46 protein-coding genes and 2 pseudogenes (1 of these 48 running past the window's edge) are annotated in these 57,671 nt (G+C 69.1%); 20 read left to right on the top strand and 28 right to left on the bottom strand.

What is annotated here, in order from left to right:
* Together FNH08_RS00235 and FNH08_RS00230 are read left to right on the top strand one after the other, a co-directional pair.
* Nucleotides 1–154, top strand: partial view of an alpha/beta fold hydrolase gene (locus FNH08_RS00235; RefSeq protein WP_194238303.1) — the 3' portion only. Its footprint begins 665 nt before the window's first position; the window shows 154 of its 819 coding nt (coding positions 666–819); the start codon falls outside the window, past its left edge; its stop codon occupies nt 152–154.
* A 157-nt stretch (nt 155–311) separates the two neighbouring features.
* On the top strand, nt 312–1,055 hold the full coding sequence (locus FNH08_RS00230; RefSeq protein WP_152769155.1) for an IclR family transcriptional regulator: 744 nt from the start codon (nt 312–314) through the stop codon (nt 1,053–1,055).
* Nucleotides 1,056–1,081: 26 nt separating this feature from the next.
* Here the strand turns inward: FNH08_RS00230 and FNH08_RS00225 are convergent, their stop codons facing one another.
* From FNH08_RS00225 to FNH08_RS00200, 6 genes are all read right to left on the bottom strand, one after another.
* Nucleotides 1,082–2,152 (bottom strand): DUF3500 domain-containing protein, encoded by a 1,071-nt coding sequence (locus FNH08_RS00225; RefSeq protein WP_194238302.1) that lies wholly within the window; start codon nt 2,150–2,152, stop codon nt 1,082–1,084.
* A 56-nt stretch (nt 2,153–2,208) separates the two neighbouring features.
* A complete protein-coding gene (locus tag FNH08_RS00220; RefSeq protein ID WP_152769153.1) occupies nt 2,209–2,481 on the bottom strand; it encodes a hypothetical protein in 273 nt (90 codons plus the stop codon).
* 116 nt (nt 2,482–2,597) lie between these two features.
* Nucleotides 2,598–3,326, bottom strand: coding sequence for a GntR family transcriptional regulator (locus FNH08_RS00215; protein WP_194238301.1), 729 nt, complete (start codon nt 3,324–3,326; stop codon nt 2,598–2,600).
* 379 nt (nt 3,327–3,705) lie between these two features.
* Nucleotides 3,706–4,875: an acyl-CoA dehydrogenase family protein gene (locus tag FNH08_RS00210; protein WP_152769151.1), complete on the bottom strand. Its 1,170-nt coding sequence runs from the start codon at nt 4,873–4,875 to the stop codon at nt 3,706–3,708.
* A 213-nt stretch (nt 4,876–5,088) separates the two neighbouring features.
* Nucleotides 5,089–5,964, bottom strand: coding sequence for a PaaX family transcriptional regulator (locus FNH08_RS00205; RefSeq protein ID WP_194238300.1), 876 nt, complete (start codon nt 5,962–5,964; stop codon nt 5,089–5,091).
* 47 nt (nt 5,965–6,011) lie between these two features.
* The gene (locus FNH08_RS00200; protein ID WP_322723386.1) at nt 6,012–6,644 is read right to left on the bottom strand and encodes a TetR/AcrR family transcriptional regulator; all 633 of its coding nucleotides are present in this window, start codon (nt 6,642–6,644) and stop codon (nt 6,012–6,014) included.
* A 265-nt stretch (nt 6,645–6,909) separates the two neighbouring features.
* On the opposite strand from FNH08_RS00200, the gene mhpA reads away from it, so the two are divergent.
* From mhpA to FNH08_RS00180, 4 genes are read left to right on the top strand one after another with little or no spacing between them, the layout of a single operon-like run.
* Entirely contained in the window at nt 6,910–8,466 is a 1,557-nt protein-coding gene (gene mhpA / locus FNH08_RS00195) for a bifunctional 3-(3-hydroxy-phenyl)propionate/3-hydroxycinnamic acid hydroxylase MhpA (RefSeq protein WP_322723361.1), read from the top strand.
* A complete protein-coding gene (locus FNH08_RS00190; protein WP_152769149.1) occupies nt 8,463–9,584 on the top strand; it encodes an alpha/beta hydrolase family protein in 1,122 nt (373 codons plus the stop codon). The genes mhpA and FNH08_RS00190 overlap by 4 nt, the downstream gene beginning before the upstream one ends.
* Nucleotides 9,585–9,586: 2 nt before the next feature.
* Nucleotides 9,587–10,456, top strand: a complete 870-nt coding sequence (locus FNH08_RS00185; protein ID WP_152769148.1) for a dioxygenase family protein — start codon at nt 9,587–9,589, stop codon at nt 10,454–10,456.
* Nucleotides 10,453–11,535, top strand: coding sequence for a maleylacetate reductase (locus tag FNH08_RS00180; protein WP_152769147.1), 1,083 nt, complete (start codon nt 10,453–10,455; stop codon nt 11,533–11,535). The genes FNH08_RS00185 and FNH08_RS00180 overlap by 4 nt, the downstream gene beginning before the upstream one ends.
* Nucleotides 11,536–11,736: 201 nt before the next feature.
* Here FNH08_RS00180 and FNH08_RS00175 read toward each other — a convergent pair whose 3' ends face one another.
* Nucleotides 11,737–12,321 (bottom strand): TetR/AcrR family transcriptional regulator, encoded by a 585-nt coding sequence (locus FNH08_RS00175; protein ID WP_194238299.1) that lies wholly within the window; start codon nt 12,319–12,321, stop codon nt 11,737–11,739.
* A 107-nt stretch (nt 12,322–12,428) separates the two neighbouring features.
* On the opposite strand from FNH08_RS00175, the gene FNH08_RS00170 reads away from it, so the two are divergent.
* Nucleotides 12,429–13,031, top strand: coding sequence for a hypothetical protein (locus FNH08_RS00170; protein WP_152769145.1), 603 nt, complete (start codon nt 12,429–12,431; stop codon nt 13,029–13,031).
* Nucleotides 13,032–13,227: 196 nt separating this feature from the next.
* Here FNH08_RS00170 and FNH08_RS00165 read toward each other — a convergent pair whose 3' ends face one another.
* The 3 genes from FNH08_RS00165 to FNH08_RS00155 form a co-directional block, all read right to left on the bottom strand.
* Entirely contained in the window at nt 13,228–14,820 is a 1,593-nt protein-coding gene (locus FNH08_RS00165) for an MDR family MFS transporter (RefSeq protein ID WP_228033760.1), read from the bottom strand.
* Between the two features lie 80 nt (nt 14,821–14,900).
* Nucleotides 14,901–15,512 (bottom strand): TetR family transcriptional regulator, encoded by a 612-nt coding sequence (locus FNH08_RS00160; protein WP_152769143.1) that lies wholly within the window; start codon nt 15,510–15,512, stop codon nt 14,901–14,903.
* 187 nt (nt 15,513–15,699) lie between these two features.
* Nucleotides 15,700–16,479: a helix-turn-helix transcriptional regulator gene (locus tag FNH08_RS00155; protein WP_152769142.1), complete on the bottom strand. Its 780-nt coding sequence runs from the start codon at nt 16,477–16,479 to the stop codon at nt 15,700–15,702.
* Between the two features lie 213 nt (nt 16,480–16,692).
* Here FNH08_RS00155 and FNH08_RS00150 point away from each other — a divergent pair, with 213 nt between their 5' ends.
* Genes FNH08_RS00150 through FNH08_RS00115 form a run of 9 tightly spaced genes read left to right on the top strand, consistent with a single transcriptional unit; the run spans nt 16,693 to nt 28,491 of the window.
* Complete coding sequence (locus FNH08_RS00150; protein ID WP_152769141.1) at nt 16,693–17,655, top strand: ABC transporter permease; 963 nt, start codon at nt 16,693–16,695, stop codon at nt 17,653–17,655.
* Nucleotides 17,655–18,533 (top strand): ABC transporter permease, encoded by an 879-nt coding sequence (locus tag FNH08_RS51385; protein ID WP_228033759.1) that lies wholly within the window; start codon nt 17,655–17,657, stop codon nt 18,531–18,533. Before FNH08_RS00150 ends, FNH08_RS51385 begins: the two co-directional genes overlap by 1 nt.
* The gene (locus FNH08_RS00145; protein WP_322723358.1) at nt 18,530–20,431 is read left to right on the top strand and encodes an ABC transporter ATP-binding protein; all 1,902 of its coding nucleotides are present in this window, start codon (nt 18,530–18,532) and stop codon (nt 20,429–20,431) included. The genes FNH08_RS51385 and FNH08_RS00145 overlap by 4 nt, the downstream gene beginning before the upstream one ends.
* A gap of 56 nt (nt 20,432–20,487) precedes the next feature.
* Nucleotides 20,488–22,128 (top strand): ABC transporter substrate-binding protein, encoded by a 1,641-nt coding sequence (locus tag FNH08_RS00140; RefSeq protein ID WP_152769139.1) that lies wholly within the window; start codon nt 20,488–20,490, stop codon nt 22,126–22,128.
* Between the two features lie 10 nt (nt 22,129–22,138).
* Nucleotides 22,139–23,233, top strand: coding sequence for an aminotransferase class V-fold PLP-dependent enzyme (locus FNH08_RS00135; protein ID WP_152769138.1), 1,095 nt, complete (start codon nt 22,139–22,141; stop codon nt 23,231–23,233).
* Between the two features lie 11 nt (nt 23,234–23,244).
* The gene (locus tag FNH08_RS00130) at nt 23,245–23,631 is read left to right on the top strand and encodes a RidA family protein (protein WP_194238298.1); all 387 of its coding nucleotides are present in this window, start codon (nt 23,245–23,247) and stop codon (nt 23,629–23,631) included.
* A complete protein-coding gene (locus FNH08_RS00125) occupies nt 23,631–25,613 on the top strand; it encodes an amidohydrolase family protein (protein ID WP_152769137.1) in 1,983 nt (660 codons plus the stop codon). The genes FNH08_RS00130 and FNH08_RS00125 overlap by 1 nt, the downstream gene beginning before the upstream one ends.
* Nucleotides 25,610–26,863 (top strand): amidohydrolase, encoded by a 1,254-nt coding sequence (locus FNH08_RS00120; protein WP_152769136.1) that lies wholly within the window; start codon nt 25,610–25,612, stop codon nt 26,861–26,863. Before FNH08_RS00125 ends, FNH08_RS00120 begins: the two co-directional genes overlap by 4 nt.
* 5 nt (nt 26,864–26,868) lie before the next feature.
* Complete coding sequence (locus FNH08_RS00115) at nt 26,869–28,491, top strand: M61 family metallopeptidase (protein ID WP_152769135.1); 1,623 nt, start codon at nt 26,869–26,871, stop codon at nt 28,489–28,491.
* Between the two features lie 107 nt (nt 28,492–28,598).
* Here FNH08_RS00115 and FNH08_RS00110 read toward each other — a convergent pair whose 3' ends face one another.
* The 6 genes from FNH08_RS00110 to FNH08_RS00085 all read right to left on the bottom strand — a co-directional run bounded on the left by FNH08_RS00110 (nt 28,599) and on the right by FNH08_RS00085 (nt 35,086).
* Entirely contained in the window at nt 28,599–30,191 is a 1,593-nt protein-coding gene (locus FNH08_RS00110) for a carboxylesterase/lipase family protein (protein WP_152769134.1), read from the bottom strand.
* A 307-nt stretch (nt 30,192–30,498) separates the two neighbouring features.
* Nucleotides 30,499–30,903, bottom strand: coding sequence for a C-glycoside deglycosidase beta subunit domain-containing protein (locus FNH08_RS00105; protein ID WP_322723354.1), 405 nt, complete (start codon nt 30,901–30,903; stop codon nt 30,499–30,501).
* Between the two features lie 32 nt (nt 30,904–30,935).
* Nucleotides 30,936–31,949: a sugar phosphate isomerase/epimerase family protein gene (locus FNH08_RS00100; RefSeq protein ID WP_152769132.1), complete on the bottom strand. Its 1,014-nt coding sequence runs from the start codon at nt 31,947–31,949 to the stop codon at nt 30,936–30,938.
* A 160-nt stretch (nt 31,950–32,109) separates the two neighbouring features.
* Nucleotides 32,110–33,480 (bottom strand): MFS transporter, encoded by a 1,371-nt coding sequence (locus tag FNH08_RS00095; RefSeq protein ID WP_194238297.1) that lies wholly within the window; start codon nt 33,478–33,480, stop codon nt 32,110–32,112.
* A 229-nt stretch (nt 33,481–33,709) separates the two neighbouring features.
* Nucleotides 33,710–34,381, bottom strand: a complete 672-nt coding sequence (locus FNH08_RS00090) for a TetR/AcrR family transcriptional regulator (RefSeq protein ID WP_152769130.1) — start codon at nt 34,379–34,381, stop codon at nt 33,710–33,712.
* 87 nt (nt 34,382–34,468) lie between these two features.
* Nucleotides 34,469–35,086, bottom strand: a complete 618-nt coding sequence (locus tag FNH08_RS00085; protein WP_152769129.1) for an NADPH-dependent FMN reductase — start codon at nt 35,084–35,086, stop codon at nt 34,469–34,471.
* Between the two features lie 320 nt (nt 35,087–35,406).
* Between FNH08_RS00085 and FNH08_RS00080 the strand changes: the two genes are divergently transcribed.
* The 3 genes from FNH08_RS00080 to FNH08_RS00070 all read left to right on the top strand — a co-directional run bounded on the left by FNH08_RS00080 (nt 35,407) and on the right by FNH08_RS00070 (nt 38,159).
* On the top strand, nt 35,407–36,345 hold the full coding sequence (locus FNH08_RS00080; RefSeq protein WP_152769128.1) for a sugar phosphate isomerase/epimerase family protein: 939 nt from the start codon (nt 35,407–35,409) through the stop codon (nt 36,343–36,345).
* A complete protein-coding gene (locus tag FNH08_RS00075; RefSeq protein WP_152769127.1) occupies nt 36,342–37,316 on the top strand; it encodes a sugar phosphate isomerase/epimerase family protein in 975 nt (324 codons plus the stop codon). The genes FNH08_RS00080 and FNH08_RS00075 overlap by 4 nt, the downstream gene beginning before the upstream one ends.
* A gap of 72 nt (nt 37,317–37,388) precedes the next feature.
* A complete protein-coding gene (locus FNH08_RS00070; protein WP_152769126.1) occupies nt 37,389–38,159 on the top strand; it encodes a TIM barrel protein in 771 nt (256 codons plus the stop codon).
* Nucleotides 38,160–38,346: 187 nt separating this feature from the next.
* Here the strand turns inward: FNH08_RS00070 and FNH08_RS00065 are convergent, their stop codons facing one another.
* From FNH08_RS00065 to FNH08_RS00010, 12 genes and pseudogenes are all read right to left on the bottom strand, one after another.
* Nucleotides 38,347–39,354 carry a sugar phosphate isomerase/epimerase family protein gene (locus FNH08_RS00065; RefSeq protein WP_152769203.1) on the bottom strand — a complete coding sequence of 336 codons (1,008 nt, stop codon included), beginning with the start codon at nt 39,352–39,354 and terminating at the stop codon, nt 38,347–38,349.
* Between the two features lie 136 nt (nt 39,355–39,490).
* The gene (locus tag FNH08_RS00060; RefSeq protein WP_152769125.1) at nt 39,491–40,759 is read right to left on the bottom strand and encodes a Gfo/Idh/MocA family protein; all 1,269 of its coding nucleotides are present in this window, start codon (nt 40,757–40,759) and stop codon (nt 39,491–39,493) included.
* Complete coding sequence (locus tag FNH08_RS00055; protein WP_152769124.1) at nt 40,759–42,297, bottom strand: GMC oxidoreductase; 1,539 nt, start codon at nt 42,295–42,297, stop codon at nt 40,759–40,761. Before FNH08_RS00055 ends, FNH08_RS00060 begins: the two co-directional genes overlap by 1 nt.
* A gap of 177 nt (nt 42,298–42,474) precedes the next feature.
* The gene (locus FNH08_RS00050) at nt 42,475–43,299 is read right to left on the bottom strand and encodes a carbohydrate ABC transporter permease (RefSeq protein WP_228033758.1); all 825 of its coding nucleotides are present in this window, start codon (nt 43,297–43,299) and stop codon (nt 42,475–42,477) included.
* A gap of 8 nt (nt 43,300–43,307) precedes the next feature.
* Entirely contained in the window at nt 43,308–44,243 is a 936-nt protein-coding gene (locus FNH08_RS00045; protein ID WP_322723350.1) for a carbohydrate ABC transporter permease, read from the bottom strand.
* Between the two features lie 111 nt (nt 44,244–44,354).
* Nucleotides 44,355–45,662 carry an ABC transporter substrate-binding protein gene (locus FNH08_RS00040; protein ID WP_152769122.1) on the bottom strand — a complete coding sequence of 436 codons (1,308 nt, stop codon included), beginning with the start codon at nt 45,660–45,662 and terminating at the stop codon, nt 44,355–44,357.
* Nucleotides 45,663–46,098: 436 nt separating this feature from the next.
* Nucleotides 46,099–47,583 carry an MFS transporter gene (locus FNH08_RS00035; RefSeq protein WP_322723349.1) on the bottom strand — a complete coding sequence of 495 codons (1,485 nt, stop codon included), beginning with the start codon at nt 47,581–47,583 and terminating at the stop codon, nt 46,099–46,101.
* Nucleotides 47,580–50,129 carry a glycoside hydrolase family 3 protein gene (locus tag FNH08_RS00030; RefSeq protein ID WP_322723348.1) on the bottom strand — a complete coding sequence of 850 codons (2,550 nt, stop codon included), beginning with the start codon at nt 50,127–50,129 and terminating at the stop codon, nt 47,580–47,582. The genes FNH08_RS00035 and FNH08_RS00030 overlap by 4 nt, the downstream gene beginning before the upstream one ends.
* Nucleotides 50,126–51,226: an LLM class flavin-dependent oxidoreductase gene (locus tag FNH08_RS00025; protein WP_322723347.1), complete on the bottom strand. Its 1,101-nt coding sequence runs from the start codon at nt 51,224–51,226 to the stop codon at nt 50,126–50,128. The genes FNH08_RS00030 and FNH08_RS00025 overlap by 4 nt, the downstream gene beginning before the upstream one ends.
* 421 nt (nt 51,227–51,647) lie before the next feature.
* Nucleotides 51,648–52,035: pseudogene (locus FNH08_RS00020) on the bottom strand (fumarylacetoacetate hydrolase family protein); the annotation flags it as partial.
* A 136-nt stretch (nt 52,036–52,171) separates the two neighbouring features.
* A pseudogene (locus FNH08_RS00015) lies at nt 52,172–52,415 on the bottom strand (VOC family protein); the annotation flags it as partial.
* 527 nt (nt 52,416–52,942) lie between these two features.
* A complete protein-coding gene (locus tag FNH08_RS00010) occupies nt 52,943–53,761 on the bottom strand; it encodes an NPP1 family protein (protein ID WP_152769120.1) in 819 nt (272 codons plus the stop codon).
* 305 nt (nt 53,762–54,066) lie between these two features.
* Between FNH08_RS00010 and FNH08_RS00005 the strand changes: the two genes are divergently transcribed.
* Nucleotides 54,067–57,671 (top strand): nSTAND1 domain-containing NTPase (locus FNH08_RS00005; RefSeq protein WP_322723345.1); only part of this gene is annotated, 3,605 nt, incomplete at its 3' end.

Genomic DNA, 57,671 nt, shown 5'->3' with positions numbered 1-57,671 from the left:
CCACATGCCGAACAGCCACTACGTGCTTGTCCATGACGCGGCGCACGACATCCAGGCGGACCGGCCCGAAAGCTTCGCCGACGTCGTCGGCGACTTCCTCGCCCGCGGATGGCAGTTCGCCCTGCCCGAGGAGTCCACCCTCATCAACCCCTGAGAGCGCAGAGGACGCGTATCACCTGCCCCTTGCCCGCGGTCGGGCAAGGGGCAGGCTGCGTCGGCGCACTCCGCTGCCCCTCTCCTGGTCCGCATGGTGGACCGGCATTGTTACTCTGGGGTCTGGTGCAGGCCTGCCGAACCGTGCGAGGAGAGCAATGCGAAGCGTCCTGACCGCTCTGCGGGTGCTGGAAGCCGTTTCCCAGCTGCAACCGGTGGGACTCAGCGAACTGAGTCGGCAGCTCGGCCTGCCCAAGACGACGGTCCAGCGCGGTCTTGTCGCTCTCGCCGAAGCCGGCTGGCTCGAGAGCGACCAGGCGGACAGCACGCGCTGGATCGTCGGCACCAAGGCGTTCGTCGTCGGCAGCACGGTCGCCAATCGGGGCAGCCTGCGCGACCGAGCCCTGCCCCATATGAACGCGCTCGCGGCTGAGGTTCAGGAAACCATCCACCTGATGGTCCCTGACGGTCACCAGGCCGTGCTCATGGAACGCCTCGACAGCCCGCACCCCGTGCGCGCCTTCGCCCCCCTGGGCGCGCGCGCCCCTCTGCATGCCAGCTCCAACGGAAAGGCGATCCTCGCCCATCTGCCGGACGAGGAGACAGCCCGCTACGTGGAGCACGGCTTGGCGGCCGTCACGCAGCGAACCATCACCGAGCCCGCCAAGCTCTACGAGGAACTGGCCCTCATCAGGAAGCGCGGCTACGCGGTCGCCAACGAGGAACTGCAGGACGGCGTGGTTTCCGTAGCCGCGCCCATCCTCGCCGCCGATGCACGCCCGGTCGGCTCCCTGTCCATCTCAGCGCCGAAGGCACGAATGCCCAGGACGCTCTGGTCCGACTACGGCAAAAAGGTCCATCAGGCAGCCAACACCATCGCCGACGCTCCCTCGCCCCGATGACCGGGTAGCCCATGTGCTGGTCGGTCTTACTTGTCGGGGACGCTCGAGCGGAGCCGTGTGGTCAGGTGGTGACCGGTGGCGCGTTCCCGTTCGTAGTGGTCGGCGAGGAGGTCGTGGCCGAGGTCGTTGCGGTAGTCCCGCCACATCGAGTGGATGTGGTTGCCGTTGTCGATGGCGTTGTCGAACTCGATCAGCACGGTGCTGCCCTGGATGCGGAAGTAGTGGGGGGTTCCGGGTTCCTGGCCGCCTGCCCAGCAGAAATAGAGGTTGTCCAGTCCTTCACGTTCGACGCGGGCGAGTTGCTTGCTCGCGAGTTCACCGGGCATCCGACAGAGGTAGGTCCCGACGAGTTCGACGAGCGCGTCGCCCTGGTCAGTGGTCAGATCCTTGCCGCAGACGCCCTTCGGGTCGTCCTTGCTGAACCTCAGCGCTTCGCGGTCCTCGTCAGTGATCCGGTACCACGGGATACCCAGGTCTTCGTAATCCGGGTATTCCACCTTGCCGATGAAGGGGACCTGCCGGGTGGCGTAGTCGGCCGGTGCCACCGTGTGGATCACCGCCTGGTCCCGCTGCACGGGCGTTAGTGAGCGCAACAACGCGAAGGCCTGATCCTCCTCGTGCGCCAGGGGAGCGAGCAAGCCGGCACTGGCAGGCTGCGCCCCGAGGTTGCACGGGGTGACCGTCAGCCACCGCTGCCCGATGATGGTGTAGCTCAGGGAGATGTGGTGGCCGAGGAAGCGCCAGCCCCAGGTGTCCTCGAAACCGGGTCGGCCGAAGAACGCGAGGAAGTACTGGTCGCTGTTGCGGAAGTCGCCCGTAGGTGCGCCCAGCATCTGCTGTTCGCGCTCGCGCAGGATGTTCTCCATCGCCATGATCTGCAGCACCTGGCTGTAGCCCTGTTCGCTCAGCGACGCCGCTAGGAGACTGTGCACGAGCGTGCGCTGGTGGGAGTTCAAGCGAGCCAGCGGCACCCCCTGACGATCCGGCTTGGGAATGAAGTCCCAGTCCACCCGGCCCGGGTCGTCCATGGGGAACTCGCACTCACGCCGCTGAGCCCCGTCCATGCTGTACAGCAACGCCCATGTGGTCACCAACATGCGGCGGATGGTGTCCGGGGCCTCGTAGACCTCTGTTGTCCCAGTCGTGTCGATTGTCATGCCACACCGTCACCGGCAGTCGTCTCGACATGTGCGCGGACACGGCCTTGCTCGTCCGTCCATCCCTTGCGTTCCGCGTAGGCAATCATCTCCGCGAGCTTGTCCTGCCACGCGTCATCCTCCGCACGCCCCGCCAGGTTCGTGAGCGTGTCCGGCTTCACCCATGTGTGCGTGGACGTGACAAGGACGACCTTGAACGCGGTGAGGTCCTCTTGTTCGCACATCTCGACGGTGGGAGGGACTCGTCGGGTGTCTACGCGAAGATACACACGCCACTCCTTTGAGGCGGGGGCACAGGGCGCGCGAGCGAAGTCCTGCCGACAGCGCGCTAATGTTTCACAAGCTAGATTTGAAACATCACTGTGTCAACCTGCTGTACCTGCGGCTACTGCGGGGTGGTCTTCCGCAGCGGTACGACCTCTGTCGCGACCACGGACGGCCAGCGAGCCAGCGTACGCAGGACCCGGTTGTGGGACTGCTCGATATAGTGCCGCGCGAACTCCGCGAACTTGTCACCGTCACGCAGGAGGAAGTTGCCCTTCCACCTGCCCAGAGGGTCGAGCGGTTCGCCGTAGTCCAGCAGTTCGGAGTCGATGACCAGGATCCACACCCGTGTCATCTCCGCGGACAAACGGGCGCAGGTGCTGATCATGTAGTCGTTGCGGGTGGCCTGGGCCAGGATGGTGAACATCTGGTCGATGATCTCGACAGTGCGTCGCGTGGTCTCTCGCGTGCGCCCCTGCTCCTTCGTCAGGCTCGCAATCTCCGCGCCGCAGGCCATGATGCGGTCGAGCTGCTCGTCAGTGGCGCCGACGACACCGCGACGGGCCACCTCCGGCCCGAGAACTGCCCAGAAGTTGAAGAGATCGTCGACTGCCTTGATGGTGAGGGGCTTGACCTGGTAGCCCTTCCTCGGAAGTGTGCGCACCAGCCCCTCGTGATCGAGGCGAGTGAGTGCGTCACGGATGGGCGACACCCCGAAACCCGTATCGGCCGCGAGCCGGCGTTCGGTGAGCCGCTCCCCCGGGGCCAGTTGGCAACTGACGATGTCAGCCCGAATCCGGAGGTAGGCGGCTTCGCCGAGGGACACCGCATCCAGCTCACGGTCACTCAAGGTCATCGGTCCTCGTCTGCAGCTGGCCATCTTTGTCAATCTACAGACTACATTGCACGGGGCAGCCAGTGATGTATCACTGGGCGGGGCGGCAGCAGGGCCGCCCGAGCAGCAGGAGGCCCTGCTGCCGCAGTTATGAGAGTTACCGCAGGGGTGAACTGGCCGTCGGGTTCGCGAGGAAGTCCGGACTCTGCTTGAAGCGCTTCGAACAGTTCGGTGGGGTCGGTACCCTCGTCCATCGACGCCAGGACGAACAGCCGTGGCTCCCTGTCGTCGGGGCTGGTCCAGAGCCATGCGCGCGGATACCGGCCTTCGGGAAGAAGCCGTCCAGGCGCCGGGGACAGATCACGTCCTTGCGCGCGTGGCGGTCTGCAGTGGATCAGCTGAGCCGTTGGCTGGGCTCGCGCGTAACGGCCCGGCCGATGATCTCCTTCATGATCTCTGTGGTCCCCGCGTACAGCGTGCTGGCGCGGGCATCGAGGAACTCGCGCGCGACGGCGTACTCACGCATGAAGCCGTATCCGCCGTGCAGTTGCAGGCACTGCGAGAGCACGCGCTGCTGCAGTTCGGTCGTCCACCACTTGGCCATGGCCGCCTCGATGTCCGAGAGCCCGTCATGGACGTAGTCGTCGATGCACCGGTCGACGAAGACGCGGGCGATCTGCACCTCGGTGGCAAGCTCGGCAAGAGTAAAGCGAGTCGCCTGGAACGATGTCAGCGGCTGTCCAAAGACATGGCGCTCAGCGGTGTGGGACAACACATGGTCGAATGCGCGTTCCATGCTCGCCGCCGCGGTCACCGCCACGCTGAGCCGCTCGCGCACCAGGTTCTGCCGCAGATAGCTGAGCGCTTCACCCTCCTTCCCGAGGAGATTCCCGCGCGCCACACGGACGTTGTCGAAGAACAGTTCGGCCGTGTCCTGGGCAGCCAGGCCGATCTTGTCGAGTTTGCGGCCGCGGCTGAATCCGGGCATGTCGCGTTCCACCACGAACAGGCTGAGGTGCCCGCTGCGCGGTGCCGGATCGGTCTTGGCCACGACGACAACCAGGTCGGCGAGGATGCCGTTGCTGATGAAGGTCTTGGTGCCGTTCAGGAGGTAGTCGTCACCGTCGGCCACGGCGGTCGTGGCGATCCCTTTGAGGTCGCTGCCGGTGCCGGGCTCGGTCATGGCGAGGGCGGCCACGCGCTCGCCGGCGCACAACTGAGGGAGCCAGCGGGCCTTCTGTTGGTCGGTGCACAGCTCGTCCAGGTAGGGAGCAACCAGGTCGTTGAAGCCCGAGAGGCCCATGACCACTGAGGTCGCCCCCACACGGGTGAGTTCCTCGTTGATCACCACGCTGTAGCGGAAGTCCGGCTCCCCTCCCCCACCGTGGCGCTCGTCGACGCCCATGCCTAGAAGCCCCAGGGCGCCCGCCTTGGCGTACAGCGCGCGGTCGACGGCACCGGCGGCGCTCCACTCGTCGAGGTGAGGGGCCACCTCGCGTTCGGCGAAGTCCCGTGCCACGGACCTCAGTTGCTCGTGCATAACGTCGAAGACACGTCGTTTCATCCGTCCTCCAGAACGGTTCGGAGGGGAGTGCAGAGCGAAGGTGCCCTAACGGGCCGCTCTCCGGAGCGGCGGCAGGCACGGCACGCATGTCCGCAGATGGATACGACTCCCGGCTTGACGTTAGACATGCCTCCGACGACCGTCAACGAATCATCGAAATTTGAGAACGATCGAACTGTCCCGGAGGCGCCGTGACCCGCCGACCACATCCCGTCAGGCGTGTCGCACCAGGGCGAGGAACTCCTCGTACGCCGGTCGCTCCCACACCTCGTAGAGCCGGCGGAACGTCATGGACGACCTGGTGGCCGGCCAGTCCGGGCCCAGGTGCGCGGGGGGAAGTCCGGGATCCGCCCGCAGCAGGCGGAACCAGTCCGCCAACAGGGAGATGAGGCGGGCCAGCTCGCCATCGCGGCCGCTCTCGGTGGTTTCCCAGCGGTCGAGGAAGGTCTGGTGCTCCTGGCGCAGGACATTCAGGTCCCAGACTCTGGCGATCAGGGCGGGCAGTTCCGTGGGGCGCCGTGGTGTCGCGGTGAACAAGTCGACCGTGGCAGTCAGTTCGTCCGCTTCGGGAAAGCCCGCCAGCACGTCCTCGATCTCGGGCGCTCCCGGGGCGATCCACACTCCGTCCCGCAGTGCGCCGAAGCCTGCCCAGGTGAGCCGCGCCCGCAGTTGGTGTCGCAGGTCACGCCGACTTTCCGGAACCGAGAAGCTCAGCAGCGTCCACTCGCCGAAGGCATGATCGAACGGGCGGGGAGACAGGACCCGGTCCCGGCCCCGGGTCAGCTGGGCTCGCCCGGCGTCACTGAGGTGAAAGGCGACCGTCCGCCCCTGCCGGACGCGCAGCAGCACGCCTCGCCGCACCATCCGGGACAGAACGGCCCTGGCGGCGCTCTCGTTCACGCCGACGTCGCCGAGAATCCGTACGAACACTCGCGACGCAATCGCCTCGCCGTGACCGTGGTCAAGCGCGACGGTTGCCACCAGAGCCAGGACGAGTTCCTGAGGCAGTCCGCGCGCGAGGTCTTCCTTGTCGGGATCGGCGGGCTCCTGCCCCGCGGCGTCCACACTCGCCGTTTCGTCACGCTTCACTTCGGCGGATCCTAGACGGTCGACACGGATACATCCAGAGACGCCGATCAATGCCCTTCCGGCGCGCCCAGCAGATAGGCGATGACCGCCGCCTGGAGCTGCTTCCTCAGCTCGGTCCATGGCAGGGGCCGATCCGACTCGAGGAACTCACCCTGGGTGGCCCGGTGTGCCACGGCGGCGTAGACCAGGCGGTACGCGAAGTCGAGGGCGGCTGCTCGGTCGGAGTGGGCGATGGAGATGTGACCGAGAGCCTCGACGAAGCGGTGGTTGCCCTCGACGCTGACGCGCGAACCCAACGTCTTCACCGCCTCGTGGCGGGTGCCGAGGAGGAGGAAGACACCCAGCAGGTGTTCGTGCGTCCGGAAGGCGTCGACGATCGCCCCTACCGCTTCGGCGACCTCGTCGGCAGGGTCCGGGAAGGTCCGCAGCCGCTCTGCGGACACCCGCTCTGCGATCTCGGCCCGGAGCATGTCGGTGAAGGCGTGCTGAATGGCGTACAACAGCCCTTCCTTGTCACCGAAGTGCCGATAGATGCTGCCGACCGCCACGCCCGCGCGCTCGGCGACGGCAGCGACTGTGAGCGCGTCCACCCCTCCTCCTTCGAGCACCGCGAACCCGGCACGAAGGATGCCCTGTTGTGAACGGCGACTGCCTTCCTGAGGAGCGGCCGGTCTACGCACGGTGGAGTCAGTCACTCACGCATCCTATCGACCGCACACTTGACGTTCACGCTGGCGTTATGTGAATCTCGATTCATTCGAAGGACGTCAGTCCCTGGGGCTCACGTGCCAGGCTGACGTCAACACTGCAACTGATGTGAATCTCAGTTCACACGTGTCAGTTCTGATGCACATCGTCATCGGCTCAGGGGCCGACCGCCCATTTCCCACTCCTCACGCCCAACCCTCCCCCCACAACGGCGCGGGGCTTTTCTGGAGGTGCACTGTGGACCCGATCTACGACATCGCCGTCGTCGGGTACGGACCGACCGGACTCACCGCCGCGTCGCTGCTGGGCCGGCTCGGCCACCGGGTCGTTGTATGCGAACGCTGGCCCGGCCTGTACGGACTGCCCCGGCTCACCCACATCGACCACGAGGCGGCCCGCACCATCCAGGCGGCGGGCGACGTCGACCACGCGCTGCGCGACTCGTCCCTGTCCGAGTACGTGTGGGTCAACGGCAAGGGCCAGACTCTGATCAAGATCCCGGCGGACCCCAACGGTCCGCTGGGTTTTCCGGACCACATCTCCATGTACCAGCCCGACATCGAGTGCGCCATCGACGAGCGTCTGCGCACCTACGGAACCGTGGATGTCCGCCAGGGCTGGGCGGTGACCGATCTGGAGCAGGACGCGGACGCCGTCACCCTGCGGCTGCGTGGATGGAACGCCGACAAGGTGACCGCCGACGGTCCGCACGACCAGGTCCGCGCCCGCTACGTGCTCGCGGCGGACGGCAGCCGCAGCGGGGTTCGCGAACTGCTCGGCGTGGAGCGGCAGGACTTCGGCTTCAACGAGCAGTGGCTCAACATCGACACCGAATGGCTGCGCCCTCAGCCTCCCGAGTACGCGGTCGGCACGCAGTACTGCGACCCGGCGCGCGGTCACATGACCATCAACATCGGAACCCGCCGTCAGCGCTTCGAGTTCGCCCTGCTGCCGGGCGAGACGACCGAGGAGATGACCACCCCGGAATCCGCCTGGCGTCTCCTGCGCCAGTACCACGACCTGGGGCCCGACGACCTGCGGGTCGTTCGCCGGCTGGTGTACGGCTTCGAGGCTCGCATCGCCACCCGCTGGCGGGTGGGCCGCGTCTTCCTGGCGGGCGATGCCGCCCACGCCATGCCCCCGTACCTCGGCCAGGGCGCGTGCAGCGGTATGCGCGACGCGACCAACCTCGCCTGGAAGCTGCATCTGGTGCTCGGCGGGCAGACCCCCGACACGCTGCTGGACACGTACGAGAGCGAGCGCCGCCCGCACGTCACCGTGCTCACTCATGCGGCGATCGGGCTCGGCAAGGTCGCCAACACCCATGACGTGGAGGCCGCGGCTGCCCGGGACGCGGCCTTCGCCGCAGGCAGGATTCCTCCCCCGCCTCCCTTCCCGCCGATCAGCAACGGCGTCCTGCGGCAGAACGCCGTCACCCCCGTCGGCATCCTCACTCCGCAGGGCCGCATCCGGACCGCCGACGGGACGACCGGGCGGTTCGACGACCTCACCGGCTTCGGTTTCGCCCTGGTCACGGCCGAGGACCCGACGGAGGCCCTGGGACCGGAGCGCCTTGCCCTGCTGGAACGCCTGGGATGCGCCGTGGTCTCGCTCGACACCGTGGAAGACCTCGACGGCCGGCACGGGGCCTACCTTCGGCACCTTGGCGCGGTGGGCTATCTGGCCCGCCCCGACTTCGTGCTGTTCGGTACGGCCGTGGACCGTACGGACCTCGGCGCGCTGGTGGACGACCTGAACGCAGCTCTGTTCGGAACAGTGAGGACTGCTGCATGACGCTCGAGAACCCGGAGACCGCCCCCCTGTCGCCGCTCGTGGCCGCGCAGCACCGGGCGATGCCCTTCACCCGGCTCGTCGACTGCGGGATGGACCACGCGGACGCCCACCGGCTCCTCTCGGACACAGCCAGTGGGATGCCCTGGGAGGAGTCCGCCGCGCTCCTCGCGGACACCTGGCTGGAGCGCGCCCGTCTCGCCGAGGGGGCCGGGCATCTCACGACGGCCCGCGAGTCGTACCAGTACGCGTCCGCCGCGTTGATGTTCGCGCAGATGGCGTACCAGACCGACAACGACGACAAACGCGAGCTGTACGCCCGTCACACCGCCGCCACCGCCTCGGCCGCCGGCCTCGCCGTTCCCTACGCGTCACGCATCGAACGGGTCGAGATCCCTCACCGCGACAGCACCCTGACCGGCTGGCTCTGCCTGCCGCCCACCGGCGCCGCCCGGGCCACCGTCGTCGTCTGGGGCGGCCTGAGCGGATGGGGAGCGGCGTACCTGCGCATCGCCGACGCCTACACCGCGCGCGGACTGGCCTGTCTGCTCGCGGAAGGTCCCGGCCAGGGCGAATCGCGGCTGCGTCACGGCCTCTACTTCGACGAGAAGGTCACCGAAGGCTTCGCCCGCTTCATCGATCTCGCCGAGGCCGACTCCCGCCTCGACGGCGGCATGGGCGTCCAGGGCATCAGCTTCGGCGGTCTGTTCGCCGCGCACCTGGCCGCCGCCGACCCACGCGTAGCCGCGGTGGTGGTCAACGGTGCCCCGGCCGCGCCGACGACACCCGAGTTCCGTACCGCCCGCGAACAGATCTCCGCAGCGGTCGGCACCGAGGATCTGGACCGGGTGACCGAGGTCATGCACAGCCTCCGCTTCGACCCTGACACGCACCGCGTCACCTGCCCGCTACTCCTGCTGCACGGCGGCCGCGACCCGCTCGCCCGCTACGAGGACCAGGAGCCCTTCCTGCGCGCCGCCGATCCCGCCACCGCCACCTTGCGCATCTGGCCGGACGGCGAGCACACCCTGTACAACCATGCCGCCGAACGCGACGCGTTCACCGCGGACTGGTTCACGGACCACCTCACTGGCGACAACTTCCCGAACAGCGAGGAGTAGCAATGGACTTCACCGTCGAGACCGCCACTGCCGCGGTCGTGGAGAGCTTCCAGGGAACCAAGGACGCCCGGCTGCGGGAGCTGATGGAGAGCCTGACCCGCCATCTGCACGCCTTCGTGAAGGACATCGAACCCACGCTGGATGAATGGGAGGCCGCGATCGGCTTTCTCACCGCCACCGGCCAGAAGTGCGACGACACCCGGCAGGAGTTCGTCCTGCTCTCCGACGTTCTGGGCGTCTCCATGCTCGTGGAGACCATGAACGGGGACGAGCAGGGCACCGAGAGCACGGTCCTGGGCCCCTTCCACATGACCGAGTCGCCACGCCGCGAACTCGGTGACTCCATCGACCTGTTGGGCACCGGTCGGCCCTGTGTCGTCTCCGGCCGGGTCCTCAGCCCCGACGGCACTCCCCTGGCCGGGGCCGAGCTGGACGTGTGGCAGTGCACCGAGGACGGCTTCTACGACGTGCAGCAGCCCGACGTACAGCCACCGGGCAACGGGCGCGGGCTGTTCCACACGGACGTCGAGGGCCGCTACTGGTTCCGTACCGTCGTCCCCTCCCACTACCCGATCCCGACCGACGGACCGGTGGGCGGCCTGCTCCGCGCCACCGGCAGGCACCCCTACCGGCCCGCCCATGTGCACTTCATCGCCAGTGCCCCGGGCCACCGGCCTGTCACCACGCACGCGTTCGTCGCGGGCAGCCCCTATGTGGACTCCGACGCCGTCTTCGCGGTCAAACGGGGGCTGATCACCGACTTCACCGAGTCGCAGGACCAGCAGGAGGCCGAGCGCTTCGGCGTGACCACCCCTTTTCGGCACGCGACGTTCGACATCGTCCTGGCGACGGCCCCGGACCACGCGCCATGAGCACCTTCACATACGAGGCCCTGCCCATGCGCGTGGTGTTCGGCGCCGGAAGCCTGGACCGACTGCCGCAAGAGGCCGAGCGGTTGCACCTGCGCCGACTGCTGGTGCTGTCCACGCCCGGACAGCGGGACCTCGCCGAACGAGCGGCCGCGCTGCTCGGCGAATCCTGCGCCGAGGTCTTCGCCGAGGCGCGCATGCACGTGCCCGCCGGCATCGCTTCGAAGGCTCTGGAGGTCGCTCGTGACGTCGCCGCGGACGGCTGCGTGGCCGTCGGCGGCGGCTCCACGATCGGCCTGGGCAAGGCGATCGCGCTGAAGTCCGGACCACCGGTCATCAGTGTGCCGACGACCTACGCCGGATCCGAGATGACTCCCATCTGGGGACTCACCGAAAACGGCCGCAAACAGACCGGCCGGGACCGGTCCGTCCTGCCACGCAGCGTGGTCTACGACCCCGAACTCACCCTGCGCCTGCCGGTCGACGTGTCGGTGACCAGCGGCTTCAACGCCATCGCGCACGCGGTTGAGGCCCTGTACGCGCCGGACGCCTCACCGATCGTCTCCCTGATGGCCGAGGAGGGCGTACGTTCCCTGGCCACCGCCCTGCCGGCCGTCACCGCCGCCCCGCACGACCTGGACGCCCGCACCGCGGCGCTGCGCGGCGCCTGGCTCTGCGGGAGCTGTCTGGGGGCGACCACCATGTCGCTGCACCACAAGCTCTGCCACATCCTCGGCGGCACCTTCGACCTGCCCCATGCACCCGCCCACACCGTCCTGCTCCCCTACGTCGCCGCCTTCAACCTCCCCGCCGCCCCGGCCGCCGAGCGCGCCCTCCGCCGCGCCCTGGCCACCGACGACGTACCGGAACACCTCGCGCGGGTTGCAACCGAACTCGGGGCACCGCGGTCTCTGGGCGAACTCGGCCTCACCGAACACGACCTCACCGAGGTGATCGCCCAGGCCCAGAGTCGGCCTTACGCCAACCCCCGCCCCGTCTCCGCCGACGACATCCGCGCGATCCTGACAGACGCCCTGCGGGGCACTCTCGCCCCTCGGGCATCCTCCAGATCACCGGAGTGATCCAGTACGTCGAGAATGCCGTGCTGAGTTCAGGTGCGTTCATCGGCTCGACTCCATCACCTCACCTTCGTCCACCGTGGTGAGGGCGCCGGTGTGTTCGGCTTCGTCGACGTCCCCTGCCGGTCGGAGGCACTTGCACGTCCACACCTGAGACGTACAGCGCCTGCCGCTGACGCGCGTTGCAGGCGGATCTGACCGCCGTCATGCGCCGGGATGCCAGGGTGCGAGCGCTGCGTCGACTGCGCCGACCACCAGGTCGTCGTCCAGCCGGGCACCGAGCATGAACCGCTGGAACAGCAGCGGACCGAGGATCCGGGCGACCAGTTCCCTGGCGTTCTGCTGGACGCCGGGGCGGAGTTCACCGCGTTCGACGGCAGCGGCGAGCACGCCGGCCAGGTGCTCGTCGGCTCGGCCGAACATCTCCTCTCGGACACGCCGCACGCCCTCGTCCCGCTCCGCCCGCTCGATGACGGTCGCGATGACCGAAGCGGAGACAGGCTGGTTGAGCCAGTCCGCCTGCTGCTGCAACTGGGTCACCAACTGGTCACGGACCGGGCCGTCGTCCAGCGTGAGCAGGGGGCGGGCGCCGTGGGCCACGGCGTCAAGGAGCAGGGATTGCAGGTCGGGCCAGTGCCGGTAGACGGTGGCCCGTCCCATTCCGGCACGCTCGGCGACCGCTGCATGGGTGACCCGTTCCGGTCCTCCCTCGACGAGGAGTGCGGTGGCAGCGGCCAGGGCGGAGGCACGACTGCGGAGGGCACGGGGGTCGTTGCTGTTCCGGGGCATGTGGCCGCCTCTTTCACACATCAATCTGTGAGACATGTTGACTCACAACTCCTTTTCGATACATACTGTCTCACAGATGACGAGCAACAGCCCCAAGGAGGCATCACATGTCCATGAGCGAAAACGCCATCGCCCTCCGCTTCGCCGACCGGGCCACCGCCTACCAGGCACTCAGCGACCTCAAGCACCTCACCTCCGCCACTACCGAAGTCCGCGGCGCGATCCTGATCGAGCGCCAGGAAGACGGCACGGTCCGCATCCCCGAGGGGCTGGAGACCAAGGCAGGACGCAACACAGCCGTCGGCGGGCTGGTGGGCTCACTGGTCGGCATCCTCGGCGGCCCCCTCGGCGTACTGATGGGCTGGGGCATCGGCGCGGCGATCGGCTCGGGCTACGACTACAAGCGGGTCACCGAGGCCACCGGCGCCGTCGGCGCGTTCACGCCGCACGTCCCGCCGGGGGGCACGGCCATCCTCGCCGAGGTGCGGGAGTCCGACACTCAGGCACTGGACCTGCTGGCCATGCGCTACGACGCCGTCCTCGAGCGCCGCCCGGCCGACTCGGCTCGGACCGAACTGAAGGCCATGGAGGAGGCCGCGGACCGGATCAGGAAGGAGGAGGCGAAGCAGGAGCGCGACCGCAAGCGCACCGAGACCGAGCAGAAAATCAAGGGCCACGTCGCAACGCTGAAGCAGAAGATCGCCGCGTAACCGGCGCGGACGCCCCGGACACGGAACGGCGCCACCCCGTCTCCCCGCACCCCTGCACGATCCGGGCGGGCCCGATATGGGCCCGCCCACACTGCTGTGTGCGCGGCGCCGTGACGTGCAATTCCACATCCCGCACCAGCGACCGGCGTTGCGGCTGCCAGGCGCATGAACACGTTCCGGGTAGCTGCGCTCCGCGTCAGTTTCCGGTCATGGCCTCCGCGGGCCGGTCGGGCGTCGCGTCGGAGTCGACGTCGTTGTCGTTTCCGTCGGCGAGCTTCTTCTCCGGGAGGAGGAAGGCGAGTACGAGTCCGAGGACGAACACGGGGACCAGGTAACGGAACACCGGTGTCAGCGCGTGCTGGTAGGAGAGGATCACCGCGTCCTGGACCTTGTCGGGAAGGGAGTGGACCAGAGCCGGGGTGAGCGAGTGGGTGTCGCCGACCGCACCGGCGGAGGCGCCACTGAGGCGGTCGCTCAACTGGTCGCTGAGGCGGTGGGTGAACACCGCGCCGACACCCGCCGTGCCGAGCGTGGCACCGATCTCGCGGAAGAAGTTGTTGGCGGAGGTCGCGGTGCCCACATCAGCGCCGGGGAAGTCGTTCTGCACGGCCAGGACCAGGGGTTGCATCACCAGGCCGAGACCGGCGCCCAGCAGGAACACGTAGACGCCGACCAGGACGAGCGAGGTCCCGGTGTCCAGGGTGGACATCAGCACCGCGGCGACACCCACGAAGACGGTGCCGACGACAGGGAAGATCTTGTACCGGCCGGTCGTGCTCATCAGCCGTCCGGACGGTATGGCGGTGGCCATGATGCCCACGACCATGGGGATGAGCAGCAGGCCGGACTCGGTGGCGCTGACACCGTAGACCATCTGCAGATACATCGGCAGGTAGCCGATGATCGCGAACATGCCGATGCCGATCACCAGCAGCCCGATCAGCGTGGCGATGTTGAAGATCCGGCTGCGGAACAGCCACAGCGGGATGATCGGCTCCGCGGCGCGGCGCTGAGAGAGGAAGAAGAGCACCCAGGCCAGGAGACCTCCGCCGGCCATGCCGAGGATGACCGGGTCGGACCAGGCGTAGTCCGTGCCGCCCCATTCGGCCACCAGCACGGTGCAGGTCACCGCTGTCGCCATGAGGGTGAAGCCGAGGTAGTCGAAGGCGACCGCGCCTGCCTTGCGCGGCAGACGCAGAGCGAACGCGCCGACGGCGAGGGCCAGGGCACCGACAGGCAGGTTGATCCAGAAGGCCCAGCGCCAGCCGATGCCGTCGGTGAACCAGCCGCCGAGCAGCGGTCCGGCGACGGAGGAGAGGCCGAAGACGGCACCGATCGGGGCCATGTACTTCGCGCGCTGCCGCGGCGGAACGAGGTCCGCGATGATCGCCTGCGAGGTGATCATCAGTCCGCCGCCGCCCAGCCCCTGTACGGCCCGGCTGATGATCAGCACGGTCATGTTCTGCGCCGCGCCCGCGATCACGGAGCCGGCGAGGAACACGGCGATGCCGCCGAGGAACAGGGCCTTGCGGCCGATGAGGTCGCCGAGGCGGCCGTAGACGGGCATGGCGATGGTGGCCGCCAGGATGTACGCGGTGGTCACCCACGCCAGGTGGTCCAGGCCGCGCAACTCGCCGACGATGGTGGGCAGCGCGGTACTGACGATCGTCTGGTCGAGGGAGGCGAGCAGCATCGCGGCCATGAGGGCGGCGAATATGAGGCCGAAGTGGCGCGGAGTGCCGGAGGAGTTCTGCTCCTCCGCCTCCAGGGCCGGGGTTGAGTCGCTCAACGACGCTCCTGACATCTGAGAGGTGTAGAGAAGAGCACGTCACACACCGGGACCGGGCTCGCGTAGGGCCGATCCAGCCGTCACGGGGTCAGCAGGGTGCGCAGGAGTTCTGCGGAGCGTTCGACGTACGGGACCGGGGAGTCGTCCGCCTCGCTCTGGGACTCCTCGCACGCCCAGCGCTCCAGGCCGGTGCGCATCGCGGTCAGGGCGAGGGCGGCGAGCAAGGTCGGCACCTCACCGTCGGGCCGTTGCTCGAGCCGCTGTGCGACCGCCTCGGCGATCGAGCGCTGGAAGCTGTCGAAGCGGGCCAGCATCGCGGCCAGCAGGGCGGGGTGGCTGCGCGTGAGCGCGAAGACGGCATGCATCTCCTGACGTTGCGGCGCGTTGTCGGCCAGATCCCGTACGAGCAGCTGAGTCAGGTCCGCGAGTACTTCCCTGGGGTGCGCGGCGCCGCGTGTGATGAACTGCGCGGCCAACCCCTCGGGCAGTTCGGTGGGGCCTGGCAGTACGGCCGCTTCCTTGTTCGGGAAGTAGTTGAAGAACGTGCGCGGCGAGACTCCGGCCTCCGCACTGATCATGTCGACGGTGATCTTGTCGAAGCCATGTTCCCGAGCCAGCCACAGTGCGGCCGCATGGATATCTCGTCGCGTCTGCCGACGGCGCCGGTCACGCAGACCATTGGTGGAAGCCATGCAGGAATTGTTGCACACTCTGCAAGTTCTACATGTTCTGCAAATTCCGCAGGGTCTGCAAGGAGCCGCATGCGTCGGCCGTCTTCGGTGCGGGCCGGGAACCACGGGACGCTCCGGCCCGAGCACACGCGGCGAGTCTCGGCACGGAGTTCAACGAAAGAGAGAAAGGTTCAACGAAACGCTGAAGTCAAGGGGACTTGGGAGGCCGAGTGGCATCGGCCGCTTGGCCCGTCTCAGCATCGCTGGAGATCTCGTTGAGGTAGTTGTAGATCGTGTAGCGGCTGACACCCAGCCGTTGCGCGATCACATCCACGGCCTCCCGGATGGCGAAGAAACCGCGCTGGTCCAGGTCGCGCACCACCTCCACCTTATGGCTCTTCTTCATCAGGTGGAGCGGGACACCCACGTCCTCGATGGCCTGACGGATGATGCCGTCGGCGAGGTCGTCCACCGTGGCGGGGAAGGTTTCCACGGGCGCTTCCGCGACCGACGCTCCCGCCGCGCCGTTGAAAGCGGTCAGCGCCTCCAGGACCTCCTTGGCCCGCTGGAGGTCATGAACGTCGGAGTTGACACACAGGCAGGCCACCGGAACGCCCGACGGGGTGCGGAAGAACATGCTCGAAGAGCGCAGCACCAGCCCCTCAGCGGTCTCCGTACGGTAGTTGATCATGTCTTCGGGCCGGTCCGAGCGGAACGTGCGCAGGCCGAGGTCGGTCGGAGGGCCACCGACCTCACGGCCGGTGATGGCACCGGCGATGGCGGCGATCGTGTTCGGCATGCGGGTGAGGTCGTGCAGAACCACTTCCGTGCGTGGCTGGAGCGCCCGCGCCAGGGCGGGGACGATCGGGGCCACGATCTCGACCACCCGTGCGGCGTAGGCGCGTTGGCTCAGCGTGAACGCCATCCCCCTGCCGGAACCGGCCTCCTCGGTCGGGCGCTTGCGGGTTGGACGCGGATTGGCTGCCATTCCACAAAGTGTGGCAGCGCCAGGTCTGCGGAGTCAATGCGGTAGATCCCCGGAGAACCCCGCCGCACAGGGCTTCCATCGCTGCGATTTCTGTGCAACTTTTTGTCGAGGACATCAACAGCAAGTTGACACTTCCATCGAGCTTGGCGCTGACAGACCAAGAAACGAGGTGCCCAGCATGTTCCCCGCATCCCCGCCGAGAGGAGGCCGGCCATGGTCGCGGCCTTCGTTCTGAGACGCCTGGGGGCCGGCATCCTGCTCCTGCTGACGCTGAGCTTCCTCGTGTTCTGCCTGCTTGCCCTCAGCCCGGGCACACCGCTCCAAGCGCTGCTGGGGACCAGGCCGGCATCACCCGAACTGGTCGACTCCCTCAACGCCCGCTACCACCTCAACGACCCTTTCCTGGTGCAGTACGGGCGCTGGCTCGCGGGCGTCTGCGCACTCGACTTCGGGCAGTCGATCTCCGTGCAGAGCGACGCCCCGGTCGGGCAGATCCTTTCCGAGCGGATGGCCCTGACCTTGCAGCTGGGGGGCTACGCCCTCGTTCTGATCCTGCTCGTCGGCATCCCGCTCGGCATGCTGGCCGGCATCAGGCGGGGGCGCCGCACGGACCGGGCCATCTCGGCGGGCGCGACCGTCGCCATCAGCGCACCGGCCTTCGTCCTCGCGATCGTCCTGCTCTACGTCTTCGGAGTCGCCCTGAAGTGGTTCCCGGTCTACGGGACCGGGACCGGCTTCGCCGAGCGCGTCTCGCACCTCACCCTGCCCGCTGTCGCCCTGGCTACCGTGCTGTCCGGCATTCTGGTCCGGCAGACCCGCGCCGCCATGCTCACGGCGATGTCCCAGGACTACATCACCTTCGCCAGGCTGCGCGGTCTCAGCCCCGGCCGGGTCCTCGTGCGCTACGCACTGCGCAATGCCGCACTGCCCGTCGTCACCAGCCTCGGCCTCATCCTCGTAGCGGCTCTGACCTCCACGCTCTTCATCGAGCAGGTGTTCTCGCTGCCCGGAATCGGCACGCTGCTGCTTGCGGCGGTGACGAACAACGACGTGCCGGTGGTGCAAGGAGCGGTGCTGGTGCTCGGCGCCTCAGTCATCTTGACCAACCTCGCCGTGGACCTCCTGGGACTGGCACTGGACCCGCGGACGCGGTTCGCCGTGAAGGACGGTGCGTGATGGCCGAACTGACCGCTGTCGCCCAGACCGTGGAAGAACCCGAGCAGATCGAAGGGCGCCGACGGAAGCGACCGCCCGTTCTGATCCTCCTGGCCGGGTCGGTCGCCGCGGCGATCGCCGTTCTGGTGGTGATCGGTCCATGGACCACTCCGTTCGACCCGGCCCACCAGGATCTGATGAACACCGCGGCCGGCCCGGGAGGCGGCCACCCCCTGGGCACCGACAGCCTGGGCCGGGACGTACTGTCCCTCCTCCTCGCCGGAGCCCGCATCGCGGTCATCGGTCCGGTCATCGTCGCGGCGGGCGCCGTCCTCTTCGGTGCGACGCTCGGCATGGCCGCGGCATGGAAGGGCGGATTCGTCGACTCCCTCATCAGCCGAGTCGCCGACCTCATGTACGCACTGCCCGGACTGCTCGTCATCGTGGTCATCGTCGGCGTGCTCGGCGGAGGTTACTGGCTCGCCGTCGCGGTGCTCCTGCTGCTGTCCCTGCCGACCGCGTTCCGCATGACGCGCAGCGTGGCGGCCGCCCAGGTACGCCTGCCCTACATCGAGGCGGCACGGACGCTGGGGCTGTCCGTCCCGCGCATCGTCTTCCGCCACATCCTTCCCAACATCTTCCCCACGCTCCTCGCCACCTTCCTGCTGGACTTCGTCGGAGCGCTCATCGGTCTGTCAGGACTGTCCTTCCTGGGGCTCGGCGCTCCGCCCGGAACACCCGACTGGGGGTCCCTCCTCCAGGACGGCCAGAGCATGCTCACCGTCAACCCGTGGGTCTCCCTCGCCCCCGGCCTGCTGATCCTGCTGACCGCCACCAGCATCACCCTCCTGGGAGACTGGATGTACGACCGCTACTCCGCCCGAGGAGCACAGCGGTGACGGGCATACAGCGGCAGTCGGCCGCGCCCCTGCTGTCCGTGCGCGACCTGCGGGTGAAGACCCGGCAGGGCCGGATCCTGCTCAATGGCACGAGCTTCGACCTCAGGGCCGGAGAAGTACTCGGCATCGTCGGGGAATCGGGCAGCGGCAAGACGATGACGGCTCGCGCACTGGCCCGTGCCCTGGCCGACGGTGTCTCGGCGGAGGGTGAAGTCGTCTTCGACGGCACTTCGTTGCTCGATGTCAGTGAGCGCGAACTGCGTCCCCTGCGCGGTTCCCGCATCGCGATGGTGCTGCAGGATCCCTTCACGGCTCTCAATCCGCTGCAGACCGTTCGCGAGCACCTGCGCGAGTCGCTGGGGCCGGCCGTCCGCAGGAACAAGGCCGAAGCCCGCAGCGAGGTCGAGCGGCGGCTGGCCGAGGTCGGTCTCGCGGCGGAGGTCGCCGACCGTTATCCGTTCCAGCTGTCCGGCGGCATGCGTCAGAGGGTGGCCATCGCCACGGCGCTCGCCCAGGACCCCACGTTCCTCATCGCGGACGAGCCGACCACGGCCCTGGACGCCACCACTCAGGCACAGGTCCTCGAACTCCTGCGCAAGCTGCAACGCGACCGCGGCATGGCACTGATCCTCATCACCCACGACCTCCGCGTCGCGTTCTCGGTCTGTGACCGGATCATGGTCATGTACGCGGGAACCGTTCTGGAGCACGCGCCGACCGAGCAGCTGGCGCGCCGGCCCCGTCATCCGTACTCGCTCGGTCTGATGCTGGCGGAACCCCCCGTCAACCGCTATCAGGAACGCCTCGTCTCGGTTCCCGGAAACGTGCCGCCGGCCCACTCCGTCACACAGACCTGCGCGTTCGCGGACCGATGCCAGTGGCGCCGTGACGCGTGCATCTCGGGCCCGCCACCCCTGGCCGAGGTGAGTCCGCCGGGCGCTGTCGTCGAGCACCACTCGGCGTGTGTCCGCGCCGCGGACCTGAGCGACGAGATGGACGCCGCGATACGTTCCCGGTCCACCACCGCGGACGAGCCACCCGTACGCGGTCTCGGCGCACCACTGCTGCAGGTCAGGGCATTGAGCAAGACCTTCCGAACGGCCTCTCTGACCGGCCGGCGCAAGGAGAACGTCGCACTCGCGGACGTCACGTTCGAGATAGCCGAGGGCGAGTCGCTCGGCCTGCTGGGGGAGACCGGATCGGGCAAGACGACGACGGCCCGGTGCGTCCTGGGTCTGTCCACCCCCACGTCCGGTGCCATCGAACTCGACGGGTTCGACATCAGTGACTACCGGCGTCTCTCCCGCGAGCAGCGCGCACGGGTACGCCGCCTTGTCCAGGTCGTCTTCCAGGACCCCTACGCGTCGCTGAATCCGTCGATGACGATCGAGACGGCTCTGGGGGAGGCCATCACGGCCGGTGGAGCGGGCGTTCACGGCGCACCCGGGACTGTTGCCGAGCTGCTGGACCTCGTCGGTCTGCCACAGATCCACGCTCGACGCCACCCCAGTGCCCTGTCCGGCGGTGAGCGACAGCGCGTCGCGATCGCCCGGGCGCTGGCGGTACGGCCCAAACTGCTCATCTGCGACGAGCCGGTGGCCGCGCTCGACGTCTCCGTCCAGGCCCAAATCCTCGAACTGCTCCGTGACATCCGTACCCGCTACGGCACCAGCATGCTCTTCATCACCCACGACCTGTCGGTCGTCCGCCAGATGACCGACCGGACCCTGGTGCTCAAGGACGGCACGATCGTCGAAGCGGGCGACACAGCTCAGCTCCTGGACGCTCCGCAGCACCCCTACACCAGGAGCCTGGTCGCCTCCGTGCCCGGCCCCCGAGCCGCCACGGCCGACACCACTTCGAAAGACGTCTCGCGGGAGCCCTCCCGCAAAGCCTGACGCGCTCCCGCCCAGTCGTTGCCCCTCCCCTGCCCCCAGGAAGGAACTCCCTCCTCATGCTCAACAGACGATCACGACGCACGGCGCCCACCGTCCTGGGCGGTCTGCTTCTGATGAGCCTCACGGCCACCGCGTGCGCCGGAACCGACACCACCGACAACGGTGCCGCGGCAAAGCTGACCGACGACGACATACCCGCGTTCACGTTCGCGCTTCCCTCGCAGCCTCCCGGCTACGACAAGGCGACGAGCACCCAGCCGGTAGTCACCGGCAGCTTCATGTCCCTGGTCACGGAGCCGCTCGAGCGCGTCGCACCGAACGGCTCCTACACCCCGGCCCTCGCCGAGAAGGTCGTCCAGCCCGATCCCAGGACCATCGTGTACAAGCTCCGCTCGGGGGTGAAGTTCTCCGACGGCGAGCCGCTCACCGCCGAGGACGTCGCCTGGAGCCTGACGCACACGGCGACCCCGCCCGCGCAGACCTCGGCGAGCGTTCGTGGCTTCTCCAGCGCGAAGGTGACCGGCAATCTCGAGGTGACAGTGAAGCTCAGCGCCGCGGTACCCACGGCCAGGGCCGGGCTGGCAGGTGCGACGCTCGTCCAGGAGAAGAAGTTCGCCGCGGCTCACGCCTCGAAGCTGGGCACCAGTGCGGCGATTCCCGTCGGCACGGGTCCTTACGAGGTCACCTCGGCCAATGCCTCCGGCGTCACGCTCACCCGCAGGGACGGCTACTGGGGCAGCAGGCCCAAGGTCAAGAAGCTCAACCTCAAGGTGATCACCGACGACAACAGCGCCCAACTGGCCATGCGCTCGGGCGACGTCGACATGCGCGTGCTGACCAATGTCAAGTCGGCCCCCCAGTGGCGCGCCGTGCCGGGCACCCACGTCTACTCCGCGGCCTCCGACACGGTCAACTTCCTCGCGATGGACGTGACCAAGGCTCCCTTCGACGACGTGCACGTACGCAGGGCGGTCGCCTACGCGACGGACATCCCGGGCCTGGTGAAGGCCGCATGGGGAGGTGAGGCGACCCCCCTCAAGGGCTTCCTGCCGGCCAAGAACCTCGCGGGGGTGGCCGACGGCAACGAGGCGGCGCAGAAGTTCCTCGACTCCCTGCCCAGTCACGCCATCGACCTGAAGAAGGCCAAGGCGGAACTGGCCAAGTCGGGTCACGCCGACGGGTTCAGCACCACGATCGCGTACATCGACACCGTGCCGGCGACCAAGGTGCTGGCACTGTCGCTCCAACAGAACCTCAAGACCCTGGGCATCGACGTCACCGTCAAGTCCGTCACCCTCAACGCCTGGTCCGCCAAGTTCTACGAGCACAAGCTGACCGGCATCTCCCTGGCCTTCGGTTTCACCACCTCAGGCACTGATCCGGCTTCTCTGCTCGGCTCCGCGGTGGGCAAGGAGAACATCGGCCCCCAGAAGGTCAACATCGCCAACTTCACCACCCCCGAGGTCGAGAAGGCGCTCCCCGTGGTGAACACGGCGGGTACCGACGCCACCCGTTGGGACGCCACGCAGACACTGCTGACCCAGATCGCCGACCAGGTTCCCTACGTACCGCTCGCCGCGCAGGACTTCCTCATGGCGGTCGGCAAGGGGTTCGCCTCATCCACCGGAAAGGTCACCGTCGACGACTACTTCGACGGCCGGTGGGCGCTGAACCTCCGGGCCACCCAGGCCGAGTGAGGACCAGCTGATGACGCTGTCCGCGGACTCCCACCGCCGGTTCGTGCAGGAAGCGTTTCCGGACAAGCCCTCCTGTGCCTACCTCGACACGGCGTCCATAGGCCTGGTGCCCGAAGCGGTGCGAACCGCCGTCGGCGCATGCTATGAAGCGCTCGGCGCGGGAGTCCGCGGAATGGCACGCACCCGCTCCGCCGTCGAGCGGACCAGGGAACTGCTGTCCTCGGAGTTCAACTGCGCACCCCAGGACATCACCTTCGCCTCCTCCACCGGCGAGGCCGTCAACGCCGTCGCCCGCGCCATCACGTGGCGGGACGACGACGAGGTGCTGGTCCTCGCGGACGAGTTCCCCACCGCGCTCCTCCCCTGGAGCAGGCTTCCGGGAGTCCGCCTGGTCACGGTGCGGCCGGGGCCGGACGACGACCGCCTCGGCGCCCTCCTCACGGCGATCAGCCCGCGCACCCGGCTCGTGGCGGTCTCCCACGTCAACTCCGTGACGGGCACCCTGATCGACCTCACAGCGCTCGGTCCAGCCTGTGCCCGGGCCGGCGCTCTGCTGCTGTGCGACGCCGCCCAGTCCGCGGGGGTCGTCCCCGTCGACGCGAACGACGTGGATTTCCTCGTGGCCACCGGCTACAAGTGGATGCTGGCCGGGTTCGGCATCGCCTTCGTCATCACCAAACCGGCGGTTCGGGAACACCTCTCCCCCACGCTCCTGGGACACGGCAACATCCCGCCCTCCCACGAGCTGGCCGTAGGTACCCCGAACCTGAGTGGCATCCACGCCCTTGGCGCCGCCGCGCAACTACGTCACGCCATAGGCCTCGAGAGCATCTCCAGCAGGGCACGCGACCTCGCCGACCGCATCCGGGCCGAGGCCGCAGACCTGGGTCACGCCCTCGCGTCCCACGACGGCCAGGGAACGATCGTCAGTCTCAGACTGTCCGCCGACTCGGCCGACGAGCTCGTCGCACGGCTCGGGCACGGCGGCGTCGTCACCGCGCAGCGCGGCGGCAACCTGCGCATCTCACCCCACTTCTACACGCTGGACAGCGAGGTCGACGCGTTGCTCGGCGCTCTGTCCAGCACTTCTCCCACGGCGACCTGAAAGGGACGACAGTGTCCAAGCGGATCATCCAGAACGGTTCCTCGCTCGGCCCCTACTCGCAGGCGGTCATCGTCGGCAACCACTGCTACGTGGCCGGTACCGGCGGTTTTCTCCCCGGCACAGCCCAGCTGGTGGAAGGAGGCAAGGAAGCAGAGATCCGGCAGACCATGAAGAACCTCGAAGCCGTCATCGGTGAGGCCGGGTACAGCATGTCGGACATCGTCAGCGTCACCGCCTACCTGCGTGACGTCTCCGACTGGCCCACGTTCAACGAGATCTACTCCACCTGCTTCGAGCCGGAATCCGCCCCTGCCCGAGCCGTGGTGGGCGTGGCCGAGCTGCCCGCCGGAGCCAACGTCGAGGTCACCTGCGTCGCCGTCCGTGAGGACACCGCCTGATGCCGGCTGCCGGCCACACCGAACGGTTCACCTACTTCGGGGCGGGAGAGCGGTGCGGCGAACTCGTCGTGACACACCACCCCGACGGCGAACTCCGCACCGACTTCGCCGTGTCCAACAACGGCCGCGGGGCCAAACTGCACGAACGGATCTCCGTCGGCGGCGAAGGGCAGCTGCCACACCAGTGGACGGTGGAGGGTACCTCCCTGATGGGTGGTCAGGTACAGGAACGCTTCGCCACCGACGGCCTCACCCAGAGGTGGTCGAGCCAGGCCGAGACCGGCGAGCACTCCGGCACACCCAGGCTGTACCTTCCGGCGGACTCAAGCCCCTACAGCACCTGGATAGCAAGCCGGGCGGCGCTGGCCGCGGGCGGTTCGGTGGAGGCGCTGCCCCACGGCCATGTGCGGGCTGATCTGCTGCACAGCACGCAGCTCGACGGTCCTGAGGGGCCCGTGCCCGTCGATGTCCATGTCGTCAGGGGCATCGCCCTGACGCCGGAATACGTCATCACCGACGCCGAAGGCGAACTGATCGCCTGTCTCGCCATGGGCAGCGACCTGGTCCGTGCCCCCTTCGAGCAGCAGTACCCCGCGCTGGCGAAGCTGGAAGGCACTCTCACGCGTGCCTACCTGCACCAGGTGCAAGAGCGGATCCGCCACCGGTTCGACGCGCCGGTCCGCATCCGCGCCGTCCGCGTCTTCGACCCTGACCGCCTGACCCTCACCGAACCCATGTCGGTCACCATGTTCCGCGGACGGATCACCGGCATGGCACCGGACGAGGAGAGCGTGGCGGTCGCCGGGGAAGTCGTCATCGACGGCGCGGGGGGCACCCTTGTGGCCGGGCTGCACGACATGCACGCCCATGTGCGGCCGATCGACGGCCTGTTCTATCTCGCAGCAGGTGTCACGACCGTCCGTGACATGGGCAACGCCAACGAGGCACTGCTGTCGTTGACCGCCAGTTGGGACGCGGGCACCATCGCCGGACCCACCGTCGTGCCCTCGGGGTTCATCGAGGGCCGCAGCCCGCACTCCGCACTGTTCGGGTTCATCCCCGAGACCCTCGATGAGGCCCTGGACGCGGTCCGCTGGTACGCCGCACGCGGCTACCACCAGATCAAGATCTACAACTCCATGAATCCCGACTGGGTGCCGACGCTGACAGCGGAGGCACACCGCCTGGGTCTGCGGGCCGTGGGTCACATCCCGGCCTTCACCACTCCCGACCGGATGATCGAGGCGGGCTATGACGAGATCACACACGTCAACCAGCTCATGCTGGGCTGGCTCCTGGACGAGGGAGAGGACACCCGCACACCGCTCAGGCTCACCGCCATGACCCGCGCCAAGGACCTCGACCTGGACTGTGACGCGGTCCGGCACACCCTGAAACTGATGCGGGAGAGGAACATCGGCCTCGACACCACGGCCGTCATCGTCGAACGGCTCATGCTCAGCCGCGCCCGGACGGTCCTGTCGGCCGACGCTCCCTTCCTGAGCCACATGCCCGCCGGTTACCAGCGTCAGCGCAAGCGCACCTACGTCCCCTTCACCAGCGAGGACGACCTGAGCGCGTACGACGCCTCCTTCCCCGTGGTCCTCAAGGTGCTGAAGCTCCTGCACGATCACGGCATCGCCCTGTGGCCCGGAACCGACGACTCCACCGGCTTCACCGTCCACCGCGAGCTCGAACTCTTTGTGGAGGCCGGGCTCACGGCCGCGGAAGTGCTGCGCATCGCCACCCGCGACTGTGCCGATCACCTCGGCCTGGGACACAACCACGGCCGCGTCGAACCCGGCAGGAACGCCTCCTTCGTGCTGCTGGACGGCGACCCCCTTGAGGACATCAGCGTGGTCCGCGACGTCCGCATGGTCGTCAAGAACGGGGACGTCTACTACCCGCACGAGATCTACACGGAACTCGGGATCAGGCCCTTCAGTACGCCGCCGACCGTCATTCAGGGGGACGGCGCATGACCGCTCCCTGTCTCCACCCCCAACTCGTCAAGAATCTGCAGGTCCTGTACCAGGACCTGCACCAGAATCCCGAACTGCCCTTGCAGGAACACCGCACCGCCGAGCGCGTGGCCCTAAGGCTGCGCATGCTGGACTACGAAGTCACCGAGCATGTGGGCGGGACAGGCGTCGTGGGCATACTCCGGCGCGGCGAGGGCCCCGTCGTGATGCTGAGATCAGAACTCGACGCCCTCCCCCTGTTGGAGAAGACCGGGCTGCCCTACGCCTCCACCGTGCGGGCGACAGGGCTCGACGGGCTGGAAACGGCGGTGATGCACGCCTGCGGCCACGACATGCACATCACGTGCCTGATCGGCGCGGCGACCCTGCTCGCCCAAGCCACCGACGCCTGGTCAGGCACCCTGATGCTGGTGTTCCAGCCGGCAGAGGAACTCGCCTGCGGCGCACAGAACATGGTGGACGACGGCCTCTTCGACCGCTTCCCCACACCGGACGTCGTGCTCGGACAACATGTCATTCCCGCCCCGGCCGGAACCATCGGCTACGGGTCCGGCGCCATCATGGCGGCCATGGACGCGGCGCAAGTCGTCCTGCACGGCCGTGGCGGACATGGATCCCGCCCGGAGACCACGGTCGACCCCGTTCTGATGGCGGCGCACATCGTCACCCGGCTGCAGGGCGTGGTCTCGCGCGAGATCGCCGCTTCCGAGACCGCGGTGGTGACGGTCGGACGGCTCGCCGCAGGAACCAAGGACAACATCATCCCGGACACCGCCGAGCTGGGAATCAGCGTCCGGAGCTTCTCCACCAGCACGCGAACGACCATACGCCGGGCCATCGAACGCATCATCCGCAGTGAAGCCGACGCCAGCGCGGCACCCCGGCCCCCGGAGGTGACGTGGAACATCGCGGCACCGGTGACCGAGAACGACCCCGATGCCACCGCCCTCACGATCGCGTCTCTCACGTCGCACTTCGGTGAGCAGTGCATCACCGTGATGCCTCCCGTCACGGGCAGCGAGGACGTCGGTGTCTTCGGCGCTGCCTGCAAGGCTCCCACCGTCTTCTGGTTCCTCGGCGGACTCGACCCGGCCGACTTCGCCGCCGCCGTCGAGGAAGGCAGACAGGACAGTCTGCCGACCAACCACTCCCCGCACTTCGCGCCCGTAGTCGAGCCCACCCTGCACACCGGCATTCAAGCGCTCGTCGTAGCCGCGACGGCGTGGCTCGGTGCGCCGGACGAAAGGTGATCCCCATGAGCCGTCCCACCCTCCGGGTGACTCTCACACCGTGCCTGGCCGGGAACGAGGCATCCGGCGTGCGGGTCACCTACATACTCGGCGGACTCCGGCTCGCAGCCGGCCAGGCCCTGTGCAGGCTCCCCGAAGTCCTCTTCGGGGTGGAGGCGGCCAAGGTCGCCTCCGACGGCATCCGCGCCACCGACGACCTCGGGGTCATTCCGCTCACGCACACCATGGACGACCCCACGCCCTCCTTCACCTACCGGCGCTGGACCGTGCAGAGGGACACCCGAGGCGATGTGACGGTGGACTACGTCGCGCCCGTACGCATCGTCGATGCCACCACCGCCAACGGCCCTCTCTTCGACCTGCGCGCCGAGGGCGCGGGCATCAGCGGCGCCGGCATCAGCTTCCTCGCCCTGCCCGAACTGGAGGCGACCTTCGACACCGAGGTGCGCTGGGACCTCAAGGAACTCCCCTCAGAAGCCCGCGGGGTCAGCAGCCACGGTGAGGGAACCGTACGCCGCACCACCACCCTGGAATCCGTCACCTACACCTTCTTCATGGCCGGTGTCCTGCATTCCCACCCGCCGGAGCCGCACCCGACCTTCGGCATGTTCTGGCTCTCCCCGCCGACGTTCGACGCAGCCCTGATCGGCCGACAGAGCCAGATCCTGTACGAGGAGATGTGCCGGTTCTTCCGCGAACCGGCCCCCGGCTTCCGCGTGTTCGTCCGGAAGCATCCGTACCGCGGCCTCGGCGGAAGCCTCCTTCCCGGCTCACGCGGCTACATGTTCGGATGGAGCGACTCCGAGACACACACGATCGAGGAGCTCACGCGACTGCTTGCCCACGAAACGGTCCACAACTGGCCGCTGTTGGACGGATGGGAAGATCCCAGTCGGGTGAGTTGGTACAACGAGGGAGTCGCCGAGTACTACTCGCTCTTCCTCCCGCACCGAGCCGGCCTGATCAGCGATGAGGCCTTCCTCGACTCACTCAACCAGCGAGCCCGGGGCTACTACGGGAACCCGCTGCAGACCCTCACCTCGGCAGAAGCCGCCGAGCTCTACTGGAAGGACTGGCGCGCCCAGAGGGTGCCGTACGGCCGCGGGCTGTTCCACCTGATCGACATGGACCACCGCATTCGGCAAGCCACGCACGGGAAGCGGAGCCTCGACGACGTGGTTCTGGCTCTTCTGGAACGTGAGCGCGCGGGCCAGAAGGCCACCCTCGACGACTGGCTGGAGCTCATGGGCGAGGAACTGGGGGATGCCGCTCGAACAGCACACGAGGCCATGATGTCCGGGCAGTGGATCTTCCCTGACCTCGAATGCCTGAGGCCGCAGTTCCAGGCCGGCGAGGTCAAGATCCACCAGCTGGACGTCGGCTTCGACTACACCAGCTTCAAGGCCGGCATCGTGTCCGGCATCGTCGACGGCGGTCCTGCGGCGAAGGCCGGCGTACGCGAAGGCGACACCATCGTGCACGCCCCGCCGCCGGAGAGGATCAACGCAGGGAGGTTGACGGACATATCCCTCACCCTCCGGAGGGGAAGCGACCTCGTCGACGTCACGTACGAGCCGCTGGGCAAGCAAGTGAAGGGCATGGTCTGGCAGAAGGGGGCTCTCAGCTGAGGTTTTGAATACACAGGTTGGTGAGGGAACGCTGGAGCGCTGATGCGGACGGTCCGGCCGCCGGACCGGGCGGGAGCCCGCGCGTCGCCGTGCGGGCTCCCGGCCGGCTACGCCCCTTCCAAAGAGCGCCAGAAGGAGCAGTGGTGTTCAGCCTCGTAGTCGGGCATGACCGAGACGTTGCCCGGGCTCAGCTGCACGATGCCGTTCCCGCCGCCCCGGTACTTCGGCCAGACGGCCTCGCCGTGGCGGTTGGGGCTGCCCTGCCTGGCGAAGTTCGCCCAGTACCGCATGATCTTGTCGGACAACGCCCTCTGCGACTGGGTGAACGGTGCTGCCTGCTGGGCGAAGCCGTCCTGGAACACGTAGGCGAGGTCCGCGCTGTGCGCCGAGCCCATCTGGAAGCCCTTGGGCGCCGGGGGATCTGTAAGCGGTGGCGCGTTCGGGTCGTACAACTCGTAGAAGTAGGTGTCGGTGTGCGCAGCGAAGACGTCCGCTGCGGCCAGCTGACCGCAGCCGCCCAAACCGCCGGGTGTGCCGCTGTCGGTCAGGACCGCGGCCGTGGCGTAGGCGGGGTCGGTGTAGTCGGCGGCCGGGTATTCCTCGAGGATCTTGTCTGCCTGGTCCCCGAAGAAGGAGCGGATCACTTCCTGGTACGCCTCTTCGGTCTGCGGGAACGACTGGCCGATGAAGTGCAGCATCGCCCGTGCCTCGTCCCGGGTGGTGCCCATCAGGACCGGCACCTTGTTCCATCGGCCCGACTTGACAGCTTCCAGCGGCTCGGTCGGCAGAGCGTTTCCGCCGACCACGGGGCTCCAGGATTCAGTCAGCGGTGCCTTCTCCATCGCTTCGATCAGTTCGGCGACGGATTTGTGCCGCATGCAGGCCAGTTGGGCCTTGGCATCGCTGTCGGGGCAGCCGGCCTCCTTGACGATCGCCTTCATGCCGGCCTCGTACGATGCCTTCGACGCGGTGGGGCATGTGCCCCCACTCTGCATGATGGCCGCGCTGAACAGTCCCTTGGCGGCCGGTGCGGCCAGCATGTTGCAGACGGAGAAGGCGCCGGCCGACTGGCCGTCGATCGTGACGCGCCGCGGGTCACCGCCGAACGCCGCGATGTTCTTGTTGACCCAGCGCAGCGCGGCCAGTTGGTCGAGGAACCCGTAGTTCCCGGAGTTCCCCTGTTCGTCGTCGAGGGACTCCAGGGCCAGGAAGCCGAACGCGTTGACCCGGTAGTTGATGCTCACCACGATCGCGTCGTTCTTCGCGGCGAGTGCACTGCCGTCGTACAGCCGGCCCGCTCCGGAACCGTAACCGCCGCCGTGGATCCAGAAGAGCACCGGCAGCCGTTTCCCGGCGACGTGGGCGGGCCGGTAGACGCTGAGGTACAAGCAGTCCTCGGCCGCACTCGACTCTCCGGGGAGCAGCCCGCCGGCAGGCTGGGCGCAGGCCGGGGCATCGGTGGTCGCCTTACGGACGCCCTGCCACGAGGCCGGGGCGGCCGGCGGCCGCCAGCGGCGCTCCCCCGTGGGCGGTGCGGCGTACGGGATACCGAGGAACTTGTCCGCCTCGGCGACGGCGACTCCACGGACCCAGCCGTCGTGGGTCTTGACCAGGGTGGGAGCACTGTGCCGAGGCAACGCGGACACCATCGACGGCGTGACGAACGCGACCAGAGCGACCAGGCAGGCGACGAGACCCATCACACTGAGCCGACTGCTTCTTGAGCGGAAACGTGTAGACAACACATGCACCTCCTGCGGTGGGCGGCAGGCCCACCCTCGGGATGAGAGGGACTTCCGAAGATCCAGAGCCAGGGTCAGGATCAGTGAGCTGCGACTTGGGACTTCTGTGAGGGCGTCCCGTACCCGTCGCGCGGGTCGTCGTCGAACTCCCTTGCCGGAGATCGCCGCGTGCGGCGGCTCGTCCTCGCGGCTCCGGCGGTAGCCGTCCAGGAAGCCGAAGGCGGCCTCGAAGGGGGCCAGGGCCAGATCCGGACGCTGTTCTTCATCACGCCGCGTCCCCCGCTCCCAGCGCTAGGAGGAGCCGCTCGCGGGTGTGGCCGCCGCCGGGCACCGGCATGTAGGAGATCCGCAGCCGGATCGAGACGGCGACGTCGTGCTCGCCGGGCGTGAGGGGTTCGTCGGTCTCGAAGGCCAGGACCGCGCGTTCGCCCATCTCCCAGCGGTCGTCGGTGACATGGGGCAGCTCGTCGAAGGTGTAGGTCGTCCCGTGCACGGTGAGGGTGGTGTGTTCCCGGGGCACGGGCCGGTCGTCGAGGACGAGGTCGACGGCCTCGACCATGGACAGGAACAGCCCCCGGTAATAGGGCATCCTGACGTCGAGTTCACCGCCCGGGCGGCCGTCGCGGCGGGTGCGGAAGCCGGCCTCGCAGATGATGTACTTCTCGAACACGCTGTTTCTCCCTGCGGTGCGGTGGGCGGCGGTCAGGCGGTCTCGCCCAGCAGGCGGGCGAGCATGGACTGCTGCCGGCGCACCTGCTCGACGCTGTCGACGTCAAAGGCATCCTGGATGTGGCGGTTGCCCTCGTACTCGCTGGAGAGGCAGCCGGCGAAGCCGCCCTCGATGAGGACCGGGACGATCTCCTCGTAGGGGATGCTGTACTCGCCGCCGTCGTCGGTCATCTCGTAGAACTTCGCCTGCACGTGGCCGATGAAGGGCATGTGCGCGAGCATCTCCTCGGGGTCGGTCCAGATGTAGTGGGTCGCCTGCCGGGCCAGGGCGAACTCGACCGGTCCGCCGCCGCGGTAGTTGACGATGTCCATCAGCGCGTGGGTGTCGCCCCGGTCGTCGTAGGTGCGCACGATGTAGTCGACGAGCTCCGGCCGTGCCCCGTCGCGCAGCGCGCGGTCGCTCACCACACGCGGAAACCGGCGCACGTGGATGCCCATGTCGGGCATCAGGCCGAGGACGTGCGATCCGACCCGCTCCATGACCTCCAGGTGCTCGACGATCCACGGGTGCCGGTAGTGGAACGGGGCGTGGACTTCGAGGAGCAGCCGGACACCGTGCTCCTCGGCGTAGGGGGCGACGGCTTCCATGACCTCGGGCGAGAAGTTGATCGTGGCCTTCACGATCGGGGCTCCGAGCCGGACGGCGATGTCGATGTCGCGTCGGACGGAGGCCGTCTGCTCGTCGAGGGTGAGCCGGCGGTCGGGGTGCAGCTTGGTGTCGAGGAAGGCGTTGGTGGCGACCGGAGTAGTCCCGTGGACGCGCATCCAGTTGTGCCAGCGTGTGACGAACTCGTCCGTGAGCAGGGGGTATCCCGGAATGGACTGCTCGGGGATGATCTCGATGCCAAGGGCTCCCATGTCCGCCGCGGCGGCGACACAGTCCTCGACGGACATGGTGCGCAGGAAGTACTCCTCCTGGAAGGAGTAGAGGCTGACCCCGCGGCTTATGGCGTGCTGGCTGCCGGAGGTCTGCGTCGGGGGTGTCATGGAGGCCTCTCCTTCGTGTGTTCCGCAGGTAGTCTGCAACCCACGAGGAATGAATTCAACATTCTGGTTATGGTTGCAGCCGATGCACTCCTGCAGCACAGGAGATGCTCGATACATCGCCGCATCGACCGGGACCTCCCGAGGCGGCGCTCTCTTTGACTCAGGCCCGGGTCAGCCGCGCCGCCCGGTCGATGTCGGCACGCATCCCCTCGTGACGCCCGTCCAGGTCCCAGAACGCCATCGCCACGGCCTGGGCTGCGAGGAGCAGCAGCGGGAGCCCGTAGAACATCATGCGGATCGCGGTGGCCGCGTCTGCGCTCTCCTCGCCGGGGCGATATCCGGCCATGGCGAGTCCGTACGCGACCGCCGCCGAGCCGATGGCCGAACCGACCTTGGTCGCGAAGCTGATACCCGACGACAGCAGCCCCTCGAACCGCGTGCCGAACCGCCACTGCTGGTATTCCACCGTGTCCGCGACCATCGTGAACATCGACACCATCGACACCGCGATCGCGAGCGTGGCGATGACGTAGAAGGTCAGAAACACCGGGAAGGCACCCTCGGCCGGGTACATCGCGGCCCAGGCGACGAAGCCCACCGCCAGCGCCTGCAGGTTGCCTCGGCGCTTGCCGAAGCGACGGTAGTACGGAGCCGCGAGCAGGCCACCGACGATCATCGTGCCGGACACCAGCGGCAGCAGCACGGAGATCGCCCAGGGAGCGCGCAGGACCGTCAGCGCGAAGTACACGGTCACTCCGAGCATCAGGGACAGCCGTACGAAGTTGAGCACCCCGTAGACGAAGACCACTTTCCACGGCCGGTTTTCCCACAGCGCCCTCAGGGCGGCCGGCAAGCCGATGCTCTTGGACTCGGCCGGCAGGGCGTACCGCTCCTTGCAGCTCAGGAAGGTGAAGGCGAAGAAGCCGACACTCAGGACACTGAAGATCGCGGTCGCCAGGGTCCAGCCCCGCTGCTCACTACCGGCCCCGAGCCAGGCCACGAAGGGCGTCGTGGTCGCCGTCACGATGATGGATCCGACGGAGCTGCCGATCGCCCGCAGACCCCCCATCTGCATCCGCTCGTCCGAGTCCCGCGTCATCATCGGCAGCAGGGCGCTGTAGGGGACGTTGACCATGGAGAACAGCAGCCCCAAGGTCAGATAGGTGACGAAGGCGTAGACGAGCTTCCCGCTGTCACCGACATCCGGGACCATGAAGGTCAGCACACCGACGACGCCGAAGGGTAGGGAGGCGAAGACCAGATAGGGCCGGGCCTTGCCCCAGCGCGACTTCGTACGGTCCACAAGGACGCCGATGGCCGGATCGATCACGGCGTCGAGCAGCCGGGCAACGAGGAACAGGGTGCCCAGAGCCGCGACGGGTATCCGGGCGACGTCGGTGTAGTAGTAGAGGAGGAAGCCTCCGACGAGGTTCCACGAGAGATTCGAGGCCAGATCGCCGGCCCCGTAGCCGAACTTCTCCCGCCATCCGAGTCGCGGCGCCGCCTCCGCGTTCGGTCGCGACTCGATCAAAGTGCCGGTTATCCCCAAGGCGCCTCGCTCCTTCGCGTACACGGCACCGCATCGCGGCACCTGTGAGGGACAGGGCACACCATGAGGCGCGCGACGCACAAGACGAAATAAATTCAGAATTCGTATTCTCGTTATTCGTCCTGTGGATACCTCGCGGACAGCACGCTGCCGACAGCACACGGACTCCCCCGGAGCACGATGCTTGCGGGTGACGCCGGTGCCAGGCGGGTCAGTTCTTCGCGTCCGCCCCCGGCCACGTCAGAAAGGCGATGCACATCAGGCCGAGGTCCTCGGTAATGGCTGCCAACTCATGGTCTTCGGCCGCGTCCTGGGACACATCGAGGGCAAGTGTGCGCGCGAGAGCGGCATACGCCACCTGGAAACACGACACGACCGCGTGTTCGGGGTCGGGGTGAGCGATCTCGTCACGGTGCCCCAGCAGTAGCTCACTGAACCGACCGACGAGGTCCATGTAGGAAACCTTGCCCGCTCGCGCCACCAAGGGGTCGCTCACCGCCCGCTGCTGGAAGGCGCCCAGCACACGAGCGTTGCGGAGCAGCATCGTGGCGAGTCCGCTGATCAGCTCACCGACGACCTGAACCAGGTCCTTGCCCTCATAGCGTTCAGGGTCGGTGAGCCGGGCATGCTCGCCGGCCATCGTCTCCAGGAAGCGCTCCTGCGCCGCTCGCAGGAGGTCGTCCTTGCCGTCGACACGGACGTAGATCGACCCGGTGGAGACACCGGACCGACGGCTCACCTCCGTGAGGGCGAAGCCCGCGTATCCACGCTCGGCCAGCAGCTCCAACGACGAGTCGAGGACTCGGTCGAAGGACTTCTGACTGCGCTCCTGCTTGGGAGCGCGGGCCACAGGCTGAGTCGAGCGTCGGGCTGAAGAGGTCACGCCATCATCCTAGAGGCAGCGGACAACCGGGCGGCGGCCGTCGTCGGGGCGCCAGGCCACCCGGACGGTGAACACGAACGAAGGGAGTCAGACAAGACTCAGGGCCGTGCCCGAAGGGCTGACGCCGGCGGCGAAGTCGACGACCTGGCGACCCAGTACGGCCAGTGACTGTGCGGCAGCGGCATCCACGCAGGTGCCGTCGGGGGCGAACAGTCTCGCGCCGTTGCCCGTGTTGAGCGTGACGCCGAGGGGCGTGGGCCAACCGCGCATCGCGTGGACCACCGAACGAAGAGCCGCCAGCGTGGTCCCGCACGCCTGCCATCCGGCGGCGGTCACGACAAGCCCCACCGCACGTCCGTGGAAGTACGCGCGCTGGTCGTCCCTCAGGTCCTCGAGCAGGTCCAGGGCGTTCTTGACCAGTCCTGAGATTCCGCCGTGGTACCCGGGAGAGCCGATGATGAGGCCGTCCGCCCGGCGCACTGCGTCGACGAACTCCCGCTGAGCGTCGGTCCGTGCGGGGTCCTCGGGGGCGAACAGGGGCAGTCCACCCAGAAACGCGCCGCCGAAGTGCAGCACGTCGGCTCCACATGCCTCCGCTTCCCGCAACCCCGCGCGTACCGCCAGTTCACTGCTGGAGCCCGGCCGGGTCGTGCCGCCTATACCGACGATCAGTTGTCCGCTCAACCTGGCGGGGTGATGCTTCATCGCTCCTCCTGGAGTGTGGTGCGAGCAGCCGGCGCGACGGGTCCCCGGCGATCGGCTCCATGCCGGTCGCCCTCATGCAGCTCCTGGAGATCGACCGTAAACATAATCAGAATCGCGATACTGATTTTAGCCCGACCCCTGCCACTCGTCAACGCCCGCCGCCACGCAACCCGCGAGCGCGGCCCAACTCGTCACGCAAGGGGCCACTGGGAGCGACGCGGCCATTGCCGGAACATGTTTCCCATTGTAAGAATCAGAACTATGATTCGGATACGTATCCTCCCCTCTCCCCCGCACCACCAGCCGAAGGCCGGAGTCCGATGAGCGCACTACGCTGGAGCTACATGGACCACTGGCGGGTGAACACGCCCCGCGGTCCCGTCACGCAGTACGCCTCACGGCGCCACATGGACGACTTCGTCAAACAGATCCGCTCGGTCGGGTTCGAGGGTCTGGACATGTTCGACTTCCAGGTCTTCGCCCTTAGCCAGATGTTCGGCTCGGTCGAGAAGTACCAGGAGTACCTGCGGGAGCATGGCATCGACAAGATCGTCAACCTCTTCCGCGGCATCATGTACGACCCACGCGTGGCCGACGCGCATGTCCGCGAGACCCACGACGAGATCGTCGGCAGCACGCGCCGGATGCTGGGGATGTGGGAGGGCCTGGAGATCGAGAGTCTCATCGTCATGCCGGCCAGCCTCTACATCGACACCGCCCCCGTCACCGACGACAAGATCAAGGCGGCGGCCGAGTGCTGGAACCGGGTGGGTGAGATGACGCTCACGGAGTTCGGTGTGCGCTCCACCTGTCACCACGAGTTCTTCTGCGCCATCCGTACCGAGGACGACATCCGCAAGTTCTACGAGTGGACGGACCCGCGCTACGTCAGCTTCTTCTGCGACACCGCCCAGCACTGCATCGCGGGCATCGACCCCGTGGCGCTGTTCGAGGACCTGCATGACCGGTGCTCCGGCTTCCATTTCAAGGACACCCGTCAGGTCGACACGACAGGCGCCTACGACAACCGGCCCGACGCGGAACTCATGGCCCCTCAGACCGCGCAGTGGTTCCACGAGATGGGCACCGAGGGCGGTCTGGTCGACTTCCCGCGGCTGATGCGCGCGCTCAAGCGGCATGAGTTCAGCGGCTGGATCACCGTCGAACACGACAAGGTCAACATCGGCGGCGACTACGCGGAGAGCACCGCGCTGGCCATGTGGTACGCCCAGAACGTCCTCTCGGAGATCTACTCATGACGGAGACCTCGGCCCCGGCCCTGCGCCGCGGTTACGCGATCAACCAGTGGAAGCCGAACTTCGACGACTTCACCCGGCGTGAACAGCACGAACGGGCGCTGAAGGTCATCGCCGCGTGCGGGTTCACCGCCGTGGAACTCCGCGCCGGTACGGGGCGGTGGAACCCGCTCGGCCGACCTGCCTCGATCGTGGCGAACTACGGTTCCACCGAGGCCTTCGTCGACCTCGCCCGCGGGATCGGCATCGAGGCGGTCAGCAGTTGGTACTTCGACCCCGGCGAGCCGATCGACGAGGAGCTCACGCACGGCCGGTCGGTACTGGAGCAGACCGACCATGCCGCGATCATCGAGTCGGTCAAGCCGTTCGCCGACTTTCTCGCCGCGAGCGGTGGTTCCCGTCTCGTGGTCCGCGCGCTGCCTTCCGCCTGGAGCACGGGGCCTCTCTCCGAGGACACCATCGCCGTCGCGGGCGCCGCGTGGAACCGGATCGGGGCGTGCGCCGCGGAGTTCGGCGTCACGGTGTCGCTGCACGTCGACTGCCTGAGCGCCGCCGCGGACGACGAGACGTTGGACCGTCTGCTGGCCGCCACCGATCCGGGACTGGTGGGCCTGACCATCGACACCGCCGAGCTCACCCTGGCGGGACTCGATCCGGTCGCCGTCCTGGACCGGCATGCCGACCGGGTCGACCACGTCCATCTCAAGGACACCCGTTACCGCGACGAGGCCGGAGAACGGTTCGGCCCCCACGCGGAGGCGGCGATGCTCCAGGCCGGTGGCTCCCGCGAGATCGACCGCTGGTTCTACGAGTGCGGCACCAAGGGCGGTCTGGTCGACTTCCCGGCGTTCGTCGGCCGCCTCCGTGACCACGGCTACACCGGCTGGCTGATCTTCGAAAGCGAGCAGAGCCCGAACCCCGCGGGCAGCGTCATGCTCAACGGCTGGTACGCCGAGCGGGTCCTCGGCTGCTGACCCTCCCGGTTCACGCCCCTTCCCCTCTCCACTCCCCCGCACGCCCCGTACAACGGTGAAGGACAATGAACAATGGATCTGTCCGTCAATGTGGAACTGCTGTTCAAGGAAGCCGGCGACGACCACGGTGACCGCATCCGCGCAGCCGCGGACGCCGGCATCGGGCTCGTCGAGATCTGGTCGCACAGCGACAAGGACCTGGACGGCATCGAGAAGGCACTGAACGACACCAGCTCCCGCGTGTGGTCCATGCTGATCGAAGGACGAGCCGCGCTGGCGGACGCCTCGACCCACGAGGGCTTTCTGGAGCAGGTGCGCAGGGCGTCCGAGACCGCCCGGCGTCTGGGCTGCGAGCGGATCGTCACCGGCTCGGGCATCGGTTTTCCCTACGCCAAGCGGCAGAAGCAGCACGGCATCGTCGTCGAAGCGCTGAAAGCGGGCGCGGACATCGCCGCCGAGCACGGGGTGGTGATCGTCCTGGAGAACCTGAACACCCGCGTCGACCACCCCGGCACCCTCTTCGACACCACCGCGGAATGCCTCCAGGCCATCCGCACGGTCGGCTCGCCTGGTCTGGCGCTCCTCTTCGACCTGTACCACTCCCTGCAGATGGGAGAGGTAGCGGAGGAGGAACTCGCGGCCTCCATCGACCTGGTGTCACACGTGCAGATCGCGGACCTGCCCGACCGCACCGAGCCCGGCACCGGGAGCGTCGACTGGACCGACCGGCTGAGGGCGCTGCGCGGGCTCGGATACACCGGACCGATCGGGATGGAGTACGTCCCCACCTCGGAGAGCCTGCGTTCCCTCGCCCACATCAGGGACGTGGCCGCGGCTCTCTGACAGACGCCGCCCCCCCACGGGAGCGGGCACATCGCGCACACGGAGCTGGGCGCCCGGGAGGGCGTCCCGCTCCGTTGTCGTGTATTCCCCGCCCCCACGGCCTGCTTGCCTCCGAAGGGGAACACGCGGACGGCCCGGCCCTGTTGGACAGGACCGGGCCGAATCGACGAAACAGGCGGGACCGTGCTCAGGCGCCGCTGGAGAACGCGGCGTCGAAGGCGGCGGCCGGCGGCTCGAAGGCCAGCCTGCGCACGAACTCCAGCGCCTCCGGGGCGCCCACCAGCCGGTCCATCCCGGCGTCTTCCCACTCCACCGACAACGGCCCGTCGTAGCCGATGGTGTTGAGCATGCGGAAGGACGCCTCCCACGGAACATCGCCGTGGCCGGTGGAGACGAAGTCCCACCCGCGCCGAGGATCCGCCCAGGGCAGGTGCGAACCCATGCGTCCGTTGCGCCCGTTGCCGACCTGGCGCTTGGCGTCCTTGCAGTCGACGTGGTAGATGCGGTCCCGGAAGTCCCACAGGAAGCCCACCGGGTCGAGGTCCTGCCACACGAAGTGGCTCGGGTCCCAGTTCAGCCCGAAGGCCTCCCGGTGACCGATGGCTTCCAGCGTGCGTACGGTCGTCCAGTAGTCGTACGCGATCTCCGAGGGGTGCACCTCGTGGGCGAAGCGCACGCCGACCTCGTCAAAGACGTCGAGGATCGGGTTCCACCGGGCGGCGAAGTCTGCGTAACCGTCCTCGATCATGGACTCGGGCACCGGCGGGAACATCGCCACCGTCTTCCAGATCCTGGAGCCGGTGAAGCCCACGACGGTGCGCACACCCAGCCTCGCCGCCGCGCGAGCCGTCAGTTTCATCTCCTCGGCGGCCCGCCGTCGGACGCCTTCCGGTTCGCCGTCGCCCCAGACGCGGGCGTTGACCATGCCGTGATGCCGCTCGTCGATCGGATCGTCGCAGACCGCCTGGCCGTTGAGGTGGTTCGAGATGGCCCACACGGACAGTCCGTGGCGCTCCAGCAGCGCCTTGCGCTCCTCGATGTACGAGTCGTCCTCCGCGGCGCGGAGCACGTCGAGGTGGTCGCCCCAGCAGGCGATCTCAAGACCGTCGTATCCCCAGCCGGAGGCCAGGGCGCAGACCTCCTCGAAGGGAAGGTCCGCCCATTGGCCGGTGAACAGGGTGATGGGTCGGGGCATGGTGGCGTCCTTGTCGCGGTCGGGCTCGGTGGTCACCGAACTGGGTTTTGGTTGGGGGCGGTTCGGGCGCTGGTCCAGGGCAGTCGTGGTGCGCTCCCAGGGCCGACAGCCGTCCCATGGCGAAGAGCGAGACCTGTCAGCGCGGAATCCGGGTCCAGTCGCCGCCTGCCGCTGCGCTGCGTTCCACGGCGTCGAGGACACGCTGGACCTGCAGTCCGTCGGCGAACGAGGGCACAGGATCCTCGCCGGCCGCGATGGCCTCGACCAGGTCGACGACCTGGTGGGTGAATCCGTGCTCGTAGCCGAGACCGTGCCCCGCGGGCCACCACGCCGAGACGTAGGGGTGCTCCGGCTCGGTCACCAGGATGCGGCGGAACCCGGCGGTCGCGGCGGGCTCGGAGCCGTCGAAGAACTGCAGGACGTTCATGTCCTCGAAGTCGAAGGCGAGGCTGCCCAGCGAACCGTTGATCTCGATGCGGATGGCGTTCTTGCGGCCGAGGGCGAAACGGGTCGCCTCGAAGGTGGCGAGCGCACCGCCGTCGAGCCGGCCGACGAAGACGGTGGCGTCGTCGACGGTGACCTCACCGGTCCCGTCGCCGCCGGTGCCGGTGCCGGTGAGCGACCCTCCGGTGGCGGACGCGGACGCCGCGGCGGGCAGAGGGCGCTCCCGGACGAATGTCTCCAGCAGGGCGCTCACCCCGGTCAGCTCCTGCCCCGTGATGTATCGCGTCAGGTCGACGATGTGGGCCCCGATGTCACCGAGCGCGCCCGACCCGGCCCTGTCCTTCTCCAGGCGCCAGGACATGGGTACGTCGGGATCGGCCAGCCAGTCCTGGAGGTACTGGGCGCGGACGTGACGGATCCGGCCGATCCGGCCCTCGGCGACCATGCGGTGGGCGAGCACCACGGCCGGCACACGCCGGTAGGTGAAGCCGACCATCGAGCGGATGCCCCGCGCCGCGGCGCGGGCCGCCGCCTCGGCCATCGCCTCCGCCTCGGCGACCGAGTTCGCCAACGGCTTCTCGCACAGCACGTGCTTGCCCGCGTCCAGCGCCGCGACGGCGATCTCGGCGTGGGTGTCCCCCGGCGTGCAGATATCGACCAGGTCGATGTCGTCACGCTCGATCATCCGCCGCCAGTCGGTCTCCGCGGCCGCCCAGCCGAGTTGTCGCGCGGCCTGGGCGGCACGGTCCGCGTCGCGGCCCACCAGGACCGCCCTCTCGGGCCGCAGCGGCAGGTCGAAGAAGTGGGGAGCGGTACGCCACGCGTGGGAGTGGACGTTGCCCATGAAGGCATGTCCGACCAGGCCGATCGCGAGCGTGGAGGCCACCCCGGCGCGCCGCGGGCTCCCCGTGGTGCCGGCCTTCTCGTCACCGTTGTCGCGGGCGTCGTTGCTGCTCGACATCAGGGGGTCTCCTCAGCGGCGGTCGTGCGGGCGATGTGACGGGCTCCGGCGACGGCCAGTGCCACGGAGGTGAGCGTCGGGTTGCAGGCGGTCGCTGTGGGGATGACGCCGTTGCCGGCGACATACAGGCCGTCGACACCCCACACCCTGCTGTCCGGGTCGCAGACGGTGGTGCCGTCGTCGTGCGTTCCCATGCGGACGGTGCCCTGGTAGTGGAGCGACGCGCCCGGTTCCAGGGTCCGCGGCTCGTTGTCGAGCGGTTCGCCCAGGGCTTCGGCGGCGCGGCGGACGGCTTCGCGGGCCGCCTCCAGCGAGGCGTGGTCCCGGTCGGTGAGGCGGTAGCGGATCCGTGGGGCGGGCATCCCGTACGCGTCACGACCCCGCTCGTCGAACTCCACACGGTCGGTCTCCTGCAACTCCTTGGCGCAGAACCAGCCCAGCCCGACGATGGAACCCGGCGCCGGCCGTTCGGCGCCGGGGAGCGGCACCGGGGAGGTGTCCAACTGCATCACCTGGCCGTGGAAGGGCTCCTTGTCGGTGAAAGGGACCCAGTTGACTCCGCTGTAGGGGACGATGCCGGGTTCGTCGTGGTCCGCCGGGACTGCCGTTTCGGGTGAGGAGGGCGTGTCGCGCAGCCGTACGGCGAAAATGACCTGCGGCTGGTCGTTGAGGTACCTGCCCAGGGCGGCCGGGCGCACCCCGGACGCCCACAGCAGCTGCGGAGTGCGCAGGCTGTCCGCGGCGACGACGACACGGGCGGCCCTTATCTCGTGCTCGGTGCCGTCGCACAGGTCCCGGACCCGCAGGCCCCGCACGCGTCCGTCATCGACCAGGACCTTCACGGCCAGTGCCTCGGGGTACAGGGTGTGGCGCGGGTTGGCACGTGAGGCGTCGCCGTACACGGTGTCCGAGCCGGACCAGGTGACCAGGCCGTCCGGGTGCTTGCGCACCGCGAGTGGCATGGATGCCACCTGCCGGTCCTGGGCCCGGCCGGAGTCGAAGGCGGCACCGAGGCGCTTGCGTACCTCGTCGGCCAGGGGCGCGTCGTCGAAGGCGTGGGCGGAGACGCCGAGCAGGCGTTCCGCCTCGGCCAGCAGTTCGTCGAGAGCCGGGAGGAAGGGGACTCTTTCGCTGCCGCCGGGGCGGGGGCATGCGGCGGTCCAGTGGGCTCCCATGCCGCCGACGTTGCTCGACATCGCCGCCAGGGGCAGGCCGTCCTCGTCCTGCTGCCGGTAACCCGAGGGCAGCAGGAAGGTGCCCGGCCGGGCGAGCCTCGCGTCCGGTTCCCGATCGCCGGCAGGGGAAGCGGCGTGAGCGAGGGCCGGTCCCTCGGAACGGTGTTGGCAGCTCTCGCGCTCGGCAGGATCGGTGATGTTCCGGACGTGCGAACCCGGCGGATCGGCGAGCAGCGGTCCGGCCTCGAAGGTCGCGATCGACAGATCGGGACGCTGCTCGCTGAGGATCCGGACGTAGGCAGCACCGCAGGGGCCGCTGCCGACGACAGCCACGTCGACGTGCTGGGGAAAGGTCCTCGTCATCTCGCTGGTGGTGTCCTGTTCTTGTGCGCGGCGCGGAACCGCTGTCGAGACGGTGCAGGGCTGTCCCGAGGGCGTCAGCCCGGTGTCGGTGGTCGAAGGTCAGGGCGTCGGGAGCCGCTGGTCGCGGTCACAGCCGCGACCGGGGAGTCGTCGACGGGGACGCCGGGGTGGTGCGCCTCAGCTCTTGATCCCGCCGGAGAAGCCGCGCATCAGTTGCCGTTGCGCGACGACGAAGAGGATGAGGACGGGCAGCAGTGCGACCAGGATCCCGGCGAAGACCAGGTTCCAGCGGGTCGCCACCGAGCCGACGAACTCGTAGATCGCCAGCGGGAGGGGCACCTTGTCCGTGCCGGACAGAAAGATCAGCGGTGTGAAGAAGTCGTTCCAGACCAGAATTCCGCACAGCGTGGCCACCGTCGCGGTCACCGACCGCAGTTGCGGGAAGATGACACGCCAGAAGGTCCGGAAGGGGGTCGCGCCGTCGATCAGGGCCGCTTCCTCGTAGTCCTTGGGCATGGCGCGGATGAACCCGGTGTAGAGGAACACCGCCATGGGGATCCACAGGCCGCCGTAGAGCAGGATGATTCCCACATAGCTGCCGACCAGGCCAAGTGAGCGCATCATCGAGTACAGCGGGATCAGCCCGAGCTGGGAGGGCACGATGATGCCGACCACGAACAGCAGGTAGAAGACCGCGCTCCAGCGTCCGGGCCGGCGGGCGATGGTGTAGGCGCTCAGTGAGCCCACCACGATCAGCAGGGCGACGCTGCCGCCGGTGATGACCATGCTGTTGAAAAGGGCGCGGCCGAGGTCGGCGCTGCTCCACGCCTCGGCGTAGTTGCCGACGTCGAGGCTGGTGGGCAGGTCGGTCGGGGCGCTGAAGATCTGGCTGTCGGGTTTCAACGACGTGAGCAGCAGCAGGTAGAGGGGGAAGAGCCAGCCCAGTCCGGCGAGGATCAGCAGGATCTCGCGGGCGAGGGTGCGCCGGGTGTAGCGCTGCATGCCGGAGCTCATCGAATCTGCCTCTCGCGGGACCGGAGGACGAGGAGTTGGGTGACCGAGGCGAGGGTGATCACGAGGGTGAGGATCAGAGCCAGCGCGGTGCCGTAGCCGAACCGGCCCAGGCTGAAGGTCTGCTCGTACATGACCGTCGACAGCGTGGCCGTCTTGCCGACCGGACCGCCTCCCGTGAGCGCGACGACCTGGTCGAAGATGCCGAGGGCCATGATGGTGGTCAGGGTGAGCGCGATGGTCGTGGCGGGGGCCAGCAGGGGCAGGGTGATCCGGCGGAACCGGCGCCAGGGGCCCGCGCCGTCGACCGCGGCCGCCTCGGCCAGCTCGGCGGGGATGGACTGCAGACCGGTCAGATAGATGATCATGGACAGACCGGTGAACTGCCAGACGACCACCACGGCCACCGCCCACTGGGCCCAGGTGGGGTCGGCCAGCCAGCTCCGTCCCCAGGAGTCCAGCCCGACGGCACCCAGGAGGTGGTTGAGCGGTCCGTCGACCTGGAAGATGTAACGCCAGATGTAGGCGGTGGCCAGCGGGCTGAGGACGGCGGGCGCGAAGAACACGGCACGTACGAGGTTGCGTGTCTTGATCGCGGAGTCGAGGGCGAGGGCGAGCGACAGGCCGAGGACGTTGGCGGCGATCACGACGGTCACCGCGAGCACGAGGGTGTTGACCAGCGCCTGCCGGGAGTCCTGGCCGTTGATGATCGCCACGAAGTTGTCCAGACCGACGATGTTGTAGACGGAGCTCAGCCCGTTCCAGTCGGTGAACGCGTAGTTGGCCCCGAGGATCGTGGGGACGTATCGCGCGGTCACCAGGAGCAGCAGTCCTGGTACCAGCCAGATCAACGGTGCCGTCGCGCGGCGCCGCGGCCGACCCTGGGGTGGACGTTCGGTCTTGGCGGCCGGTGGCGCTTCGAGGGTTGTGGTCACGGGATCTCCCTGCGGGATCGGGGCCAGGGCGAGAAGAGGTGCCCCCGGGGGGCGACTGGAGCCGGCCAATCGGGTTGCCGGCGGGAGGGGTTCACCCGCCGGCACCAGGGCTCACGAGTTCTGCCAGGCGGCGTCCATCGACTTCAGGACATCCGCGGGGCTCTGCTGACCGGTCAGCAGGCCCTGCACGCCCTTGCCCAGTTCGCTGTAGACCTCGGGGTTGGGCCACGGCAGCTGGATCAGCGGGAAGACGTGCTTCTCGTCGGCGAGGATGCCGGACAGTCCGTCCAGAGCCGGGTCGTCCAGCGTTCCCTTCAGCGGCAGGTTGCCGGTGACCTCGGCGTAGACCTTGTCGCCACCCCCTGTGCTGACGTACTTCAGGAACGTGGTGGCGGCCCCGTTCTTGGCACCCTTGGCCGAGATGGCCAGTGCGTCGGACTGGGAGGAGTAGAGGTTGGTCCCCTCGGCGGTGACGCCAGGCAGCGGGTGTGCCTCCAGCTTCAGGTCCGGCGAGATGCCGCGCAGGGCGCCGAAGGCACCTGTGGGGATGATGAAGGAAAGGGCCTTGCCCTCCACGAGGGCCGGGGCGGCCTGGGGGATGTCGGCCGCCTCGGCGCCCTTCTGGAAGCACCCGGCCTTCTTCATGTCGACGATCGCCTGGGTGGTGCTCTGCCAGCCCTTGCTGTCGGCGAACGAGGTCTTGCCCTCGGTACGCTCGGAGTTGAAGTGCGGCTCGTCGGCGAGCACGTAGTTGGCGGCGAGGGCGGAGGCCATCAGGCCGGCGTTCTCCGTGCTGGCACCGGCCAGGGCGAGCATGGTCTTGCCCTGCTTCTTCGCCGTCTTGCAGGCGGCCAGGAGTTCGTCCATCGTTCTGGGGATCTCGATGCCGCTCTCCTTGAGAGCCGCGCCGTTGTACACCTGGGCGACGACGACCCGGTCGAAGGGGACACCCCACAGACGGCCGTCCTTGTAGAAGAGCTCGCGAGCGTTGTCGTCCACCAGTCCCTTGGTCCAGGACTGCTGGGTCAGGTCGGCGGTGAGTCCGGCATCGGCCAGGTTGAGCAGGGAGGTCAGCCCTCCGCCGCCGGGCGCGGCGTAGAAGACGTCGGGCTGGTTGCCACCGCGGAGCCGGGTGCGCAGGGAGTTGGCGTAGGTGGTACCGATCGGCAGGTACTCCGCCTTCACCTTGATGTCGGGGTGCTTCTTCTCGAAGGAGGAGATGACCTCCGCCAGGGGCTCCGGCTTGTTCCCGCTGGCCTGGGCTATGAGCGTGACGGTGCCGCTGTCGGCGGGCGCGGCCGCGGCGGCCACGGAGGCGGCCTCGTTCTTGGTGCCGCCTCCGCCCCCACAGCCGGACAGCATCAGGGCTCCGGCCGTCGCGAGCGCGAGGGCGATGGTCGGACGGGAAGCTGGTCTCATGGTGCTGCCTTTCGGATGGGCCGGCCCGGCCCCTGTGGGAGGGCGGTGCGGACCGACAAGGAGGCGTGCTCTGCTGTCAGGTGCGGCGGTCGGGCATCGGCCGGGTTCGGCATGGGCCACGGCGGTGTGAAGGAGCGGGTTATCGCGGAACAGCCGCTGTGGGCAGCTGTGTCCGGAGACGAGGCGCCGGCGGTACGACGCCGGGCGCTGTCCGGCGGTGCGTGGGGCGGACACCGAGGGCGTCCGGCCCCGGGCTTGGCGAGAGCGTAGGGTATGCAATGGGATCAGCCATTTTGCATCCTCTGCCGTACCTGACCCGCCCTGGCGTGTGCATCACGTTACGGGCGAGTGTGCGCGCCGTTCCGAACAAATTCAAGATTCTGATTATAAAAATGAGGGCGTGACGTGAGTCACACCCTCAAGTGGGCAAGCACGCTCAGGCCGCGTCGTGCGGCGGGGGTGTCGCCGCAGAGGCGGGATCCACTCGTGCGACGCGGGGCAGAGCCAAGCCGCAGACACCGGCGAGGAGCAGCACTCCCGCGGCGACCTGTAGAGCGAGGCCGAATCCCTGGGCCGTGGCCGCGTCCGCGGACGTGCCCTCTGCGGCCGTGAGGGCGGCCGTACGAGTGGTCGCCAGTGTGACCAGAGCGGCCAAGCCCACCGCGCCGCCGAGTTGCTTGGACGTGTTGAGCAGACCGGAAGCGAGCCCCGCCCGGTCGGGCCCCGCACCCGCGACCGCGGTCAGGGTCAGCGGTAGCCCCGCCATGCCGAGCCCTGCCATGGAGAGGAACAGCGGAGCCGCGACGTGCCCCGCGTAGCCGCCGTCCGGGGGCAGCCCGGACAGCCAGGCCAGCGCCACGGCAGTCAGCAGAGAACCGGTCAGGAACAGCAGGCGCGGGCCCAGGACAGCGATCAGCCGTGACGCGGCCGCCGCGCCGAGCGCGACACCCACGGCACCGGGCAGCATGGCCACACCGGCCCGCAGGGGAGTCATGTCCAGCACGTACTGCAGGTGCAGGGACAGGAAGAACATGGTCGCCGGCATCACACCGCTGGTGAGGAGCGCCAGAGTGTTGGCCGTCATCACCGGGCGGACGCGGAACACCGCCGGGGGGACGAGAGGGTGATTCGCACGCCGTTCCCACAGCAGGAAGCCGGTCAGCAGCAGCGCCGCGGCTCCCAGGAGAAGGAGTGTGTACACCGAGGTCCAGCCGTGACCTTCCGACATCACGATCGCCGCCACCAGGGCGGACGTTCCGAGAGTCACCATGAGCGAGCCGAGCAGGTCCAGCCGCCCTCGCAGCACGCTGCGCGCCGTACCGTGCAGTGCTCCGGCGGCAGCGAGCGACAGCACCGTTCCCAGGGGCACGTTGACGAACAGCACCCAGCGCCATCCGAGGAGCCCCGTGAGCAGGCCGCCGAAGACACCGCCGAGGGCGCCGCCCGCCCCGGCGGCTGCCGTCAGCACGGCCAGTGCCCGGGCCCTGGCACGCGGCCGGGTGAAGGTCGTCGTCAGCACGGTCAGCGTCGTGGGGACGAGCAGCGCTCCGCCCAGCCCCTGGACGAACCGCGCCGCCACCAGGTGCCAGCCCTCCACTGCCAGGCCGCCCGCCAGGCTGGCGGCCGCGAACAGCGTCAGGCCGGCCAGGAACACACGCCTGGTTCCCAGGAGGTCGGCGGCACGCCCGCCGAGCAGCAGGAATCCGGCGAAGGTCAGGGCGTAGCCGTTGACCACCCACTGCAGCCCAGCGGGTGAGAGCCCGAGGCTCTCACGCATCGAGGGCAGTGCGACGTTGACGATCGAGACGTCCAGTACACAGATGAACTGGGCCGCGCACGCGATGAGCAGGATCACCCCGGGGCGTCCGCGGAGCACCGCGTCGGGGGCGTGGTCGTCGGTGTGCTCCACGTGGGCGGTCACAGATCGACCGCCATCCGGTCCGGGAGGTCCGTCGACGACCTGCCCACGAGGATCTCGTGCCGGCCGGGGGCGACGGACCACTGTGCGGAGGCGGTGTCCCACCGGGCAAAGGCCCGCTCCTCCAGAGCCACCGTGACCTCAGCGGTCTTCCCCGGTCCTGTCCTGACACCGGCGAACCCGGCCAGGCGGATGTCGGGCTCGCCCGGCCCCCGCACGTAGACCTGTACGACGTCGCGCCCGGTCCGCGGCCCGGTGTTGGTGACCGGGACCGTGACCTCGAACCGCCGCTCGGGCGCGTTCCCGGTCACCGCCAGGCGGGCGCTGCCGTACTGCCACCGCGTGTAGCCCATGCCGGAGCCGAACGCGAAGCGGGCGGGGAGTCCAGCACGCCACAGGTGCCGGTAGCCGGTCGGTTCGGCCGCCGTGTAGTCCAGGGCCAGGTCGGCGTCCAGACGCTCCCCCCAGGTCGAGCGGTCCTCGTCCCGCCGGGGCACGGTCACGGGCAGCCGCCCGCCCGGTTCGAGGTCGCCCGCAAGGACGGAGGCCAGCGCGCCGCCGAACTCCTGCCCGGGCAGCCAGGCGTAGAGCACCGCGGCGACATCGTCGGCCCAGGGCGTGTCGACCGGCCGGCCCGCGTTGAGGACGACGACAGTGCGGGGATTGACCGCGGCGACCCTGCGGATCAGTTCCTCCTGCTCGGCCGGGAGCGCCGACCCGTCGAGATCGCGGCTCTCGCGAGAGGTCTCCAGGGTGTCTCCGACGACCAGCACGGTCACGTCGGCCGACGACGCGGCCGAGACCGCGCGTTCCAGTGCGTTCTGCGGCTGCGGCGGGAGGCATCCGACGGTCAGCGCCTGCACCCGGGCTCCCGGGGAGTCCATCCGCACGACGACCGTGACGGGAACGCCGGCGGTGAGGTACGCCTCTCCCCCCGTCATCTCGGCGCGGGCGACCTGGCCCATGGTGTCGCCCGGGGCGGGCGCCGCACGGCGTGCGATCTCCTCGCCGTCGATCGTGAGCACCGTCTCCCCCGACCCGCCGGCCGCGAAGACGTGCCGGCCCGTGGTCTCGGGGACGAAGACGGTGGTGAGCCGCAGATAGCCGGCTTCCGCCGTGGCGCCCACCCCGGGTATCGAGCCGAACCAGACGAAGCTGCTGTCGGTCCGCACCTCGCTGTGGACGGGATCGGGGCCGGCGGCCGTCCGGCCGTACTCCAGCAGGACACCCGGTTCGCCGTCCGGCGTGGTGATCCGGTGACCGCCCAGCGGCTCGGGCCGCGTCTGGGGCACACCCGGCTCGTGCACCACGTCGCAGAACGGGCCGAATCGCTCCCGCACCGCCTCCCACGGTGTGGCGGCGCGGCCTGCGGGGCGCACCCGCCCGAAGGTCGCGCCCTGGTAGCAGGGTTTTTGCGCGTTCGGACCGAGCACGGCCAGGCGGCGCATTTCCTGGGGGCGCAGGGGCAGCGCCTCGGCATCGTTGCGCAGCAGCGTGAACGACGCGGCGGCAGCGGCGGCGAGCACCGAGGGGGCGTCGGCCGCGCTCACATGCCCGGCGGGCGCCGTCGGACGGGGGCCGGAGCCGGTCAGGGCGCCGACCCTGCGGGCGAGCCGGAGCAGACGCAGGACGGCGTCGTCCACGTGGCCCTGAGGCACCTCCCCCGCGGCCACCGCATCGGCGAGGCGTTCGCCGAAGTGGATCGCCGGGCCCGGCATTTCCAGGTCGAGACGGGCGAGAGCCGGTGCCAGGGTCTCGCCGAGAGCGAAGTAGTCCGAGACGACCAGGCCGTCCCAGCCCCACTCGTCCTTGAGGATCGCGATCAGGTCGGCATGGGCGGTGCACGGAACGCCGTTGAGGCGGTTGTAGGCGGCCATCACCATCCACGCGCCGGCCCCGAGCACCATTTCGAACGGCCGCAGGTACACCTCGCGCAGTGTCACCTCGTCGACCGTGGCACTCATGCGCTGCCGTTCGGTCTCGGTGTCGTTGCAGACCAGGTGCTTGGGGCAGGACGCGACGCCCTGGCTCTGCAGCCCCGCCACGAACGCGCTGCCGAGCACTCCCGTGAGCAACGGGTCCTCCGAGAGCATCTCGAAGGTGCGGCCCGACAGCCCGGTGCGGGCGAGGTTGAGGTTCGGTGCGTAGACCGCGGCAAAGCCCCGTCGCAGCGCCTCGGACCCCTGGGCCAGCGCCACCGAGTGGACGATCTCGGGGTCCCAGGTCGCGCCGAGCGCGGTACCGCACGGCAGCAGCAGCGAGGTCTCGCGCTCGTCGAAGGTGGGAGAGACCAGGCCGAGCGGGCCGTCACCCATGAGCAGCGCGGGCAGCCCGGCCTCCGGGGCGGGCAGCGTGCTCCAGCCGGTCGCACCGGCGGTCAGCGCGGCCCGCTGCCGAGGGTCGAGCCGGGTCAGCAGACCGGGCAGGTCCTCGCCGGCTCCGTTCGGAGGGCTGTGGACGGAATCGGCCTGAAGCCCGCCCGGCTCCTCGATGTGCGCCGCGGTCACCGCGTCCGGGGCCGCCTCCCGGGGGTGGCTGTTCCGGCTCACCGGGACCGGAACCTCGGCATGACCTCGGTGGCGAAGAGCTCCAGCGAGCGCTTGCCCCATTCCGTACGCTCCGGGGTCAGCGTTCCGCCGAGGAAGGCACCCAGGACGTTGCCGATCCCCACGTCGGCGACTTCGCGCAGGTGCTCCGTGACCGTCTCCGGGCTGCCCCACAGGCACCAGGTGCGCTGCCAGCCGGGGTTGCGGGCGTCGTGCACGGGGCCGAGTTCGACACCGCTGAGCCGCTCGGCGGCCTTGTTGGCGGTGTGCTCCCGTTCGACGGCCGTCTGGTACAGGTCGATGATCTGCTGGAACTCCTCCTCCGCCTGCTCGTCGGTCGGTGCGACGTGGATGTGCTGGTAGGTGTGCGTGGTCCAGCTCAGCGCGTGGTCCACCAGTTCCTGCGGATGGCCGGCTGCTTCCAGCGCCTCCCGGTAGGCGGCGAAGTACGTGCGGAGGTGCCTGAGCGGGGCGCCGTCGTCGAGCACGGGCGGAGTGAAGGCGGGGATGAAGGCGGGCTGCGCGAGGCTTGCGGCGCGCTGGGTGCTGGAGGGGCGCAGCGCCACCGACATGAGCTGCGGGCCCTGCGGGGAGTACGCGGCGGGCACGATGCGCGAGACGACGGAACCCCTGTAGTGCCCGTTGTCGAAGACGACCGGTTCGTCGTCTGTCTTCTTGTCCCACAGCCGCTGCACGATCTCGAGGTTCGAGACCGAGAGCTGCGGTGTGTCCTTGTAGTTGATCCCCAGCCCGATCATCTCCTCGGGCGTGGTGCCACTGCCGATTCCGACGAGGATCTTGCCGTCGGTGAGCTGGTCGAGCAGGTTCAGGCGCTCGGCGAAGCGGACGGGGTGGTGCAGCGGAATGGTCTGCACCGAGAAGCCGAAGTGCAGCCGAGGCAGCCGGGCCGCGAGGTGAGCTGCGAACATCATCGGGTCGCTGGCCGGCGGGGCGTACCCGGTGAAGTGGTGGTCCGGCAGAAACACCGCGTCGAATCCGAGCCGCTCGGCATCGACGGCGTGCTGGACCAACGCGTTCATCACGGCCCGGTCCTCGTGCGGACCTGCCGACCGGGTGGTGAGAAAGGCGGAAAACCGCACGGGGACCTCCTGGCCGCCCCGGTGAGCCGGGGACGCGGCGGTTGTCGGGACAGGGCTTCGGATCTGTTGATGCGGTCGCGAGGAGCCGGAGTGGCCTGACACCCCCGGGCCCGGCGGCATGGGTCGGCAGACGCCACGCCGGCCTGACATGCGGCAGAAGCGTTGTGCGGAGCCGGACCGCCTGGCCCCATCGGGCCACGGGCCCAATGCGCCAGCCCCTCACGGACACCCTACATCAAATTTAGAATCTTGATTCTGTTGTAGGTTAGGTGTCACCCGCCTCGCCGTCAACGGCGCCTGTCGACCCCGGTCCGTGACCGGGCGGTCGCGGACCTCGGTCTTCCTCCGGTCACACGTCGGTGGCGATCACGGCCCCGCCGGGGAGCCTCTTGGCGGCGCCCACGACCACGGTGGTGGACGTGCTGCCGATGTCTCCCGGGCCGAGTACGTCACCGGGGCGCATCACGGTGCCACGCGAGGCGTTTCGTCGGCGATGACGACGTACGGGCCAAGGGTGGCGGCGGTGCCTTACCCTTGCAGGGCACGAGGCGAACCCGCATCTCGCCGACCTGCTCGGGAGTGAGGTTGCGGCCCTCAGCAGCCGATGACCGCAGCGACTTCGCGTTCGAAGTCGAGGACGTGTGCCCCCTGGGGCACGGGGACATCGTCGTACGGGCCGATGACCTCGCAAGGGTGACGTGACGAAGTCCCGGCTGGTCGGTGGCTCCAGTGGTGGCAGCAGGCGTACCTGCGACGGAGAGAGCCTCGCCGGGGTTGTCGAGGGCGGCGCCGGCTTCGAGCAGCGCCGGGGAGGCCGTCGCGGAGACGGATCAGCTCGTGCGGCTCCAGGCTCCGGCGGAGTTCGAAGCGAGCCCCGAGGCCCGGGGACGCGGCAGAGGAGTCAGGGCAGTTCGACAGGGCACCGCGCCCCGGAGACCGGGGTGATCAGACCGGCGCAGCGACGAAGCAGCCGCGGTCGACGTCGTTGAAGGACTCCTTGACCTCCAGTTCGGGGTGTTGTCTCCCGCCATATGCCGACCCGGGCCCCAGATCTCGCGGTGCCCGGCCCGCACACACGGCCGGAGCCATGCAGGTACTCGTGGATGCCGCGCATCTCGAAGGAGACGTGGTGCAGGGACGTGTGCGGGCCCCGCGCGACGGCCATGGAGGGGTGCCGGCCGGAGATCCGGGGGAGAGACTCGACGCGCTCCGGCAGTTGACCGAACAGGGCCACGGCGTCTTTGACACACCCAGCCGTCATGACGTGTGCGACGAGGGCGCACCGGTTGGCCGGGATGGCCCGAGCCAGGATCGCGACGGCCCCCTCCGGGCGTCCGGCGTCCGAAAGGAGCTCCGCGAGGTTCTGCGCCTCGAACCAACTGTCCGATTCAGGGCGCGCCTGGGCCTCCTCGATCGCCTGCTCCAGGCGACCGCAGGAGACCAGGAGCTTGGTCCGCAGTCGGAAGAAGGTGTACTCCTCAGAACCAGATCGGGCCTTGCGGTCATCGAGGCACGCCAAGCCGTCCTCGGCACGGTCCTGGTCGGCATACCTCAGCGGGCGCGTCGGCACCGGGCCGACGCGGGAGTGGTGGCGGACCTGCGCGCCGGACGCGTTGTATCGGCGGGTGTGTGGCGCCGTCGGGGACGGGCCGGCCCCGACGGCCGCGAAGTGCCGTCGGGACCGGCCCGGTTCTGGTGCCCGTCAGGGGCGGGGGATCAGCCCGCGCCGGTCGGGTCGAAGGGGATGCCGTCCGGCTTGGCGTTCTTGAGTTCCTCCACGAAGCGGCCGTCCTTCAGTGGGAAGTTGGCCTTGCCCCAGGTGGCGTTCTGCATCTTGCTCTGGAGGTTCACGCCGTTGTTGCCGGCCGGGAAGCTGTTCCAGCTGACCAGGCCGGGGTGGTCCCAGCCGCCGTCGCTCCACGCCTCCGGGACCTCACCGGACTTGGCGAAGCGGAAGCTGTGGGTCGAACCGCCCTCCTTGTGGTAGACGACCTTGAGGCGGACGCCGTCCTTCTGGACCGAGGAGAACGACGCCTTCGTGTACTTGCCGTGGGCGGATACGGCCACGTGCTGGGGCGTGCTCGCGCCCTGCGGTATCCATACCACCGCGGCCTCCCAGTCGTGGCGGTGCGAGGTGGGGGTGCAGTTGGCGCAGCTCATGTCCTTCTCGAAGTACAGGGTGTAGACGATCCCGCACCAGCCGTTGTTGCACTTCACCCGCGAGTAGGTGTTGGCCTTGCCGAGGTGGCCCGAGCGGCACTGGCCGGTGACCGAGCCGCTGTCGTCGAGGCCGCCGTTGAGGGTGCCGTTCTTGTCGATGGCCGCCACGGGGAAGCAGCTGTCCGTGTCGTAGTCGAACAGGGGCTGGAACGTCTTCTGGAACGACGTGGTGCTCACGGGCAGCGGCGACAGCACGGCGGCGTGCGCGCTGCCCGTGAAGCCTATGGCAAGGACGCAGGCGCTGCCCGCGACGAGCGCGGCCCTGCCGAGGCGACCGGGACGGGACTTCACTGACTTCTTCGCGACTTGGGGCATCAACGGTTCTCCACTTGCTTCCGCGTGGGGGGTGCCGGTAATTCGGCCTGGCGGGACAGAGGCTGGCAAGTGGCGAATTGATCGGCACCTGTTTCCGTCAGGGCAATCAACTCGGGTGCGGTGGGCTCGGGTTGCTCGGGTTGTTCGGCGGCGTGTACGGCCGTTGTCATCAACGCCACACTTCGTGCGGTCAGGGTTACGCGTGTTGACCGCGATACGTATGTTGATCGCCGCCTGAAGCGTTCATTGAGCCGTTGAGTCGCCAAATGGCAGCAGCATCCGATGTGTTGGGAGAAGGTGAGTCTGTGGGGCGTCCCGAAAGACCCCTGGATCCGGCGGCCGGTCCCGTGCAGCGCCTCGCCCATGAGCTGCGCGAGCTGCGCCGGGCCGCCGGCAGCCCCTCCTACCGGGCGATGGCCGAGGGCGCCGACTTCTCGGCGACGACCCTCTCCCAGGCCGCGGCCGGCGAACGGCTCCCCTCGCTCGCCGTCGTCCGGGGGTACGTACGGGCCTGCGGGGGCGACCCCGAGGAGTGGGAGCCGCGCTGGAAGGAAGCTGAGGCGGCGGCCACCGAGGCCGCCGTGGACGACGGCGGGGACGGTCTGGTCCCGTACCGGGGCCTCGCCCGATTCGAACTGGACGACCACGCGCTGTTCTTCGGCCGCGACCGACTCGTGGAGGAGCTCTGCGAGCTGGTCTGCGCACACCGCTTCGCGGCCGTGTTCGGCGCCTCCGGCAGCGGCAAGTCCTCGCTGCTGCGCGCCGGGTTCCTCCCCCGGGTCCGCGAGAGCATCGCGCGGCGGGGGTGTGACGCGGTGCTGCGGGTGTTCACCCCGGGCGCTCGGCCGGCCGAGACGTACGGGCATCTGCTGGTCACCGCCGAGGGCGAGCCGGAGAGCTGGGTGGTGGTCGACCAGTTCGAGGAGGTGTTCACCCTCTGCCGGGACGAGGCGGAACGGGCCCGTTTCCTCGACCTGTTGCTCACCGCCCGCGACCCCGGCTCTCGGCTGCGCGTCCTCATCGCCGTACGCGCCGACTTCTACGCCCGCTGCGCCGAACACCCTGACCTCGCGGCCGCGCTGCGCCACGCCGGGCTGCCGGTCGGCCCGATGACCGCGGACGAGCTGCGCGAGGCGGTGGTACGGCCCGCGCAGGCGGCCGGGCTCCTGGTCGAGCGGTCGCTCGCCGCGACCGTCGTCGAGGAGATCCTCGGCCGGCCCGGCGCGCTGCCCATGCTGTCGCACGCCCTGCTGGAGACCTGGCGGCGCCGTAAGGGCCGCATGCTGACCACAGCCGCATACGAGGCGGCCGGCGGGCTCAACGGCGCGATCGCGGCCAGCGCCGAGGAGGTGTACGGACAGCTGTCCGCGCCCCAGGCCACGGCCGCCCGGCAGCTCCTGCTGCGGCTGGTCGAGCCGGGCCGGGGCACCGCCGACACCGGGCGCCCGCTCACCCGGGACGAACTCGAGGAGTGCGGCCACCCCGATCTGCGTCTCGTCGTCGAACGGCTCGCCCGCGCCCGGCTGCTGACCGTCGACGAGGGGGGCGTACGCCTCGCCCACGAGTCCCTGATCGACGGCTGGCCCCGGCTGCACGGCTGGATCGACCAGGACCGCGAACGGCTGCGCCACCACCGGCAGCTCACCGAGGCCGCCCGCGCATGGCTGGAGCACGACCGCGACCCCGGCGCCCTCTACCGGGGTGCCCGCCTGGCGCGCACGGAGGAGCTGTTCCCCGGCTGCGGCACCGACACCGCGCTCACCGAGGGCGAACGTGCCTTCCTCACCGCCGCGTTCGGCGCCCGCGAGGCGGAACGCCGGGCCGCAGTCCGCTCCACGCGACGTTCCCGGTTCCTGATCGGCGCGCTCTCGACGGTCCTCGCCATGGCGTGCGTCGCCGGCCTCGCCGCCTGGCAGCAGCACGACGACAACCGCCGGCAACAGACGCAGAACACCGCCCGCCGCATCGCCGCCGTCGCCGACGGCCTGCGCACCACCGATCCCCGCGCCGCCCTCCTCCTCGGCGTCGCCGCCTGGCGCATGGCCCCGCTCCCGGAAACCCGCCGGGCCCTCCTCGGCTCCCTCGCCCAGCCCGAGTCCGACTCCTTCAGCGACCCCGCCTCCGGCTACCGCTCCCAGCGCTTCCTCGCCGACTCCGGCCGCACCCTCCTCAGCGTCGACGACCGCACCTGGCAGACCTGGAACCTCGGCACCCGCCGCGCCACCGCCTCCGGCCGCCTCCCCGAGGGCGAGGTACTGGCCGCCGGCCCGGACGCCCGGATCCTGGCGATCTCGGGGACCGACGGGGACGGCGTACGCCTGTGGAACACACGGGCCGGCCGGTGGACCGGGGGCCCGTCGCTCCCGCCGGGCGGCGAGGGGATCACCTTCGGGGCGAGCGGACGGAGTTACGTCGTGGGGGGCGTCGGCACGGACACCGGCTCCGGCGCCGACCACGTACAACTGCGGTCCGTCGCGGACGGCGCGGTGCTGTTCGAGGCGCGGGGGACCACCCCCGCGAACGTGGCGCCCAGCGACGACGACCGACTGGTGGCGGTGTGCCCCGCCGGGAAGACGCCGCAGGTGCTGGAGGTCGACGACCGACGCGTGGTGCACGGCACATGGGAGCGGGCCCACGGCGCGTGTGACGACGACTCGGCGGTCGTCTTCGGGGCCGACGGCCGGTTCGGCGTCGTCGGCGAGCACGGCGTGCGGGTGTGGGACGTCCGCTCCGGCGCCCCGGTCGCGGAGATCCGGGACCCCGAGGTGCGATACGCGTCGTTCAGCCGCGACTGCGCGTTCCTGGCGACGGCCGGTTCCGCCGGCGAGGTCAGGGTGTGGCGTCTGTCGGCCCCGGCCGCGCCCGTGTTGCGCCACCCCGTGAACAACCAGCACCTGCGCGGCGGCCTCGCCTGGGACCCCGGTCCGCCCGTCCTCCGCTACCTGGAAGGCGGCACGGCCCACACTCTCGACCTGACGACGACCGTCACCGCCGCCTGGCGCGACCACCCCATGGACGGGGTGCTCCTCAGTCCCGACGGCCGAGTCTTCGCCACCGCCGAACGCGCCGCCCCCGGCTTCGGCTTCGAACTCCGCGCCACCGAGAACGGCCGCCTGCTGCGCACCCTGCCACCCCCGCCGCCTCCCCAGCCGGTCCCAGCCGCCGCCTCCGAGGGCCGCGATGCCCCCGACGCCGGCAACACCCACAGCAAGGCGCCGGCCGCGCCGCTCGCCCCCGGTAACACCGTCCCGCAGATGGCGTTCAGCCCCGATGGCAGCAAGATCGTCTACGGCATCACCGCGCTCGGCGCCCGGGCCGCGCCCCAGCGGTTCACCGTCTGGGACCTGGTACGCGACCGCGAACAGAGCACGCTCGACCTGGCGCGCACCCAGTCCGGCACGGCGGTGACCGCCCTGGGTCTGAGCCCCGACGGCCGTACCCTCTTCACCACCCGCACCTCGGCCACCGGCGAACCGAGCAACGAGCAGTGGGACACCGTGAGTCGCCGCCGCCTGGGCGCCCTCACCGCCCCCGGCCTCGCCAGCGCACTGGTGACCCTCAGCCCTCGCGACGAACTGGTCGTCGGGGACAACCGGGTCGGCCGCAAGGGTGCCAGGCGGACCGTCGCGCTCGACCTCGTCCAGGGCGACCACATCACCGCGCTGACGTTCAGCCCCGACGGCGGTTTTGTGGCCGCGGGCGACCGTACCGGCCGGGTCGCCCTGTGGGACGGCGACCTGCGCCGCCGCGCCGGCATCCTGCGCAACGTCTTCCCGGCCCCCCTCGGCGACACTCCCGAGGCAGTCAGCGCCCTCGCCCTCAGCCCCGACGGCCACACCCTCGCCGTCGGCGGCGACGCCGGCACCATCCAGCTCTGGGACACCACCACCCAACAGCCCCTCGGCGGCCC

Origin of the sequence: Streptomyces spongiae, from assembly GCF_009377185.1 — a bacterium.
In the GTDB taxonomy this organism is placed as follows: domain Bacteria; phylum Actinomycetota; class Actinomycetes; order Streptomycetales; family Streptomycetaceae; genus Streptomyces; species Streptomyces spongiae.
Note: the sequence above shows the minus strand (reverse complement) of the source record. Positions and strands in the feature narration are given on the sequence as shown.

Excerpts from the sequence above, each read along its gene's own strand:
- FNH08_RS00085 (WP_152769129.1), bottom strand. The coding sequence starts at position 35,086 with ATGAAGCATCACCCCGCCAGGTTGAGCGGACAACTGATCGTCGGTATA.
- FNH08_RS00065 (WP_152769203.1), bottom strand. The coding sequence starts at position 39,354 with ATGCCCCGACCCATCACCCTGTTCACCGGCCAATGGGCGGACCTTCCC.
- FNH08_RS00230 (WP_152769155.1), top strand. The coding sequence starts at position 312 with ATGCGAAGCGTCCTGACCGCTCTGCGGGTGCTGGAAGCCGTTTCCCAG.
- FNH08_RS00110 (WP_152769134.1), bottom strand. The coding sequence starts at position 30,191 with ATGGGTCTCGTCGCCTGCCTGGTCGCTCTGGTCGCGTTCGTCACGCCG.
- FNH08_RS00185 (WP_152769148.1), top strand. The coding sequence starts at position 9,587 with ATGGACTTCACCGTCGAGACCGCCACTGCCGCGGTCGTGGAGAGCTTC.
- FNH08_RS00190 (WP_152769149.1), top strand. The coding sequence starts at position 8,463 with ATGACGCTCGAGAACCCGGAGACCGCCCCCCTGTCGCCGCTCGTGGCC.
- FNH08_RS51385 (WP_228033759.1), top strand. The coding sequence starts at position 17,655 with ATGGCCGAACTGACCGCTGTCGCCCAGACCGTGGAAGAACCCGAGCAG.
- FNH08_RS00210 (WP_152769151.1), bottom strand. The coding sequence starts at position 4,875 with ATGAAACGACGTGTCTTCGACGTTATGCACGAGCAACTGAGGTCCGTG.
- FNH08_RS00010 (WP_152769120.1), bottom strand. The coding sequence starts at position 53,761 with ATGCCCCAAGTCGCGAAGAAGTCAGTGAAGTCCCGTCCCGGTCGCCTC.
- FNH08_RS00160 (WP_152769143.1), bottom strand. The coding sequence starts at position 15,512 with ATGGCTTCCACCAATGGTCTGCGTGACCGGCGCCGTCGGCAGACGCGA.
- FNH08_RS00155 (WP_152769142.1), bottom strand. The coding sequence starts at position 16,479 with ATGGCAGCCAATCCGCGTCCAACCCGCAAGCGCCCGACCGAGGAGGCC.
- FNH08_RS00050 (WP_228033758.1), bottom strand. The coding sequence starts at position 43,299 with ATGCAGCGCTACACCCGGCGCACCCTCGCCCGCGAGATCCTGCTGATC.
- FNH08_RS00115 (WP_152769135.1), top strand. The coding sequence starts at position 26,869 with ATGAGCCGTCCCACCCTCCGGGTGACTCTCACACCGTGCCTGGCCGGG.
- FNH08_RS00140 (WP_152769139.1), top strand. The coding sequence starts at position 20,488 with ATGCTCAACAGACGATCACGACGCACGGCGCCCACCGTCCTGGGCGGT.
- FNH08_RS00070 (WP_152769126.1), top strand. The coding sequence starts at position 37,389 with ATGGATCTGTCCGTCAATGTGGAACTGCTGTTCAAGGAAGCCGGCGAC.
- FNH08_RS00150 (WP_152769141.1), top strand. The coding sequence starts at position 16,693 with ATGGTCGCGGCCTTCGTTCTGAGACGCCTGGGGGCCGGCATCCTGCTC.
- FNH08_RS00125 (WP_152769137.1), top strand. The coding sequence starts at position 23,631 with ATGCCGGCTGCCGGCCACACCGAACGGTTCACCTACTTCGGGGCGGGA.
- FNH08_RS00080 (WP_152769128.1), top strand. The coding sequence starts at position 35,407 with ATGAGCGCACTACGCTGGAGCTACATGGACCACTGGCGGGTGAACACG.
- FNH08_RS00100 (WP_152769132.1), bottom strand. The coding sequence starts at position 31,949 with ATGACACCCCCGACGCAGACCTCCGGCAGCCAGCACGCCATAAGCCGC.
- FNH08_RS00170 (WP_152769145.1), top strand. The coding sequence starts at position 12,429 with ATGTCCATGAGCGAAAACGCCATCGCCCTCCGCTTCGCCGACCGGGCC.
- FNH08_RS00075 (WP_152769127.1), top strand. The coding sequence starts at position 36,342 with ATGACGGAGACCTCGGCCCCGGCCCTGCGCCGCGGTTACGCGATCAAC.
- FNH08_RS00175 (WP_194238299.1), bottom strand. The coding sequence starts at position 12,321 with ATGCCCCGGAACAGCAACGACCCCCGTGCCCTCCGCAGTCGTGCCTCC.
- FNH08_RS00180 (WP_152769147.1), top strand. The coding sequence starts at position 10,453 with ATGAGCACCTTCACATACGAGGCCCTGCCCATGCGCGTGGTGTTCGGC.
- FNH08_RS00060 (WP_152769125.1), bottom strand. The coding sequence starts at position 40,759 with ATGTCGAGCAGCAACGACGCCCGCGACAACGGTGACGAGAAGGCCGGC.
- FNH08_RS00120 (WP_152769136.1), top strand. The coding sequence starts at position 25,610 with ATGACCGCTCCCTGTCTCCACCCCCAACTCGTCAAGAATCTGCAGGTC.
- FNH08_RS00055 (WP_152769124.1), bottom strand. The coding sequence starts at position 42,297 with ATGACGAGGACCTTTCCCCAGCACGTCGACGTGGCTGTCGTCGGCAGC.
- FNH08_RS00135 (WP_152769138.1), top strand. The coding sequence starts at position 22,139 with ATGACGCTGTCCGCGGACTCCCACCGCCGGTTCGTGCAGGAAGCGTTT.
- FNH08_RS00225 (WP_194238302.1), bottom strand. The coding sequence starts at position 2,152 with ATGTTGGTGACCACATGGGCGTTGCTGTACAGCATGGACGGGGCTCAG.
- FNH08_RS00040 (WP_152769122.1), bottom strand. The coding sequence starts at position 45,662 with ATGAGACCAGCTTCCCGTCCGACCATCGCCCTCGCGCTCGCGACGGCC.